Consider the following 57,038-nt stretch of genomic DNA (forward strand, 5'->3'; position numbering starts at 1 on the left):
GCCACCCTTGCCGCTCTTACCGCCGCGCCGTCCGGGACCGGTCGGCCCACCGGGCCCACCGGGACCGCCTGGCCCCTCCAGGAAGTCGGGACCACCGAACTCGGGGGCAGCCGGCGAGACCGGCCGCACTGACGCCCGCCCGACCGTGGCGCGCCCGGCAGCGCCCGCGGTACCCGCCGCCGCGCCGACGCTCGCCCGACCACCGACGCGCGCCCGGCCAGCCGAGCCGGCCGAGCCGGCACCCACGGAGGCGGAGCCGACCGACGCGCGGCCGGCTGGCGATACGGGCCGTGGAGACGGCGAGGCGCTGGCCCGGCCGTATCCGTTGCCGTTCGCCGGCCAGCCGTCATCCGCGGCGCCTGCCGACCCCCGTGGACCCGACCCGCGGTCGGAGCCGTGGTCGCCGGACGGGCCCGGGATCTGGGCCCGACCGCGCGCGGAACTAGGGTCGTCGTACGAGTTCATTCGTCACACCCTGCCGGTCGCGGTGGCACGCTGCTGCGACGCCACCGGTTTGCGGTGAGTTAGGACACGTTGTGCGGCGGGCATGGCGGCCCGCCAGTTACCCGAAATATTCGGACTTATCCGATTAACGAGTGAGCGCTCGCCCCGCCACTTGGGGAAGACCCAGTTGTCGCTTGGGCAAGCGCTGGTCACCGTCGGGCCCCTCGCCTTCGTTTGGACGCCGGCACGCCGGAGCCCGAGGGGGTACCGGTCGACGCGCCGGAGCCGGCCATGGAGCCGACCGGCGTGGCGGAGGCGGACACGCCCGCCGCGACGGACTCGGGGGTGGAGTCGTCGCTGGACAGGCCGTCACGGCCGAGAAGGAACTGCTCGACCAGGTGGTTCCAGTCGCAGCCGCGGCACACCTCGACCACGTAGACCTGGAACTCACGGAACGTCATCGCCAGCACGGGCAGCTCGGTGAGCGTGCGCGCCTGGCCGGCCGACTGCTTCAGCTCATCGCCGTAGATGTAATGAACCAGCGTGAGGTTCTCGCGTCGGCAGATCGGACACCGCCTGTCGATCGGCTCACCATGGAAGCGAGCTGCGTTCTTCAGGTATGGCGACGCATCACAAATCTCATACGTCCCAACCCGGCCCGACAGGACTTCACGCAGCAGCGCTCGCTTCTGAAGCGAGTAGTCGACGACCTGCCGCTGCGTGCGCATGCGCACGAGGGTACGCGGTTCCGTCCCGAGTGGCGACAGGCGTCACTGTCCGTAACGAACTCGATCCGTTTCGGGGTTTGAAAGTCATGCCGAGTCGAGCTAACGTGACGATGTATCGGGCCGATACATCGGGGGCTGGAGGTGGTGGTGACAGTGCTCGAGCTCGCCATCCTCGGCCTCCTCCAGGAGTCACCCATGCACGGGTACGAGCTCCGCAAGGAGCTCAACACCAAACTTGGGGCGATCCGGGCAGCGATCAGCTACGGCACGCTGTACCCGACGCTGCGCAGGCTGCAAAGCGATGGCTGGATCACCGAAGCGGGCGAGACGTCCGCCGACGCGGAGGAGATCCCGCCACTCACGACCCGGCGGGGACGGGTCGTCTACAAGATCACCGCAGAGGGCAAGGAGCGGTTCGCCGATCTGCTCGCCCAGGTGGGGCCAGAGACGTACGACGACACCGGGTTCGGCGTCCACTTCGCCTTCTTCGCCCGCACCGATCGTGCCACCCGGCTGCGCATCCTGGAAGGTCGCCGCCGGAAGGTGGAGGAGCGCCGGGAGGGCCTGCGCGACGTGCTCGCGCGCGCCGCCGAGCGCCTCGACGCCTACACGCTTGAACTGCAGCGCCATGGTCTCGACGCCTGCGAGCGCGAGGTCCGCTGGCTGGAGGAGCTCATCGCCAACGAGCGCTCCGGCCGGGCTCCCGACATCGGGGGTCCACAAGTCGATGACAACCCGCCTCCGCCTGGGTCTGCCAGGGAATTGCCGGAGCGGCCGTGATGAACAAGAAGGAGGCAACCGCGATGGGCTCCGTCCGCGTGGCCATCGTCGGCGTGGGTAACTGCGCCTCGTCCCTGATCCAGGGCGTGGAGTACTACCGCGACGCCGACCCCAACGACCGCGTTCCGGGTCTCATGCACGTCACCTTCGGCGACTACCACGTGTCCGACGTGGAGTTCGTCGCGGCGTTCGACGTGGACGCCAAGAAGGTGGGCCGAGACCTCTCAGAGGCGATCATCGCCAGCGAGAACAACACGATCAAGCTGTGCGACGTGCCGCCGACAGGGGTACAGGTGCAGCGCGGCCCGACGTTCGACGGTCTGGGCCAGTACTACCGCGAAATCGTCGACGAGTCCGACGAGGCGCCAGTCGACGTCGCGCAGGCGCTGCGGGACGCCCGGGTCGACGTCGTCGTGTCATACCTGCCGGTCGGTTCCGAAGAGGCCGACAAGTTCTACGCCCAGGCCGCCATCGACGCGGGCTGCGCCTTCGTCAACGCGCTGCCGGTCTTCATCGCCTCCGACCCGGTCTGGGCGAAGAAGTTCGAAGACGCCGGGCTGCCAATCGTCGGCGACGACATCAAGAGCCAGGTGGGCGCGACCATCGTGCACCGCGCGCTGGCGAAGCTCTTCGAAGACCGCGGTGTCGAGCTGCTGCGCACCTACCAGCTCAACTTCGGCGGCAACATGGACTTCATGAACATGCTGGAGCGCACCCGGCTGGTCTCCAAGAAGATCTCCAAGACCCAGTCGGTGACGTCCCAGGTGCCGCACGAGATGGCCAAGTCCGACGTCCACATCGGCCCGTCCGACCACGTGCCGTGGCTCGACGACCGCAAGTGGGCCTACATCCGGCTGGAGGGCAGGTCGTTCGGCGACACGCCGCTCAACGCCGAGCTGAAGCTCGAGGTGTGGGACTCGCCCAACTCGGCCGGCGTCATCATCGACGCGGTTCGCGCGGCGAAGATCGCGAAGGATCGGGGTATCGGCGGCCCGGTGCTCTCCGCGTCCTCTTACTTCATGAAGTCGCCCCCCGTGCAGTACGCCGACCACGAGGCGCACGCCGCGGTGGAGGCCTTCATCAAGGGCGAGATCGAGCGCTGACCAGCGGCGACGTATAAGTAAGGCCGGGCGCGCGCCCGGCCTTACTTATTGCCAGGCACGCTCCAGCGCCACCCGGGCCTCGAGCTCCAGCAGGTATCGCTTGCGGTGCAGCCCGCCGCCGAAACCGACGAGTTTGCCGCCCGCCCCGACGATGCGGTGGCAGGGCACGATCACCGGTATCGGGTTGCGGTTGCAGGCGACGCCGACCGCCCGCGCCCCACCCGGATCACCCACCGCGGCTGCGATCTCGCCATAGGTGCGCATCTCCCCGTACGGGATGCGCGACATCTCGCGCCAGACGGCGCGCTCGAACTCACTTCCTCGCCGCACCGACAGCGGCACGCTGAACTCCATCAGCTCGCCAGCGAAATAGGCCGCGAGCTCCTCGACAGCGGTCTTGAGCATCGGTTCGTCGGTCGTGGCAGGCGCGTCGACCCCACCGAACCGCACCCCACAGACCCCGACGTCATCGATCGCGACGCCCAGCTCGTCGATCGGCGAATCGACTACCAACCAGTGCACCCGACCATTGTCGCGCCGGGGTACGACATCGTCAGCTGACGCGGGTGTACTCGGTGGTGAAGAGGAAGGTTTGCTGGGTCAGGGTCTCGGCGGAGCAGGTGTAGGAGACCGGGTCCTCGCTGCCCTCGAAGGGGAGCGGATCGCCGTACTGCTCACCGTCCAGGAAGAGCTTGCCAGTGGCGTTCGACTCCACGTCGCTCAGGGCGACCTTGCCGTCCGCGGCGGTGTACCGGTACGTCACGGTGCCGGAGATCTCCAGCGTCACCTTCTGCCCGTCCATGTCGCCCTCGAACTTCGTGCCGCCCCGGTAGTCGGTCTCGCCGGTGCCGTCCGCGTTGAGCCGGAGCATCGCGTCTTCGCCGCCGGTGAAGCTGACCTTGCCCTGGTTGGGCACGTTGACGTCTTCGCGGTGTGAGGTGACCCGCCATGTGCCGATCACGCAATCGTCGATCCCGCCGCTGGGGGAGGCCGCCGGGGAGGCGCTGGCCTGGGCGGTCGCGGTCGCGGTGGCGGTGGTCGGGTTGGCGATCGGGTCGAGGTCGTCGTCACCGTCGCCGCGGGTCGCGGCGACCACGACGATCGCGACCACGAGGACGAACAGGGTCGCCGAGAGCGCGATCAGCGGTACGAGGAAGGAGCGGCCGCGCTGCGGGGGATAGCTGCCCCCGTAGCCGCCGCCACTGGTCTGGTGCGGGTAGCCGGGCGGCACGCTCGTCGGGTACGGCGTATACGACTGTTGCTGCGGCACGCCGCGGAACGTGCGGCACTGGGTGCAGTAGCCGGCCGCGTCGACGAGCACGCCGCCGCAGACCGCACACGGCTGCATCCCTGCCTCCCCTTCGTGGATTCGCCTTGCGACGTTAGCCGAGGAATCCCGATAGTGGCGGCCCCGCCTAGATCACACCTTCGTCTCGCGCCCATCGCCGCAGCTCAGCCTCTGCCTCGTCGCGGTCGAGCGGGCCGCGCTCCAGCCGAAGCTCCTTCAGGTGCCGCCATGCCCGGCCGACGATCGGTCCGGGCGGTACGCCGAGTAGCTCCATGATCGCGTTGCCGTCGAGGTCGGGCCGGACCCGTGCGAGGTCTTCCTCGGCGGCGATCCGGTCGATCCGCTCTTCCAGCGCGTCGTAGTCCGAGGCGAGCTGGGCGGCCTTGCGGCGGTTGCGGGTGGTGCAGTCGGACCGGGTGAGCTTGTGTAGCCGGGAAAGGAGGTCCCCGGCGTCGGCCACATAACGGCGCACCGCCGAGTCGGTCCACTCGCCCCGGCCGTACCCGTAGAAGCGCAGGTGCAGCGCGACCAGCTTGACCACTTCGGACGTCACGTCCTTGGGATACCGCAGCTCCTTCATGCGGTGCTTGGTCATGCGCGCGCCGACCACCTCGTGGTGGTGGAAGCTGACGCGGCCCGCCTGGTCGACCGCCTTGGTGGCCGGCTTGCCGATGTCATGCATCAGCGCCGCCAGCCGCAGGATGAAGTCGGGCCCCTCGGCGCCTTCGAGCCGCACCGCGTTGCTGACGACGGTGAGGGTGTGCTCGTACACGTCTTTGTGCTGGGCGTGCTCGTCGATGGCGAGCTTGAGCGCGGGCAGCTCGGGCAGGAAGCGCTGGGCAAGCCCGGTGTCGACGAGCAGCCGCAGGCCGGCGACGGGATCGGCACCGCACAGCAGCTTGGTGAACTCGTCGCGGATCCGTTCGGCGGTGATCCGGTCGAGGTCGGTCGCCATCGCGTCCATGGCGGCCCGCACGTCCGGGTCGACAGCGAACCTGAGCTGCGCGACGAACCTGGCCGCCCGCAGCATCCGGAGAGGGTCGTCGCCGAACGACTCCTGCGGCGTGCTGGGGGTGCGGATGCGTCGCGCGGCGAGGTCGTCCAGGCCGCCGTACGGATCGGTGAACACGTGGTCGGGCACGCTCACCGCCATCGCGTTGACCGTGAAGTCGCGCCGCCGCAGGTCGTCGAGGAGGCTGTCGCCGTACTGGACGACCGGGTTGCGCGTGACCCCGTCGTACGCCTCCGCCCGGAACGTGGTGATCTCCAGCCGGATCCCGTGGCGCTGCGCCCCGATCGTGCCGAAGTCACGCCCTGTCTCCCAGGTGGCCTCGGCCCAGCCCTTGAGCACGCGAAGCGTGTCATCGGGCCGCGCGTCGGTGGCGAAGTCGAGGTCGTCACCCAGCCGGCCGAGTAGCGCGTCGCGCACCGACCCACCGACCAGGTGCAGCTCGTGTCCCGCTTTGGCGAACCGGCGGCCCAGCTCGTCAGCGACGGGGGAGACCCGCAGGAGTTCGGCGACGGCGTTGCGCTGCGCGGCGGTGAGGTGGCGGCGCTCGGTGGCGGCTGCGTTCGGGCTCTCGGACATGGGACAGCCAGCCTATCGGTGGGGCAGGATGGTGCCTCGTGCCGGTACCCGAGGTCCTGCGGACCCTCAGCAACGACCCCGCCTTCTGGGCGGAATGGTTCAACGGCAGCCATCCGGACGAGCCGGACCCGGTCGAGTTGCGCGTCACGTTTCCGGTCTCGCACGGCTTCGGTCTGGTGCTCGACGTCGACCGTCACTACGGCACGTTCGGTCTCGGCCTGCGCACCCCGATCACGATCGAGCCGATCCAGCTCGGCTGGGACGACCCGTCGGATTGGCATCCGCACTGCCTGCGCTGGCCGGAGGTCGACCTGATCGGGCGGGTCACCGCCCTGGACGACCCGTCGCTGCCGCATCCGGGACTGCCGGTGGTGCTGCTGTCGCGGTTCGCGCCGATCACCCCCGAAGACGACGCCGGCGCGGTCCGCGCGCTGCTGGGCACCGCGCTTCGGTCTTTGCGGGTACCGGCACCGCCGCTGGAGCAGGAGCCGCTCTTCCCGGACGCGGGGGAGCCCTGGCCCGTGCTGAGCGAGGAGCAGGTGGGCAACTACCTGGCGGTGGCCCAGCGGGACCTGCGCACGCTCCGGGTGACCGACAACGAGCAATTCCCGTTCGACGATCTGGCCGAGCTGGTGCGGCTGGCCGAGCGGCGGATCTCCCGGCTGCGCGTCGAGCCCTGGTACACGGACCAGGTGGCCGCCGCGGCGCGGGCGTCGGACGTATCGGCGCTGGTGACCGCCCTCGACGCCGCCGGCTGCGACCATCCCACGGTCATCGACGCGCTCACGCCGCCGGTCGTGCCCGCCGAGGCGGCGTGGGTCGTCGAAGTGCTGGGCGGCGCCATGCCCGTACCCTTGGGGCGGCGGTAGCGAGGGCATTGGGGTGAGATGAGCGGCGGTCTGTACAGGAGTGCCAACGCCGGGCACCTCGACCCCTCCGAGGCGAACGGCGCCGTGCTGATCTCGACGGCCGGTGCGCCGCCACCGGTGGGCGCCGGCGGGGAGGCGCCGCCGGGCGAGGCCAGCGCCGCCAGCAACAGCGCGATCATGGCGATCGGCAGCCTGGTCAGCCGGGGCACCGGATTCCTGCGCACACTCGTGCTCGCGGCGGCCCTCGGCGGTGGCGCGATCGGCGACGCGTACACGACCGCGCAGGTCGTGCCGAGCGTGATCTACGAGCTGCTGCTGGGCGGCATTCTCGCCAGCGTCGTGATCCCGATGCTCGTGCGCCGGCGCAAGGCCGACGCCGACCGTGGCGAGGCGTACACCCAGCGCCTGCTGACGCTGGCAGTGGTGGCACTCGGCGCAGCGGCGCTTCTGGCCACGCTGAGCGCGTCGCTGCTGACCGCCGTGTACGCCAGCGACAAGCAGGGCCCGGAGTTTCAGGACCTGGTCACCCAGATGTCCTACCTGATGTTGCCGATGATCTTCTTCATCGGCATCTCCGGCGTCCTAAGCGCGGTGCTGAACACCCGGGGACACTTCGCCACCCCGATGTTCACGCCGATCCTCAACAACCTTGTGGTGATCGCCACCGGGGCGCTCTACATGATCATTTACGGCACGGAGGCCATCCGGCCGGGACAGATGACGCCGGGCCAGATCGCGGTCATCGGCGGCGGCACGCTGCTCGGCGTGGTGGTCCAGAGCGCGGGCCTGTTCCCGGCGCTGCGCAAGGTCGGCTTCAAGTGGCGCTGGCGGTTCGACTTCCGCGAGCTGGGCCTGCGCGAGCTAGGCCGGCTCGGCGGCTGGGCGCTCTGCTACGTGGTGGCCACTCAGATCGGCCAGGTCGTCGCGTTCAAACTGCTGAACGCGGCCAGTGGCGAAGACGCGGCCGGCCCGATGATCTACAACAACGTCTTCCTGCTGATGATGATGGCGCACGGCATCATCTCGGTCTCCATCATCACCGCACTCGCTCCGCGGATGAGCGCCGCGTCGGCCGACAACCGCAGCGCCGACCTGGCCGCCGACCTCGCCCGCGGCACCCGCATGATCACGGCGGTGCTCACGCCGGTGGCGATCTGCTACGCGGTGCTCGCGGCGCCCATCTCCATCACGCTGTTCCAACGCGGCGCGTACAGCGCGCAGAACGCCACCGACACCGCCCTGGTACTGGTCGTCGCAGCTGTGGCGCTGGTGCCGTTCTCGATCAGCCAGCTCTACACGGTTGGCTTCTACGCCCGGCAGGAGACGAAGACGTCGGCGCTGGTCAACCTCCCAGTGGTGGGCCTGCGCATCCTCGTGCAGATCGTCATCTTCGCGCTGTTCTCGGCGGCGTTCGCGGCCCCCGGGCTAATGTTCGCCAACGCGGTGTCTTACGTGGCCGCCGCGCTGATCTCCGCGATGCTTCTGCAGCGACGGATCGGCGCGATCCCGTTCGGCCCCATCCTGGCGAACTTCGTCAAGGTCGGCATCGCCGCCGTCGGCGCGACGGTCGTGGGCATCGTCGTCGTGTACCTGCTGCCCGGCGACTGGACGCCGAAGCGGCCTGAGGCGATTCTCCAGCTCGTGATCGGCGGCCTGGCGATCGGCGGCACCTACATCGGCATCGCCCTCGGGCTGAAGGTCTCCGAGATCACCGAGGTGCTCGGCATGGTCCGCCGCAAGATTGGCCGTTAGCAGGACTCAGCATTGCATGGCCGGCGCCGCGACGCGCTCCCGTCAAGGCGTCCCTTCCGGGACGCCTTGACCACAGGAGCTCGACGGCGCCTACTTCGTGCCCATGGCACAGGCGACGCCAGTGGGGTTGAAAGCCACCCGCGTGCCGGACGTCTCAGTGGCGATCAATTTGGGATTAATCTTGCCCATGTAGGTCTTACGGGTGATCTTGTACGTCTTCCTCGTCCCCTGCGCGTAAGCGCGGTAAATCTGGTTGTTGGAGGTGAACTTCGGTGAGGTGCAGGCTGCCGTAACGGACACCGACGAACCGGAACTCCAGCTGAGTTGACCGGCGACAAAAGAACGCGACGCGCCAAGGCTGAGCTCAATGGTGCGGCTGACCGTTTTCGTCCACGAGAAGCTGCAGGTTCCGCCCGTTCCCGCCGAGCAGGTTGCCAGTTGACTGCCTCTGTAACCCGTCGATGTAGACAGGACACTGACCGAGTACTTGTACGAAATTTCCGGCCCAACTGGGTCGGCCGAGGCCGGGGAAGCCGCAACGAGACTGCCCGACGTGAGGATCGCAGCACTTGTCAGCGCTACGACCCATCGCCGCATTCCTACCATGGAAGTCACCCTTCATTTCCACCATTAGGTCGATAACTCTTGCTGCTAAGGTCGCCGGATGCGCGTGACGGGGAGAGGCGTGACGAATCCTTACGGGACCCGACCTGCCATTACAACCTCATTCCAGTCAACACATGCACGCCAAATTTAGCCGGCCGCACTGGCCGAGAAAGGTATAGCTAAATAGCCCTCACGGCCACAACCAACCATCTTATGGCGCGGCAAATGTCCCGAATTTGTTGCGGGATAATGCAATGCGGCGACCACTTCGGTGGCCAGCGAGCTCGGGATTAGCGGCGCCGCTTCCTGGCGGTACCAAAGTCTGGCGTGCGATGGCCCCGCCCGTGGCGGTGGCCGCGGCCCGGAAGAACGACTTCGCGGCGCTCGACGTGAGCACCTTCTCCACCATTCCGGGCTCCTGCTGTGGGTAACCAGCCCCGGGTTTCGACTTTTCCACAGGAGCCTGTGGATTCAGCTTCTCGGTCAGCTTCTCGGTCAGCTTTTCGTACGCGGACTCCCGGTCGACCGGCTCGGCATACCTCGCGTGCAGCGACGACGCCCGCACGATCGACTCCATCGCGGCGGTGTCCGCCGCTGCCATGAGCGACTGCGGTGCGCGCAGCCGCGTCCAGGCGACCGGCGTGGGCGCGCCGTGCTCGGAGAGCACCGTGACCATCGCCTCCCCGGCGCCGAGCTGGATGAGCGCCTCCTCCAGGACGTACGCCGAGTTCGGAAACGTCGAGGCGGTCGCCTTGAGCGCCTTCGCGTCGTCCGGCGTGTACGGCCGCAGTGCGTGCTGCACCCGGTTGCCGAGCTGGGCGAGCACATCGGAGTGCACGTCCTTCGGCGTCTGGGTCACGAAGAAGACGCCCACGCCCTTCGACCGGATCAGCCGGACCGTCTGCGTAATCGACTCCAGGAACTCCTTGGACGCGTCCTTGAAGAGCAGATGCGCCTCGTCGAAGAAGAACACCAGCTTCGGCTTGTCGAGCTCGCCGACCTCGGGCAGGTCCTGGAACAGGTCGGCGAGCAACCACATAAGAAAGGAGGAGAACAACGCGGGCTGTGTCACCACACCCGCGCGGCCGGCTGCCAGTCCTGCCCGATCTCGGTAGCCCGCGCACTGATCTTCTCGTTGGCGGCACCGGGCGCCGACATGCCCGAGGTCTTGCCCGTGCCGGTGGCGCCGGCGACCAGGCCGTGCCGGTTGAGCGTGCCGAGCGGGATGCGCACCTGCGCGGTCGCGTCGCACTCGCCGTCAACCACGAGTGCGCCGAGATCGAGCGACGCGCCGTCGAACGCGTAACCGGCGCGCACCTCGGCCGCGAGATTAGCCATGCGCAAAAGGGTACCTAACAGGTTTATCCCTACTAATAGGGCGTACACCGCTGTCGGTGCGTGAGGATGGCGTGTCCGGAGTTAGCGCCACACGGGTAAGGTCGCTCCCGGCGGGTGTGGGTACCGCCTACGCTATGAAATGACACCCGCGGCCGACAGCGGCCACGGCACCACAGCCAAGACCGCGGTAACTACGGGTCCGCTGATCGCACGATCACCGAGGGAGGACGGGGTGACCCAGGTCGGCGAAGGTCAAGAGGCGAGCGAGAGCACGCCTCAGGTAATGACCTTCGGTGCGCCCTCCGTCGGTGAGATCCTGGCCGAGCGGTACGAGCTCGCTGAACACATCAATGACGACAGCGCCGGGCGACAGGTGTGGCGGGGCGTCGACGTCATCCTGCGGCGGCCGGTCGCGGTGGTGCTGCGGTACCCCGGCGGCGACTCGGCGGCTGAGATGCTCCAGGCGGCCGTCGCGGCCAGCCGCGTGATCCACCCGAGCCTGGTGGGTGTCTACGACGCCATCGACGAAAGCGACCGGGCGTACGTCGTCCGGGAGTGGGTCGACGGCGAGGCCCTGCGCGACGTGGCCGCCGACGGCCCGCTCGACGCGGCGCGCACCACCACCGTGGCCCACGCGATCGCCGACGCGGTCACCGCGATCCACGCCACCGGCATGGTGCACGGCAACATTCACCCGGGCTCGGTCCTCATCGGCGACGACGGCCGCGTGGTGCTCGCCGACGCTCGTGCCGACAGTGCGGACACCCCCGAGACCGACATCCGGGCGATCGGCGGCATCCTCTACTTCGCACTCACGGGTCACTGGCCGCACGACGAGGTGGGCACGTCCAACCTGCCCGACGCGGTGCGCGACGGCAGCGGCGCGATCGCCGCACCTCGCCAGGCCCGGGCCGGCGTGCCGGCGTACCTCGACGACCTCACCATGGACCTGCTCGACAAGCGGCTCGCGCTGCCCGCCGCAGACGTGCTGGCCGCCGAGCTCGGGCGCCTCGACACCGCCGCCGACGACTCCTATTACGAAGACGCCGGGCCGCTGCGCCTGCTCGGCTCGGGCAGCAGCGGTCAGGGCGCCGCCGTCGAGCGCAGCGCATCCGAGACGACCCGCCCGGCCGGGCGGAAGATCGCCGCTGGCGTCGCCGGGCTGCTCGCGATCGCGGTCGTGGGGCTCCTGTTCGGCATCAACGCGCTCAGTGGCGACGACCCCGGTGCTGGCGCCGCGCCCGCTGGCAATGGCACGAGCGTGTCGCCGGCGCCGGGAAGCAACGTGCCCGTCGCCAAGCCGCAACCCTTCCCCCTCACCGCTGACCAGGTGCGCATCGTCGACCCCCCGACGGGCAACCGGCAGGGTCTCGAAGGCGTCGACAAGGTGGTCGACGGCGACGACAACACCGGCTGGGAGCCGTTCAGCTACAAGAGCGCCGACTTCGGCAACCTCAAGCCGGGCATGGGCGTCCTCGTCAACCTCGGGCAGCCGCGCGCCGTCAGCTCGGTGACGGTGACGCTCTCGCACCCCGGTGCGTCCGCCGAGCTGCGCTCCGGCGACAGCGATCCGGGCGCCACCTCCGCCGGCGACGACGCGATCGTGAGGACGTACCAGCGGGTCGGTGAGGAGCAGTTCGAGAAGCACGACGGCACCAAGATGGTCTTCAACGGTTTCGACCCCGACCGGAAATACCAGTACCTGCTGTTCTTCATCACCGAGATGCCGGCAACACAGGACGGCCAGTACCCGTACAAGGTCGGTGTGCAGGAAATCGCGGTGGCCGGCCTCAGCTAGGGTGCAGCCGTGACCCACAGCACACGCAGCGACGCGGAGCTGCTGCGTGCCCACGTCGATGGCGACCGGCACGCCTTCGGCGAGCTGTTCCACCGCCACCGCGACCGGTTGTGGGCGGTGGCGATCCGCACGCTCACCGACCGCGAAGAGGCCGCCGACGCGCTCCAGGACGCCCTGCTCAACGCGCACCGGTCCGCGCACCGGTTCCGGGGCGACTCCGCTGTCACCACCTGGCTGCACCGCATCGTGGTCAACGCCTGTCTCGACCGCATCCGCCGCAGGCAGGCACACCCGACCGTGCCACTGCCAGACAGCGGCCGCCCCGACGACGAGCGATCCGTCCGCGGCGTCGAACCCGCGGCCCCGGCGACCGACCACGACACCGCCCTCGACGTGCGGCAGGCCCTCAGCCAGCTGCCCGAGGAGCAGCGCAGCGCCCTGATCCTGGTCGACGTGCAGGGATACCCGGTGGCTGAGGCAGCGGTCATGCTCGGCGTCGCCGAGGGCACGATCAAGAGCCGGTGCGCGCGTGGGAGGGTTCGGCTCGCCACGATGCTGGGTCATCTGCGGAACCCCGCGACCAGCAGCCGCGTCGGATCGAGTAAGGCAGACGCGCGCGCCGCGAAGGTGGAGGAGTCGAAGTGACCGGGCGGGAGTTCAGCAAGGTCGACATCGACCTGCTCGCCGACTACGTCGGTGGGGCGCTGGATGGTACCCCCGAGAAGGACGCCGTCGCGCGCCTCGTGGCCGACGATCCGGCCTGGGCCCAGGCGCATGCCGAGCTTTCCGCGGCGCTCGCAGCGGTGCACACCGACCTCACCGCGTGGGGCGGGGCGACGGAGCCCATGCCGGCCGACATCGCCGACCGCATCGGCGCCGCCCTGGCGGACGAACCACTCCGGCCCACCCTGACAGCCATGCACGGCGGCCGCCGTGCCGGCACCGCGAGCCAGGCGGCGCGCCGCAGGCGCTGGCCCGCGTGGGGCACGCCTGCGGCCATCGCCGCCGGCATCGCCGTCTTCGCCGGTTTCGGTCTCAGCCAGCTCGGCGGCCTCTCAGACAGCGACGACGCCGGCAGCAGCGGTGCCAACGCGCCGGTGGCCGCGCAGGACGAGGCGGCCGCGGGAGCCGCTGCGCCGCAGGCGCTCTTCGACGTCACCGGGCAGATGATCGCGACCGGCCAGGATTACCGGAGCGTGACGCTGTCCAGCGCGCGGGCGCCCGCTACCGACGCGCGCGCCAACGGTGACCAGCCTCTCGTGGGCCAGGAAGGTTCCAAGGCCCGGATCTCCGTCCCCGACCATCTGCGCGGACTGACCAATCCGGGCGTGCTGGGCAGCTGCCTGAACTCGATCGCCCAGGAGCACAACCGTGGACCGACGACCATCCAGGTGGTGGACTTCGCCCGGTACGACGGTAATCCCGCTCTCGTCGTCTTTTTCACCGACGGGAACGGGGAACGCTGGGTATGGGCATCCGGACCAGCCTGCGGACAGCCGGGGTCGGGCGCGGACACCCGTGGTAGTGCGGCGCTAGGGTGAACTGACCCACTCCAGTAGCGGGTTGGGGAATCATCGCTTCGTACGATGGGTTCTGCTTTGCGCACCCCTCAAACGGTGCACACCAACCATGGGAGTTCGGAAGTGGACGAGGTCCGCAACCTGATAATCGTCGGCTCGGGCCCGGCCGGCTACACCGCCGCTGTGTACGCCGCGCGCGCCAACCTGAAGCCGCTCATCATCGAAGGCGTCCAGTCCGGTGGTGCGTTGATGACGACCACTGAGGTGGAAAACTTCCCCGGTTTCCCGGACGGCATCATGGGTCCGGAGCTGATGGACGCGATGCGCAAGCAGGCCGAGCGGTTCGGTGCGGAGTTCATCACCGACGACGCCACGCGAGTCGAGCTGGTCGACACCGGCGTGCCGGGTTCATCGGCCACCCATGCGGTGTACGTGGGCGAGACGGCGTACCGCGCCAAGGCCGTCATCCTGTCCACCGGTTCGGCCTGGCGCCCGCTGGGCGTGCCGGGGGAGCAGGAGCTGCTGGGCCACGGCGTCTCGTCGTGCGCCACCTGTGACGGGTTCTTCTTCCGCGGCCAGCACATCGTGGTGGTCGGCGGCGGCGACTCGGCGATGGAAGAGGCGACGTTCCTCACCCGGTTCGCGGAGAGTGTGACGATCATCCACCGTCGCGACCAGTTCCGCGCCAGCAAGATCATGGCCGACCGGGCGCTGTCGAATCCGAAGATCAAGGTGGAGTGGAACACCGTCGTCGAAGAGGTTCTCGGCGACGATGGCAAGGTCAGTGGCGTCCGGGTGCGCAACACGCACACCGGCGAGGCCAAGGTGCTCGACGTCACGGGCGTCTTCGTCGCGATCGGCCATGTGCCGCGCAGCGAACTCTTCAAGGGTCAGATCGAGATGGACGAAAACGGGTACGTCATCGTCGACGCCCCAACGACCCACACCAACGTGCCCGGCGTGTTCGCGGCCGGCGACGTCGTCGACCACATCTACCGCCAGGCGATCACCGCAGCGGGCACCGGCTGTGCCGCGGCGCTCGACGCCGAGCGTTTCATCGCAACATTGGAAGTCTGAGTTCACCAGGAGGGTCCTAAGTGGGAGCGACCAAGTCAGTCACCGACGCGAGCTTCGTGAGCGACGTGCTGCAGTCCGACAAGCCGGTACTGGTGGACTTCTGGGCCGAGTGGTGCGCCCCGTGCCGCAAGGTCTCGCCGCTGCTGGAAGAGATCGCCGGTGAGATGGGGGACAAGGTCCACATCGTAAAGCTCAACATCGACGAAAACCCGGAGACGGCGAGGGCCTACCGGGTCATGTCGGTGCCTACGCTGACGATCTTCAAGGGTGGGCAGCCGGTGCAGTCGGTCGCTGGCGCGCGGCCCAAGGGTGATCTGGTGCGTCTCATCGAGTCTGCGCTCTAGGTCAAAGGCTCGTTTCGGGCCGAGTTCCACGTGGAACTCGGCCCGAAATGCTGTCTGGGTCGCACCATGTGGGTATGTTGCGGCTCAGGAGTTGCCGCCCAGCGTTGTGTCCCCAGGGGGTCCTAGTGCGTCCATACCGGCTCGGCGATATTGGTCCGGCGGTTCGTGAGATCAACCAGATCCTCGCAGGGCTCGACCTCGTCGCGTCCGGCCACGACGAGTACGACGACGCCACTGAGAACGCCGTGCGCAGCTTTCAGCAGGGTCGTGGTCTAACCGTCGACGGGCAGGTCGGCGCGGAGACGTGGCGGGCGCTAGAGGCGGCCCAGTGGCGACTCGGTGCCCGTGCGCTGTTCCACGCGATCCCAGAGCCGCTCGTCGGCGAAGACGTCCACGCCCTCCAGGAGCGCCTCCTGGAGATGGGATACGACGTAGGGCGCGCCGACGGCATCTACGGCCCCCGCACCGCACGCATGGTGGCCCAGTTCCAGCGCGAGGTCGGGCTCTACCCGGACGGCGCCTGCGGGCCGCAGACGATGCACGCGCTGCGCCGGCTCGGCCGCAAGGTGGTGGGCGGCCGGCCGCAGTGGCTGCGGGAAGCCGAGGAGTTCCGGCGCAACGGGCCAAACCTGATAGGGAAAACCATTATCATCGATCCCGGTCACGGCGGGGACGACCCGGGCATCGTCGTGCCCGACGGGCCGCTCCGCTGGACCGAGGCCGACCTCTCCTTCGACCTGGCCGCCCGGCTTGAGGGCAGGCTCGCCGCCGCCGGCATGCGGGTACATCTCACGCGTGGACCGGTCGGCACCGGTGAGCTGACCGACCTCGCCCGTGCCCAGCTCGCCAACGAGCTCGGTGGCGACCTGTTCATCTCGCTACACATCGACGGCCACGCCAACACGGACGCGGACGGCGTGGCGAGCTTCCACTACGGCACCGGCAACGGCGTCACGTCGACCGTGGGGGAGCGGCTCGCCGGCCTCGTCCAGCGCGAGATCGTCGCGCGCACCGGCCTGCGGAACTGCCAGACCCACGCCAAGACGTGGGAACTGCTGCGGCTCACCCGGATGCCGGCCGTACGGGTCGACGTCGGATACCTGACGTCACCGCTCGACCGGGAACGCCTGATCGACCCGCACTTCCGCGACCGCGTGGTCGAGGCCGTCATGGCGGCTGTACAGCGGATGTACTTCCCGGTCGAGCAGGACGTGCCCACCGGCTCGTTCGACGTCCGGGAGCTACGGGCGGCCGTCGCCTAGGGCTGCTACGACGTCGTCGTGCGGGTCGCCGGGCGCACGGGGCGTAGCAGGCTCTCCGGGCTCATTGAGCCGAGCAGCTTCTCCAGCGCGTACTCGACGTCGGACTTCCACGACAGCGCGGTACGCAGCTCCAGCCGCAGCCGCGGGAAGCGCGGGTGCTGCCGCACCGTCTTGAAGCCCACCGAGAGGAAGAAGTCGGCCGGCGCCAGGCAGCCCGGCTCGCCGTCGTCGCCCACGTCGCCGAACTTCGCGTCACCGAACGCCTCGATGGCCTTGATGCCGCGCTTCGTCAGGTCGCGCGCGACCCCCTGGACCAGCATCCGGCCAAGCCCACCACCGGCGAACGCGGTGACCACGTGCGCGGTCATCAGCAGGGCGGCGTCGGCGGACACCGGAGAGGTCGGAAACGCCATCGAGCGGGGAACGTAGGCGGGCGGCGCGTACATCACGAAGCCGGCGGGCATGCCGTCGACGTACGCGAGCTTCCCGCAGGAGCCCCACTCCAGGAGAGTCTGGGAGACCCACGCCTCCTTTTCGAGGCCGGGGTCGCCGGCGGCGCACGCTCTTTCGGCGGCCACGGGATCGAGCTCCCAGAAGACGCAGCGCCGGCAAGGGCGTGGAAGATCTTCCAGCGTGTCCAGCGTCAAGCTGACCAGGCGTCGCGACATCAGCGAATCCTCATGTGAGCCTCGTTATGTAAGCCCTTGAAAACGCAGCCACGCGCCCCTGGATCTCCGCCGTCCCCGGCTGGGCGATGCGGACCTGCCCCCAACGAGGCATCGTACGCGGGAAGTACGCGTCAGGGGAGAGGTCGGGCAAGATGGTCACTTCTGGGTCGGCCATTCGGACGCCGTCGAAGTAATAGAGGGCGTCGGTTGGGGCAAGAGACTAGGATCGACCGACTAGTGCTGTGCCGCCACCGCCGCCGGCACGTTCACCCCTCTGAGGCGAGGTGATGTCATGACCGGCACGACGCTCGACGACTATACCGACCGCTACGCCCGGCGGGTTCGCGGCATGACGGCATCGGAGATCCGAGCCCTCTTCGCCGTGGCCAGCCGGCCAGAGGTGGTATCGCTCGCCGGCGGCGCGCCGTACATCGCAGCTCTTCCGCTCGACGCCGTGGGTGAGATGCTCGGCCGGCTCGCTTCCGAGCAGGGCGCCACCACGCTGCAGTACGGGATCGGGCAGGGCACCCTCGACCTGCGGGAGCGCATCTGCGAGGTGATGGCGCTCTCCGGCATCGACGTCGGGTGCGGCGCCTCCCCGGACGACGTCGTGGTGACCGTCGGTGGCCAGCAGGCCCTCGACCTCGTGGCGCGCCTGTTCCTCGATCCCGGTGACGTCGTGCTCGCCGAAGGCCCCACCTACGTCGGTGCGCTCGGCGTCTTCCAGGCCGCACAGGCCCAGGTGGTGCACGTGCCAATGGACGCCGACGGCCTGGTGCCCGAGGCGCTGGAGCAGGCCATCGCCGAGGTCGCCCGGTCCGGCAGGCGGGCCAAGTTCCTCTACACGATCCCCACGTTCCAAAATCCGGCCGGCGTCACGCTGACCGAAGAGCGGCGCGAGCGGGTGCTCGACATCTGCGAGCGCGCCGGTCTCCTCGTCGTCGAAGACGACCCGTACGGGCAGCTGAGCTTCGACGGTGAGGCGCCTGCGCCGTTGCGCTCCCGCCGCCGCGACGGCGTGTTCTACCTCAGCACGTTTTCCAAGACGTTCGCGCCCGGCCTGCGGGTCGGTTGGATCCTGGCGCCGCACGCGGTGCGGGAAAAGCTGGTCATCGCGAGCGAGGCGCAGATTCTCTGCCCCAGCGCGTACGCCCAGGCCGCCGTCACCACATACCTGTCGACGATGCCGTGGCGCGAGCAGCTCAAGATCTACCGCGAGGTCTACCGGGAGCGCCGCGACGCGCTACTCGCCGCGCTCACCGACTACATGCCGGCCGGCACCACGTGGACCCAGCCGCAGGGCGGTCTCTTCGTGTGGGCAACGCTCCCGGAGGGGTTGGACTCCAAGGCGATGATGCCGCGGGCCATCGCCGCCCGGGTGGCGTACGTGCCGGGCACGGGCTTCTACGCCGACGGCACCGGCACCGGCAACATGCGCCTCAACTTCTCCTTCCCGCCGCCTGAGCGGATCCGGGAAGGCGTGCGCCGGCTCGCGAGGGTGATGGAGCAGGAGACCGCCATGCGGCAGGTCTTCGGCTCGCTGGGCGGCGCGCCCGGCCGCCGCCGGGGGCAGGCCGGGGCCGATGCCCCAGGCCCCGACTTGGCATGATGCGGGGCATGGATACCGGCACCACCACCGATCTCCGCGTACTCGTCCTCGCTGGCGGCCTCTCATACGAGCGGGACGTCTCCCTCAGGTCCGGCCGCCGCGTGCTCGACGCGCTGCGCAGTGCGGGCATCGAGGCGGAGCAGCGGGACGCCGACGTGTCGCTGCTTCCCGCCCTACAGGCCGACCCGCCCGACGCGGTGGTCATCGCGCTGCACGGCGCAACGGGGGAGGACGGCTCGCTGCGCGGCGTGCTCGACCTGTGCGACGTGCAGTACGTCGGCTGTGACGCCCGGACGGCGCGGCTGGCGTGGGACAAGCCGTCAGCGAAAGCGGTGCTGCGCGAGGCGGGCATCCCCACGCCCGACTGGGTTGCGCTGCCGCACGACCGCTTCTCCGAGCTCGGCGCCGTGGCGGTGCTCGACCGGATCGTCGACCGGCTGGGGCTTCCGCTGATGGTCAAGCCTGCGCAGGGCGGCTCCGGTCTGGGCGCCGCGGTCGTGCGTGACGCGGGTGCTCTGCCGGCGGCGATGGTCGGCTGCTTCGCGTACGACTCGACTGCGCTCGTCGAGCGGTACGTCGCCGGCATGGACGTCGCCGTGTCGGTGGTCGACCTCGGCGACGGGCCGCAGGCGCTTCCCGCCGTCGAGATCGTGCCGCGCAACGGCGTCTACGACTACGCCGCCCGGTACACCGCGGGCCTCACCACGTGGCACTCGCCGGCCCGCCTGGATCCGGAGGTGGCCGCGGAGGTGGCCCGGATCGCACTCGCCGCGCACACCGCGCTCGGGCTGCGCGACCTCTCCCGCGTCGACCTCATCGTCGACTCCGACGGACGGCCGCACGTCCTCGAGGTCAACGTCGCGCCCGGGATGACAGAGACCTCGCTCATGCCGCTGGCGGTACAGGCCGCCGGTCTCGACTTCGGCAAGCTGCTCGCCACAATGGTCGCCCGGGCATCGGCCCGGGGCCGGCGGGGCCTGGACTGAGCGACGCGCCGACGAAGTCGGTGCGCGGCGCGAAGGAAGGCGCCGCCCTTCAGGCCCAGGGCCCGCGCGAGCGCAGCGAGCGCCAACAAGCCCTGCCCGGGGCCGGCGGGGCCTGGACTGAGCGCCGCGCCGACGAAGTCGGTGCGCGGCGCGAAGGAAGGCGCCGCCCTTCAGGCCCAGGGCCAACAAACCCCCTGCCCGCTTCCCCTGTACGACGCAGCGCCCCGCTTCCACGATGGAAGCGGGGCGCTCGTGTTCGCGGTGCGGGCTAGCCGACGGCCGGCGCGGCCGCCTTCTCGGCGGTCGTCGTGCTGGGCTTGCCTGCACTGTCCGGTGGGCCTTCGGCCGCGGCGCGTGGAGGAGGCAGCGAGCCGCTTTCGGACCCGGCCGCCGCGCCGTCAGCGACACCGTCGCTGTCACCGGCGGCCTTGCCCGAGGAGTCGACGGCTGTGTCGGGCGCGCTGGCATCGGCGCCCGGCTCAGCCTCGTCCGGCGAATCCGCGTCGTGGACGGACTCGGAGACAGGCTCATCTGGCGCCGCCTCGACGAGCGCCACCGACACGTCGTCTCCGAGGTCTTCGGTGTCGCGGGCCCTGGCTTCGGCCGCCGCCGCCTCTTCGCGGCCGGCCGCCTCGGCGAGGGTCGACGGGGCGTGCCACTCGATCCGCGGTGGCTCGGCAAGTGGCTTGCCACCGAACTCGGCGAGCCAGGCGGCGACGAGAGCGAGGTTTTCCCGCCACTGCGCTTCGGGGATCGGCGGCAGGATGTCGTCCCACAGCGAGAGGAACGTGCCGCGCAACTGGAGCCGTCCGTACGGGCGAGCCAGGAACCACATGTGCAGGTGCGCGGAGCCGTCGCCCCAGCGATTCACGTGGACCCGGGCGACGCCGTCGAGCGAGCGGACCGCGCGCTCCAGTCGCACCGTCATCACGCCGAGCTCGGCGGCCAACAGGTTGGGGAGATCGCCCAGGTCGAGGTGCGACCGGGACTCCAGGATGAGCACCATCGGCAGGCCCGTCGGGCGATCCATCGCTCGGACCCGCCACCGTTCGCTGACCCAGATGTACGCCTCATCGGGCGCGCTGCACGCGGAGCAGTCGGCGGAATCCTCGCCCTTACGGGAGGGCTCCTTCTCGACCGGATCATCGAGTTGCTTCACCCGCAGATCGCCCTCGAACGGAAATGAGGGCCACCGCGTGAAGTCGGGAAGAGAGGTGTGGGTGTCGGGCACGAGGCTGACACTAACGGGTTTCTCGACCGCTGTCGTTCCCCGTTTCGGGCGGACGACGAGGCGGTTGTCCACAGGCAACCATGTACTCCTACCGGCGGTTTCTCTGAATTTCGGCTCGACTGTGGATAAGTCCTGTGGATTAACTTCAGGGCGCCTCCGACGGCCGCCGTTTCACGTGAAACGGCGGCCGTCGGGGTTTCACGTGAAACCGCGACGGCCGCCGTTCAAGAGGCGCCTGGTTGGCCTACTCCTCGGGCTCGACTCGCTCGACGCCGATGATGCCGACGATCCGCTCCAGGTCGTCGACCGTGGCGAACTCGATCGTGATCTTCCCCTTGTTGCGTCCGATGTCGACCTTCACCCGGGTGTCGAACCGGTCGGAAAGCCGGTCGGCCAGATCCGTCAGTGCCGGGGCGTGGGGCCGGGCTCGCCGCTTCGGAGCCGCTTTCTTGGCGGGCCCATCGGCGATGGCCATCGTCACCAATTCCTCGGTGGCCCGTACCGAGAGGCCCTCAGCGACGATCTTGGTCGCAAGGTCTTCCTGAGCGTCGGCGTCATCCAGACCGAGCAGGGCACGGGCGTGACCGGCTGACAGCACGCCGGCGGCGACCCGCCGCTGGACCGGGCCCGGCAGGTTCAGGAGCCGCATCGTGTTCGAGATCTGCGGCCGGCTCCGGCCGATCCGCCGGGCCAGCTCTTCGTGGGTCGCCCCAAACTCCTCAAGCAGCTGCTGGTACGCGGCCGCCTCTTCGAGCGGGTTGAGGTTGACTCGGTGGATGTTCTCCAGGAGCGCGTCCCGGAGCATCGCGTCGTCCTTGGTCTCGCGGACGATCGCGGGGAGGCTCTCCCGGCCGACGGCTTGAGCGGCCCGATACCGCCGCTCGCCCATGACAAGCTCATACTTGCCGTCTTCGAGCTCGCGCACGACGATCGGCTGAAGGAGGCCGACCTCCTCGATCGAGACCTTGAGCTCCTCCAGGGCCTCCTCGTCGAAGACCTGCCGGGGTTGCTTCGGGTTCGGGACGATCGCCTCGAGCGGAACCTCAGCGAAGCGCGCTCCCGGCACCGGGGCGAGCCGGCTGTCTTCCCCCGCCGCCGGCGCCTCGACCGATGTCGGCTCCAGCTGAGCAGGCTCGGGAACGTCGGGCGGGCTCAGCGGCGGCTCCGCCGTCGCGACTGCCGCCTGCGGCGCTCCGGTGGGGATCAGGGCACCCAGCCCACGCCCCAGCCCGCCACGCGGACGGTTCTTCATGCCACGCCTCCCATTTTGACGCCACGCTCCGCGATCTCCTGGGCCGCCTCGAAGTAGCTCGTAGCGCCCCGCGAACCGGGATCGTAGGTCATGACCGACTGGCCGTAGCTCGGTGCCTCGGAGACACGGACGTTCCGGGGAATGACCGCCTGGAGCACCTTCTCGCCGAAGTGGTTCCGGACGTCCTGCTCGACCGCGTCCGCGAGGCGGGTCCGGCGGTCGTACATGGTGAGCAGGATCGTGGAGACGTCGAGCGTCGGGTTCAGGTGCTGGCGTACCAGGTTGATGTTGTTGATGAGCTGGTTCAGGCCCTCGAGTGCGTAGTACTCGCACTGGATCGGGATCAGCACCTCCTGAGCCGCGACCAAGGCGTTGACGGTCAGCAGACCCAGTGAGGGCGGACAGTCGATGAAAACGTAGTCGAACTTTTCCGGGTGCCCGGTGATGGCCCGGGACAGCCGGGACTCGCGGGCTACCACGGAGACCAGCTCGATCTCGGCGCCGGCGAGGTCGATGGTCGCCGGCACGCACCACAGATTGGGGATGCCCTCGACCGCCTGGGCCACCTCGACGAGCGGCACGTTGTCGATCAGGCAGTCGTAGACGTCAGGGATACCGGCGTGGTGCGGCACGTTCAGCCCGGTCGAGGCGTTGCCTTGCGGGTCCAGGTCGACGACCAGGACCCGGTTGCCGTGCAGGGCGAGCGCCACCGCCAAGTTCACAGTGCTCGTGGTCTTACCCACGCCGCCCTTCTGGTTCGCTACGCACATGATCCTGGGCCGGGCCGGGCGCGGCATGGTCACCTCGCCACTCGGATTCAGGATCTGCACGGCGCGCATTGCCTCCATAGCCAACGGTGGATCATCCTCTTCACGCGATGGGGTTTCACGTGAAACGTACGCGTCGGTCGCGCCTTCGTCCGTGAAGGTTCCGGATGACGGCGTGGGCGTGTCGGATCTGGGAGCGGTCCCGAGCGCTGGAGCGGTGCCTACGGCCGGCTGCGGCCGTGGTGCCGGCCGGCGGGACTCGGACTCAGGCGGCTGCCCTGGCGGCCGGCCCGGCGCGTTACCCGGGGTCTGATCGGGCGCCCGGGTTGGCGTGGGGGCCGGCGCCTGGGGTGGCGTCGGCGGCTGAGGCGGCATCGGCGTGGGCGCCTGGGGTGGCGTCGGCGGAGGAGAGGACGACGGCCCTGGCGGGGGCTGCGACGGAGAGGAGGCGCCACGCGGCTGCGGGACGGCGACCGGGTCGCCGTCGCCGCTCCGAGCGGAGAAACCCGGTCCCGCCGCAGAGCCTCGGCGCCCCACAGACCAGCCCTCGTACTCGGTTTCACGTGAAACGGCGGCGCCATTGTGCCCGTAGCCACCAGGCTGGCTCAGCCGAGAGTCGTCGTACCTACCGTAGTCATGCACCGTGTCATCCCTGCCCGCTTCGGATGGATCGGCAAACTCGCGCGGCCAGCCTACGGCCGTTGAGCGAAAGAGGCCATTGGAGTCCGACACATGAGCGCCACTGGCACCCGCATGCGGTACTAAAAAAGGAGAAAGCGGACCGCATCAGCGTCGGCGCGCCCGACGACCGTCCGAAGTAGACCCGGTACGTCCGGCCCGCGGCGCCTTCGACCGCCCGGTCGTGACCACCCGCTCGCGGACGATCTCCACCACGGTCACCGGCGGGTCGATCAGGCCGACCCCACAGCGCCTCACGACCGGCTCCCCGCCTCCCAGGCGGGCGAGCGCGTCTCGGTGCTCCGCCACCTCGTCGGCGGCCGAGGCGCCCTTGAGCGCGAGCAACCGTCCACCGACGGCGGCGAGCGGCAGGCACCAGCCGCCGAGCCGGTCGAGCGGTGCCACCGCGCGAGCCGTCACGACGTCTGCCGGCGGAAGCTCCTGGCTCTCCTCCGCGCGCGCCCGGACCACCGTGACCGCCTCGTCGAGGCCGAGCGCGGTCACCGCCTCGGTCAGGAAGGAAACGCGTCGCGCCAGCGGCTCGATCAAGGTGACGGCCAGATCCGGCCGGGCCACGGCGAGCACGATGCCCGGCAGGCCGGCTCCGGAACCGACGTCGACCACCGACACTCCGTGGGGGAGCAGCTCCACCACGGCCGCGCAGTTGAGCAGGTGCCGGTCCCACAGGCGTGGCGCCTCGCGGGGACCGATCAGGCCGCGAACCACGCCGTCAGTGGCGAGCAGGCCCGCGTACTCCGCCGCGAGGTCGAGCCGGTCACCGAAGAGCGCCTCGGCCGCGGTGCGAAGCTCCGCCGGAACAGGCAACGGCCCGGGCGGCGGAGCACCCGGGCCGAGTACTGGCTCATCAACCACGTCAGTCGACGGGGCGTACGACGATCCGCCGGCTGGGCTCGACGCCCTCCGACTCGCTCTCCACGCCCGCGATCGCGTTGACCACGTCGTGCACGCACTTGCGCTCGAACGCCGACATCGTCTCCAGGCGCACCGGCTCGCCGAACTCCTTGACCTTCTCGACGGCGTTCTTGGCGACGGCGGCGAGCTCCTTGCGGCGGCTGGCGCGGTATCCGCCGACGTCGAGCAGCAACCGGCTCGGGGTGCCGGTCTGGCGGAACACGGCCAGCCGGGTCAGCTCCTGGAGCGCCTCCAGCGTGGCGCCGCGCTGCCCGACGAGCGGCTGGAGCCGCCCACCGACCACCTCGACGACCGGCCGCCCGCTGGAGACCAGCTCGTCGATGTCGCCGTCGTAGTCGAGGATGTCGAGCAGGCCCTCTACGTAGTCCGCGGCGATCTCGCTCTGCCGGAAGAGGTCCGAGTCGCTCGTACCGTTCGCCGGCGCCTCGGCCTTCTCGGCCTCCGGCTCGTCGTCCTGCTCGTCGTCCTGCGCCGCCTCAGTGGCCGCCAGCTCCTCGTCGAGGGCCTGTTCCGTCTGGGGAACGCTGGTGTCCGTCACGGTGTCATCTCCGTACTCACTCGTCCGGACCGTCTCCGGTCCGGTGGTTTCCCGTGGCCGGCGGTGGTGGCCGGCGTGCCACGGGCACGTCTTTCGGTGCCGTCGCGAAGGTCGCGTTCAGGGGAGCGCCGCGGTGCCCGCCGGCGGCATTGGCGGCGGGCACGGTCGCGTCAGCCCTGGCGCTTCGCGGGGCGCCCCTTCTTCGGATTGACCGGCTTGGCGCCGGGCCGCGGTGCGAGGGCCTTGCCGTCGACGGCCGGCTTGTTCTCCGGCTTGTCCTTGTCGCCCTTGCCGCGGCTGGCGATGGCGGGCTTGGTGCTGGCGGCCTTGCGCGCGGCAGGGCCGGGCATCGGCTTGCCGTTCTTGCCGGTCATCACCGGCGGCGGGTACTTGCGGAGCACCCACTGCTGCTGGCCGAGGGTGAAGAGGTTGTTCGTGACCCAGTAGATGATGACGCCGATCGGAAAGATCGCGCCGGAGACGAGCAGCGATGCCGGGATGCCGTACAGCATCAGCCGCTGGATCATCCGCTGCTGCGGGTCTTCGGCCCAGCCGGTCTTGAGGATCATCTGACGGCTGGTCAGGTAGGTCGTCGCGATCATGATCAGGACCAGGATGCCCGCGATCACCTTGACGGTGGTGCCGTTGGCACCCATGTCGGTCAGTTCCTGGGAGGAGGAACCGAACTTGCTGGCGATCGGCGCGGTGAAGAGCTTCGCGACCGACGCGCTGTCGAACTGGTCGGCCGTCCACCCGTACAGGGTCTTGGCGTTCTCGCCCTTGTTCGGGTTGAGGCGGCGGAGCACGTGGAAGAGACCGAGGAAGACCGGGATCTGGAGGAACATGGGCAGGCAGCCCATGAGTGGGTTGGCCTTCTCCTTCCGGTACAGCTCCATCATTTCTTTCTGGAGCGTTTCCCGGTCACCCTTGTGCTTCTCCTGCAGCGCCTTGACCTGCGGCTGAAGCGCCTGCATGGCCCGCTGCGACTTGATCTGCTTCACGAAGACCGGGAAAAGGATCACCCGGACGGTGACGACCAGGAAGAAGATCGCGAGAATCCAGGCCCAGTTAGTCCCCAGCACCGTGTCTTCTGGGACGCCGATGGCGTCCCAGATCGAGTGCCAGGACAGCAGGATCCACGAGATCCCCCAGTAGATCCAGTCGAGACTCAATTCGGAGCTCCAGTCACGTCGGCAGGTCGGCGTCGGTCTGGCGCGGGCACCGGGTCGTACCCGCCGGGATGGAATGGATGGCAGCGCAGCAGCCGCCAGACCGCGAGGCGGGTCCCCCGGAGGGCGCCGTGCGTCGTGATCGCCTCGAGGGCGTACGCGCTGCACGACGGGTAGAACCGACAGCGGGCCGGCAGTGCCGGGCTTATCCAACGACGGTACGCGATGACGGGCGCGGCCAGCATTCGGGCTGCACCCCCAGGCTTACTCACGGCGGCCTCCGGAAGTACGCGGCGACCTGCGGGGCGAGCGGGCTGCGGCGAGTGCGGCGTCGAGGTCCACGCCCAACCGCGTGTACGGCTGGTCGGCGGCGGCTGGCAGCGCTCGTACCACCAGGGTGCTGCCAGGCGGCAGGTCGGCCAGCCGGTCGCGGACCAGGTGGCGAAGCCGGCGCCGGACCGTGTTACGCGTCACGGCGCCGCCGACGGCCTTGGACACGACAAAGCCGGCGCGGACCGGATGGACTCCGGAACGCACCGGCTCGTCAAGCTCTGCGAACCCGGCCTCGGGGACGGTCAGGTGGACGACAACGGAACCTCGACCGGCACGCCGCCCTGTGCGGATGGTGCTGGCGAAGTCGTTGCTGTGCCGAAGTCGATGCGCCGTGGCCAGCACGGCTGCCTCACCCCCTGGGCCACCTGTGCGGCTCAGGCCGACAGGCGGGCCCGCCCCTTGGAACGGCGAGCGGAGACGATGGCGCGGCCCGCACGGGTGCGCATGCGCAGCCGGAAACCGTGGGTCTTGGCACGCCGGCGGTTGTTCGGCTGATAGGTGCGCTTGCTCACGTCAGTATCTCCGTCTTCGTTGCGATCGTGGGCCCGGCCGAGCAAGACTGGCCGAGCACAGCATGCTCCGCCGGGCGACGGAGCAGCCGCTCAAGCTTACGCATGCCAATTTTGATCGTCAAACACGGCAGGGGGGACACGCCGTACCCGCCGGGTCACTCCATGCGCTGGCCCCAATGCACCGTTTAGCGGCCTCCGAGAACCAACCGGTGTGGACAACGGTTGAAGGGTTGTGGACAACGCTGTTAGCGTGCCCGATTGCCGGTCGGTGTCAGGGGGTTTCTGTCGCTACATATCGGTGCAAAACCGGGCGAGGTGGTCAGTCGTTCGGCACGGTGTGGCCGCAGTAGCGTCACCGCAGGCCGAACAAGATCTGGCGCGCTTCACGCGGGGGAGCCACAAGCGGTCGGTACACAGGCTGTGGACAAGTTGTGGACAACGAACCGCGGCGACAACGACCGGATTGTGACTCGGAGGCGAAGGGGGTGGCGCGACGGTGGCTGACAACGACCTGGCCGTGGTCTGGATGGCGGCGACCGAAGAGCTGGCCGACGAGATCGTCTCGGCACAGCAGCGCGCCTACCTCCGGCTGACCCGGCTGGGCGCCATCGTCGAAGACATCGCCCTGCTGTCCGTACCGGACGCGTTCACCCGGGACGTGATCGAGTCCCGGCTCCGCCCCGCGATCACCGACGCCCTGTCCCGCCGGCTGGGCCGCCCCATCCAGGTCGCGGTGACGATCCGGCCACCGGAAGACGGGCAGGGCCGCCCGTCCGGCACGATCTATGGCAGCCCCGCGAGCGCACCGGTCGCCGAAGACAGCTTCGCGGAGCCGCCGAGCGGCTCGGCACAGAAGTCCGCGCCGGCATCCGTTTCGGCGGCAGCGGCCGTACCGGTCAACATGGATCCGCGGCAGGACCAGGAGCCGCTGTTCGCCGCACCGCCCGCCCACCCGCGCACCGAGGCTCCGCCGGCCGACCCGTACGCCTATCAGGGCGAGCGCCGCGAGCCCGACCGATACCACGAACTGAGCGGCCGCGACGAGCCGACCGGTGAGTTGCGTCACGTCAGCGCTCCCGACAGCGGACCCGGCCGTGCCGCGGCGCACCCCGACCGGGGCACCGCTGTGGTGGACCCGGCCGGCCAGCCACACGCCGAACGGCGTCCCGGCGCCGGCCCGGGTGCGGGCGCGGAGACGGCGGGCAACCGGCTCAACCCGAAGTACATGTTCGAGACGTTCGTCATCGGGTCGTCCAACCGGTTCGCCCACGCCGCCTCGGTAGCGGTCGCCGAGTCGCCGGCAAAGGCCTACAACCCGCTGTTCATCTACGGCAGCTCCGGGTTGGGCAAGACACACCTATTGCACGCGATCGGCCATTACGCGACCACGCTCGGCAACGCGCGCTCGGTGCGGTACGTCTCCACCGAAGAGTTCACCAACGACTTCATCAACTCGCTGCGCGACGACAAGACGAGCGCGTTCCAGCGGCGGTACCGGGATGTGGACATCCTCCTGATCGACGACATCCAGTTCCTGGAGAACCGGGAGCGGACTCAGGAGGAGTTCTTCCACACCTTCAATACGCTGCACAACGCGAACAAGCAGATCGTCATCACGTCCGACCGGTCACCGAAGCAGCTCGCCACGCTCGAAGACCGGCTGCGGACCCGGTTCGAGTGGGGCCTGCTCGCCGACATCCAGCCGCCCGACCTGGAGACGCGGATCGCGATCCTCCAGAAGAAGGCCGCGCAGGAGCGGCTGTTCGCGCCGCCCGAGGTGCTGGAGTTCATCGCGTCGCGGATCTCCAACTCGATCCGCGAGCTCGAAGGCGCGCTCATCCGGGTGACGGCGTTCGCGTCGCTGACTCGGTCGCCTGTGGAGTTGTCGCTAGCCGAGGAAGTGCTGCGCGACTTCATCCCGGACGGCTCGGGGCCGGAGATCACCGCCGATCAGATCATGGTGTCCACCGCCGACTACTTCGGCGTGAGCCTCGAAGACCTGCGCGGCCACTCCCGCTCCCGGGTGCTCGTCAACGCCCGCCAGGTCGCCATGTACCTCTGCCGCGAGCTGACCGACCTGTCCCTGCCCCGCATCGGGCAGGCCTTCGGCGGCCGCGACCACACCACCGTCATGCACGCAGACCGGAAGATCCGCCAGCAGATGGCGGAGCGTCGCTCGCTGTACAACCAGATCGCCGAGCTGACCAACCGGATCAAGCAGAACTCCTGACGTTTCCTCCTGAGCAGAGTTGTCCACAGGCTGTGGACAACTCCTGTGGGAACCGCTGTGGACGTGTACGCCAGGTAACGAGTCTGTCCACTGGCAAAGTCGCAAGTGTGTACAGCGTGTTGAAGGTTCTGGGGACAACTCGTTGGGGGGACCGCGCCACGCTTCCCACAGCTGGGGAGAAACCCAGGGGATAACCGGTGGATTACCGGTGGATGACGGTGGACAAACCTTGGCAGATCGCGAACCTGTGGACCGGGAGGCCACTTCTGGGCAGGGTTCTCCACACCTCGCCCACCCGTGGATAACCCCGTGACCAGCACAGACTCCGGCTCTCCACAGTTCGCACAGGACCGATGAAGACGATGAGTCTGTTCCTCTAAGAAGAGTCCAAACCCAATCATCACGCTGGGGACAACAAACCGGAATTCAGGGCCGGCGCCGCCGTGGTCGACCACGGCTCCTACCCGATCGGAGAGTTGCCGAATCCAACGTGCCAAACCCCAGGGGTCGGCGCACGCGATCAAGCAGGGAGCCCCTATCGTCGTTAGGGCGGTTCTGCCCACCAGTCGACGCGGAGGCACAGGCATGAAGTTCCGAGTCGAGCGCGACGCGCTCGCCGATGCTGTGGCGTGGACGGCGAAAAGCCTGCCCAACCGGCCTTCGGTGCCGGTCCTCGCCGGAGTGATGCTGCGGGTCACCGATGGCCAGCTAGGTGTCTCCGGCTTCGACTACGAGGTGTCCAGCCAGGTCAGCGTCGATGTCCAGGGAGACGCCGACGGCGCCGCTCTGGTTTCCGGTCGCCTGCTCGCTGAGATCACCAAGGCACTGCCTGCCAAGCCCGTCGACATCGCCGCCGTCGGCGCCCACCTCGAGCTGGTGTGCGGCAGCGCGCGGTTCACCCTGCCCACCATGCCGGTCGAGGACTACCCGACCCTCCCGGAGATGCCCGCCAGCGCCGGCACCGTCGACGCCGCTGCGTTCGCCGCCGCCGTCGCGCAGGTGGCGGTCGCCGCCGGGCGTGACGAGACGCTGCCGATGATGACCGGCGTGCGGATCGAGCTGAACGGCAGCAGTCTCGCGATGCTCGCCACCGACCGGTACCGCCTCGCGATGCGCGAGATGCAGTGGCGCCCGGACGACCCCGAGATCAGCCTCAACGCGCTCGTGCCGGCGCGCACGCTCGCCGACACCGCCAAAACCCTCGGCCCGCTGGGCGGCGACGTGACGCTCGCGCTCGCCCACGGTGGTGCCGGTGAGGGGATGATCGGCTTTGCGGGCGGCACCCGGCGCACCACGAGCCGGCTGCTCGACGGCGCCAACTACCCGCCAGTACGCTCGCTCTTCCCGGCCGCGCACAACGCCGACGCCCGCGTGACCGTGGCCTCGCTCAACGAGGTGGTCCGCCGCGTCGCGCTGGTCGCCGACCGCACCACCCCGGTGCTGTTGAGCTTCAGCGATGAGGGCCTGGTGGTCGAGGCGGGCGGCACCGAGGAGGCGCGCGCCAGCGAGGCCATGGAGGCCACGTTCACCGGCGAGCCGCTGACCATTGGCTTCAACCCGCAGTACCTGCTCGACGGCCTCGCCGCGGTAGGCTCGCAAAACGCCGTGCTGTCGTTTGTCGACGCGTTCAAGCCTGCCGTGATCTCACCGGCGGGTGATGATGGTGAGATCATTCCGGGCTACCGGTATCTGATCATGCCAATCCGGGTAACCCGCTGAAGGGCGGTTCGGTGGGCAGCCCGGAAGCAAAGGGGACGCGACAATGCAGCTAGGGCTGGTGGGGCTCGGCCGGATGGGCGGCAACATGCGTGGGCGACTGCGCGCCGCCGGGCACGAGGTCATCGGGTACGACCGCAATCCTGAGGTCAGCGACGTCGACAGCCTGACCGGGCTGGTCGAGCGGCTTCCGGCGCCACGGGTGGTCTGGGTCATGGTGCCGGCCGGCGTGACCGACGCGACGATCGACGAGCTGGCCGCGTTGCTCAGCGAAGGCGACCTGATCATCGACGGGGGCAACTCGCGCTTCAGCGACGACGCGCCGCGTGCGGAGCGCCTCAGCAAGCTGGGCGTCGGATACATGGACGTCGGCGTCTCAGGCGGCGTCTGGGGCCTGGAGAACGGGTACGCCCTGATGGTGGGTGGCGACGCCGAGCAGGTGGCCCGTCTCGCCCCGATCTTCGACGCGCTCAAGCCGGAGGGACAGTTCGGCTTCGTGCACGCCGGGCCGGTGGGCGCCGGGCACTACGCGAAGATGGTCCACAACGGCATCGAGTATGGGCTGATGCACGCGTACGCCGAGGGGTACGAGCTGCTGACGAAGTCAGAGCTGATCACCGATGTGCCCGGTGTCATCAAGTCGTGGCGGGAGGGCTCGGTCGTCGAGTCGTGGCTGCTCGACCTGCTCGACCGGGCACTCGACGACGATCCAGCCCTCGCCGGCCTGAGCGGTTACACGGAGGACACCGGCGAGGGTCGGTGGACCGTCGAAGAGGCGATCCGGCTGGCCGTGCCGATGAACGTGATCGCCGCGTCGCTGTTCGCCCGGTTCGCGTCTCGCCAGGACGACTCGCCGGCGATGAAGGCGGTGGCCGCGCTGCGCAACCAGTTCGGCGGCCACGCGGTCCGCAAGTCCTCGTAGCGCATGTACGTCCGCCGGCTGGAACTCGTCAACTTCCGCTCGTACGAGCGGGTGGAGGTCGACTTCGAGCCGGGCGGATCGGTGCTCGTCGGCGCGAACGGTGTCGGCAAGACCAACCTGGTCGAAGCGTTGGGATACGTGGCGACCCTGGGCAGTCACCGGGTCGCCACCGACGCCCCGCTGGTGCGGGCCGGTGCCGAGTCCGGCGTCATCCGGTGCGCGATCGTCCACGATGGACGTGAGCTGCTGGTCGAGCTGGAGATCGTGCCGGGACGCGCCAACCGGGCCCGGATCGGCCGGTCGCCGGCCCGTCGAGCGCGCGACGTGCTCGGCGCGTTGCGGCTGGTGCTCTTCGCGCCCGAAGACCTGGAACTGGTGCGCGGCGATCCCTCCGAGCGCCGGAAGTACCTCGACGACCTGCTGGTCGCCCGGCTGCCCCGGTACGCCGGGGTGCGGGCCGACTATGAGCGGGTCGTCAAGCAACGCAACGCTTTGCTGCGCACCGCGTACCTGGCGCGCAAGACCGGCGGCACCCGCGGCGGTGATTTGTCCACACTGGACGTGTGGGACACGCACCTGGCCCAGCACGGCGCGGAGCTGCTTGCCGGCCGGCTGGAGTTGGTCGCCGCACTGGCGCCGCACGTGACCAAGGCATACGACGCGGTGGCGGCCGGCAGGGGCGCGGCGGCCATGACGTACAAGGCTTCCGTGTCCGTCGAGACCCCAGACCGCACCGCGATCGAGGCCGCTTTGTCAGCGGCGCTCATCGAGGCACGTTCGTCCGAAGTGGAGCGTGGTGTGACGCTGGTCGGCCCGCACCGCGACGACCTCACGCTGATGCTGGGGGAGCTGCCCGCCAAGGGATACGCGAGTCACGGCGAGTCCTGGTCGTACGCGCTGGCGTTGCGGCTGGCCGCGTACGACCTGCTGCGCGCCGACGGCATCGAGCCGGTACTGGTGCTCGACGACGTCTTCGCCGAGCTCGACACCGGCCGGCGGGCCCGACTGGCCGACCTGGTGGGTCAGGCGAGCCAGTTGCTGGTCACCTGCGCGGTGGCCGAAGACGTGCCGGAAGCCTTGCGTGGCAGCCGGTTCGAGGTGTCGGAGGGCGGTGTCCGGCGTGTCCACTGAGGAGGGACAGGACAAGGCTGGCCAGCAGGGTCCCGAGCTTGCCCGCGCGGTACTGGATGCGGCACGAGCCAGACGTCAGGCGGCCGCGGCGCATCGGCGTACCAAATCCGCTGACGGGGAAGCGGGCCAGGCGGCTGCCGACGGCGCGCCCACCCGCCGGCGGCTGCGCGGCTATTCCGGCCCTGGGCCGGACCCGCGCGACCCGCAGAAGTTCGGCGACGTGCTCTCCCGGCTGGTCAAGGCGCGCGGCTGGCAGGGGCCGACTGCCGAGGCGACCGTCTTCGGCGCGTGGGAGCGGGTGGTCGGGCCCGACGTGGCCAAGCACAGCCGCCCTCTCAAGCTCGAAAACGGCGAGCTGACCGTCGAGGCGGAGTCGACGGCGTGGGCGACCCAGCTGCGATTGCTCGCCGCCTCGCTGCTGCAACGGATCGCCGCGGAAGTCGGCCACAACGTGGTGCTCAAGCTGCATGTTCACGGTCCATCCGCACCCTCGTGGTCCCGAGGACCCCGGCGGGTGCGGGGGCGTGGCCCGCGAGATACGTACGGCTGACCGCGGCGGCCCGGCGCAGCCGGCCGGCGTCGATGCCCACCGAAGGTGCACGCTGGGCGCGATGCTCGCGATCATCTGGAGCACACTCGCCATCGGGCCAACGCCAACCAGCGTCCGCTACCCGAGCCGCCCCTGCCGGTGAGGGAGTTCACGCAGCTCAGAGGGGGTGATGGATCGTACGGGGGAGGCGTGAGAAGACGATCGTTCCTAGAAATCGGCGTAGACGGCGAAGCCGCGATCTGCACACCGTCTGTAAAAACGCGACAGCACGCCGAGCTCGGAACGGGAGAAGCTCCACTGCGGGGCGCCGCCCGACTCGTCGCGGAGCGCGTCGAGCCGGCTCTCCAGCCAGCGAAGCTGCTGGTCGGCCAGGCGCCCGCCGGCCAGCGCCCCTCTCAGCACGCCGGCGACGGTGTCGAACGTGACGGCTTCGCCGTAGTCGCGATGGCTCTCGACGAACCGTTCGAGCCCGCCGGCGATCCAGGCACACCCGTCGGGGTCGATCACCGGGTCTTCGTCTTCGCCGGCGGCCTCTGTGGCGTACAGCACACCATCGAGTCCGAGCAGCAGGTCGACCAACTCCGTGTAAGCCGTCGCCCGCACCGTGCCCGTCTTCGCGATGTGCCCCGCCAGCGCCGCGGTGGGCGCCGAAACGTCCGGATTGTCCGCGAGTATGGCGAAGTCGACGAAGGCGGCCGGGGCAACCGGCTCGTAGAAGCGGCCGGTACGCGGCCATTGCACGGCGACGTTGTCCAGCCCCATGAGGGGTCACCCTTTCTTGTAGCGCAGCGCGACCGCGCCCTCATTTTGCTCGGGGCGCCCGGTCCTTCAAACGGCGCCGGGCAAAATTACGACACGGTGAGCCGTTTGCGCTATCCCCGTCCATGCGGGCGTGGCCACCGGGCATCCGCATCGCCTGCGCGTGTGGGGGGAGTTGCGCCCGGAGCGGTTCGGCCGGCTACGAACCTCTGAGGTGCCCGCGAGGGGTGCCGTGCACCTGTTCCGTCGGTTCCGCACAGTAAGATTGAAGGGATGCGGACGCCGCGCTTGCGCGGTGTCCCGGTGAACGTGATCCGCGGGCGACCGCGGTGACGGGTACGCCTGCCCTCGGCGGTGCGTGCCCGCCGCCGTGACCTGCCCGCCTACCCCGCGTCTCCCCGCGCCAACCGGTGCTGGGGCGGCTCGAGAAAGTGGCCGAGGGTGGCAGCGCAGAAGAAGCAGGAGTACGGCGCCGAGTCGATTACCGTTCTGGAGGGCCTGGAGGCGGTTCGCAAGCGTCCGGGTATGTACATCGGATCTACCGGCGAACGTGGCCTGCACCACCTCGTACAGGAGGTCGTCGATAACGCGGTCGACGAGGCGCTGGCCGGCTACTGCGACACCATCGATGTGGTCCTGCTGGCCGACGGCGGTGTGCGGGTCGTCGACAACGGCCGGGGCTTCCCGGTAGACCTGCACCCCAAGCTCAAAAAGCCGGGCGTCGAGGTGGCCCTCACCGTGCTGCACGCGGGTGGCAAGTTCGACGGCAAGGCGTACGCGGTGTCGGGCGGTCTGCACGGCGTCGGCGTCTCGGTCGTCAACGCGCTCTCCACCAAGATGGAGCTGGAGATCTGGAAGAACGGCTTCACCTACCGGCAGCGATACAGGGACTCCAAGCCGACCCCGCTGGAGAAGGGTGAGCCGACCAACCGCAGCGGCTCCTCGGTGGCCTTCTGGCCCGACGCGGACGTCTTCGAGACCACCGAGTTCTCCTTCGAGACCATCTACCGGCGGCTCCAGGAGATGGCGTTCCTCAACCGGGGACTCACGATCCATCTCCGTGACGAGCGAGCCGCGGACGACGAGGGCAAGCCGCGCGAGGTCACGTTCCTGTACAAGGGCGGCATCGCCGACTTCGTCCGGCACCTCAACCAAACCAAGTCCGCGATCCACAAGACGGTGGTCGAGTTCCAGGCCGAGGAGGAGGGCATGGCGGTCGAGATCGCCATGCAGTGGAACGAGTCATACGGCGAGTCGGTCTACACGTTCGCCAACACGATCAACACGCACGAGGGCGGCACCCACGAAGAGGGCTTCCGGTCGGCACTGACCACCGTCGTCAACAAGTACGGCGCCGACAAGAAGCTGCTCAAGGGCGACGAGAAGCTCTCCGGTGAAGACATCCGCGAAGGGCTCGCCGCGATCATCTCGGTCAAGCTGACCAACCCGCAGTTCGAGGGCCAGACCAAGACCAAGCTCGGCAACACCCCGGTGAAGAGCTTCGTGCAGCGGGTCTGCAACGAGTGGCTGAACGACTGGCTGGAGCGCAACCCGGCCGAGGCCAAGATGATCATTCTGAAGGCCACCGCCGCGGCTCGGGCCCGCATCGCCGCCGCCCAGGCCCGCAAGCTGGCCCGCCGCAAGTCGCTACTGGAGTCCGGCTCGATGCCGGGCAAGCTGGCCGACTGCCAGTCGACCGACCCGCGCGAGTCGGAGATGTTCATCGTGGAGGGCGACTCGGCGGGCGGCTCGGCCAAGCAGGGCCGTGACCCGCGCACCCAGGCGATCCTCCCGATTCGCGGCAAGATCCTCAACGTCGAGAAGGCCCGCATCGACCGGGTTCTCAAGAACAACGAGGTCCAGTCGCTGATCACCGCGCTGGGCACCGGTGTGCACGAGGACTTCGACATCGAGAAGCTGCGGTACCACAAGGTCATCCTGATGGCCGACGCCGACGTCGACGGTCAGCACATCCAGACGCTGCTGCTGACGCTGCTCTTCCGGTTCATGCGGCCGCTCGTCGAGCTGGGCCACGTCTACCTGGCCGCCCCGCCGCTGTACAAGATCAAGTGGGACAAGAAGGGCAGCGACGCGCAGTACGCGTACTCCGACCGGGAGCGCGACGGCCTGATCCGCCTTCGGCAGGAGAAGAAGCCCAACGCCAAGCCCGACGACATCCAGCGGTTCAAGGGTCTGGGTGAGATGAACTACCCGGAACTGTGGGATACCACGATGAATCCGGCCACCCGTACGCTGCGGCAGGTGACGCTCGACGACGCCGCAACCGCGGACGAGCTTTTCAGCGTCCTTATGGGCGAAGACGTAGAGGCGCGCCGGTCGTTCATCCAGCGCAACGCCAAGGACGTGCGCTTCCTGGACATCTGAGCCCTGCACAGGGTTTTCCACAGCTTTTGCGGTTTCCACAGCCGTTATCCACAGGCGGAATGCGGCTTTTGATCTGATACGAGGTTTACTGTGACGGACACTCCATTCGAAGACGAGACCGACCAGACCGACCAGATAGGCCAGCAGCGCCTCCGCGTCGAACCGGTCGGGCTCGAGGTGGAGATGCAGCGCTCGTACCTCGACTACGCGATGAGCGTGATCGTCGGGCGGGCGCTGCCGGACGTGCGGGACGGCCTCAAGCCGGTGCACCGCAAGATCCTCTACGCGATGTATGACTCGGGGTACCGGCCGGATCGCGGGTACGTGAAGTGTTCCCGGGTCGTCGGTGACGTCATGGGTCAGTTCCACCCGCACGGCGACTCCGCCATCTACGATGCCCTGGTCCGGATGGCGCAGCCGTGGTCGCTGCGATACCCGCTCGTCGACGGCAACGGCAACTTCGGCTCGCCCGGCAACGACCCAGCGGCCGCCATGCGTTACACAGAGTGCAAGCTCGACCCGCTGGCCATGGAGATGCTGCGGGACATCGACGAAGACACCGTCGACATGCAGGACAACTACGACGGCCGGGCCAAGGAGCCCACGATCCTGCCGTCGCGCATCCCCAACCTGCTGATCAACGGCTCCGAGGGCATCGCGGTCGGCATGGCCACGAAGATCCCGCCGCACAACCTGCGTGAGATCGCGGCCGCGGTGCAGTGGTGCCTGGAGCACCCGGAGGCGGACGAGGCCACCACGCTCGACGAGCTCATCCAGATCGTCAAGGGCCCCGACTTCCCGACCTACGGCCTCATCGTCGGGATGGCGGCCATCCAGGACGCGTACCGCACCGGGCGCGGCTCGATCCGGATGCGCGCGGTGGTCGAGGTCGACGAAGACAAGAAGGGCCGCACCTGCCTGGTCGTCACCGAGCTGCCGTACCAGGTGAACCCGGACAACCTGGCCGAGCGCATCGCCGAGCTGGTCAAGGAGGGCAAGCTCGCGGGTATCGCGGACATCCGCGACGAGTCCTCCGGCCGCACCGGCATGCGGATCGTGATCGTGCTCAAGCGCGACGCGGTGGCCAAGGTCGTGCTCAACAACCTGTACAAGCACACGCAGCTGCAGGAGACGTTCGGCGCCAACATGCTGGCGCTCGTTGACGGTGTGCCGCGCACACTCAACCTGGCGCAGTTCATCCGGTACTACGTCGAGCACCAGATCGACGTCATCCGCAGGCGCACCGCCTACCGCCTGCGCAAGGCCGAGGAGCGGGCGCACATCCTGCGCGGTCTGGTGAAGGCGCTCGACGCGCTCGACGACGTCATCGCGCTTATCCGCCGCTCGCCCACGGTCGATGAGGCCCGCACCGGCCTCATCCAGCTCCTCGACATCGACGAGGTGCAGGCCACCGCGATCCTCGACATGCAGCTTCGCCGGCTGGCCGCCCTGGAGCGCCAGAAGATCATCGACGAGCTCGCGAAGATCGAGGTGGAGATCGCCGACCTCAAGGACATCCTGGCGAAGCCGGAGCGGCAGCGGAAGATCGTCTCCGAGGAGCTGGCCGAGATCGTCGCCAAGTGGGGCGACGACCGGCGCACCCAGATCGTGCCGTTCGACGGCGAGGTCTCCATGGAAGACCTCATCGCACGCGAAGACGTCGTGGTGACGATCACGCGGACCGGGTACGCCAAGCGCACCAAGGTCGACCTCTACCGGTCACAGCGGCGTGGCGGCAAGGGCGTCAGCGGGGCCAGCCTGCGGCAGGACGACATCGTCAGCCACTTCTTCGTCACGTCGACGCACTCGTGGATCCTGTTCTTCACCAACAAGGGTCGGGTGTACCGCGCGAAGGCGTACGAGCTGCCCGAGGCGAACAGGGTGGCCAAGGGTCAGCACGTGGCCAACCTGCTCGCGTTCCAGCCCGAGGAGCACATCGCCCAGGTAATCGTCATCCCCCATTACCAGGTCACTCCTTACCTTGTGCTCGCCACCAAGAATGGTCTCGTGAAGAAGACCCGGCTGGAGGAGTTCGACTCCAACCGCAGCGGCGGAATCATCGCCATCAACCTGCGTGACGAGGACGAGTTGGTGGGCGCCGCGCTCGCCGGCTCGCAGGACGACCTGCTGCTGGTGTCGAAGAGGGCGCAGGCCATTCGCTTCAACGCCACCGACGACGCGCTGCGGCCCATGGGTCGGGCCACGTCCGGCGTTATCGGTATGCGCTTCGGGGAGCAGGACGAGCTGCTCGCGATGGAAGTGGTTCGCGAGGGCTTGGATGTTTTGGTCGCCACGAACGGTGGGTACGCCAAGCGAACGCCCATCGAGGAGTACCCGGTGCAGGGCCGCGGCGGCAAGGGCGTGCTGACCGCCAAGATCACTGAGCGCCGAGGTGGACTCGTGGGTGCCGTCGTGATCGATCCGGAAGACGAGTTGTTCGCTATCACAAGTACTGGTGGAGTTATCCGGACTCCGGTGAAGCCTGTACGCCGCACGCGCGATCGGAACACAATGGGGGTCAAGTTGATGGACCTTCCAGACGGTGTCACGATCGTGGCCATTGCTCGCAATGCCGACGAGCCCGACGAACAGGACTAGTTGATGACGGAGACACAGGCGAAGTCGGGGGTTGCGGGGACCTCGACAAACCCGGTCGATGAGGAGGCCGCCGACAGCGGCACGCCAGCGACCGGCCGCGCGGTCGTGGGCCGGGCGGCAGTCCCCGCCGAATCAGCGTCCACTTCGAAACCGGCGTCCGGCGCGCCGGCGGGGGACACCTCGAACGCAGCGGGCAAGGGGGCCAAGCCGGGCGCTAGTGGCACCGCGACGCCGCCGCCTTCCTCCGCGCCTCCGGCATCCGGCTCGGCGGCCGCGCCCAAGTTCACACGGGCTCCCGGCATGCCACCGCCGCCGGCAGACCCGGCACAGGCTGACGGGCACGGCCAGGCGACATCGGTCAGCGCGACCGGCAAGGCTCCCGTGAGCGCCCCTCCCGCCGGCTCCGCGGCGGTTCCCGGCCTCGCGCGGCCCGGCGTCACGCCCGCGGCCGCGGGCACCACCACCCAGCCCATCGCCGGCCGCACGGCCGCGGGTGGCGGCTCCGTGCGTACGCCCGGAGCGGTCGGAGCGGCCCGTGTGGGCGACGCGGTCCGCGCGGCACGCAGCACCGTCGCGTCCGCGGCTTCGCGCGGTCCCAGGCGGGCCCGCCTGAACGTCAAGCGCATCGACCCGTGGTCCGTGATGAAGTTCTCCTTCGCGGTGTCGCTGGTGCTGTTCATCGTCGTCATCGTGGCGACCTCGGTGCTCTACCTCGCGCTCGACGCGATGGGAGTCTTCGAGAGCGTCAACAGCAGCCTGACCGACCTGGTCAGCGCCGGCGGCGGCGAGGGCGGCAGCACGTTCCGCATCACGGCCAAGGGCGTCATCGGCACGTCCGCCCTGATCGGTGCCGTCAACGTGGTGCTCTTCACCGCTCTGGCGACGCTCGGCGCGTTCATCTACAACGTCTGCGCCGACCTCGTGGGCGGCATCGAGCTGACGCTCGCCGAGCGCGACTGAGCCTCAGCGGGGGTGCTCGCCACGCCGGGCGCCCCCGACTTGGGACTTGAATCCTCGGTACGGTAACCTTGCTCCTCGCACGCGGGGCTATAGCTCAGTCGGTTAGAGCGCAGAGCTGATAACTCTGAGGTCGATGGTTCGATTCCATCTAGCCCCACATGTGGAAGAAGGTTCTTATCCTCGCCGGTGTCATCGGTGTTGCCGCGCTGGTCGCCAAGAAGGTCAAGGAATCCAACGACGAGCGCGCGTTGTGGCACGAGGCCACCACCGCGCCCGACCTTAGGTAGCCCTCCACCGGCGGGTTTCCCCCGCCGGCGGGGCCATAGCTCAACTGGCAGAGCACTGCCTTTGCAAGGCAGGGGTTAGGGGTTCAAGTCCCCTTGGCTCCACCACCACAGTTCCGCGCGATCAGGCGCGGAAGGCCTTGTCGGCGAACGACACCAGTGCCTTGTTGACCAGGTCGGGTGAATCGGTCATCGGGTAGTGACCCGACTCAGGCACCATCAGCACCTCGGCCTCGCCGCCCAACCGGTCTGCCGCGAAGCGCGCCTCGGCGGTCGTGTCGGGAAAATCGGGGTCGCGCTCGCCCATCACCACCAGCGCCGGTGCCCGCACGTCGCCGAGGCGCTTCTCCGCCGGGGTGTGGTCGGTGCGGGTGGTGCGGACGAACGAGCGCCAGTGGCTGCCGCGGCTCAAACTTTCCCGGATGCGCTGCTGGTGCTCGCTCAGGTCGGCCGGCTTACGCCCGGGGTAGAAGTTGCGGTAGTACGCCGTCCAGACGCTCGGGCCCCACGGCTTGACCAGGAGCAGCCGCTGCACCAGCGCCATCACCGGGCTGGTCTGGGGGTTGCGCACGAAGGGCCCCACCAGCGCCAGCCCGGCGATCTTCGCCGGCTGCTCGGCGGCGGCGAGGACGCCAGATGCCGCGCCCATCGAGCTGCCGATCACGAGCGCCCGCTCGCCGCCGAGGTGGTCGATCAGGGCGAGGATGTCGCTGCTCAGGGCCTCGTCGTCGTACGCGCTGAAGCCGTCGTCGCTGTCGCCGTGGCCGCGCAGGTCCAGGGTAGCCACACGGTATCCGGCTGCGAGCAGCGCGGGAACGGTGAAGCGGAAGCTCGATGACAGGTCGCCCATGCCGTGCACGCAGATGATCAGTGGGCCATCGCTGCCGTGTACCTCGTAGGCGATACGACCTTCGGGGCGGCGCAGGTAACTAGTGGACATAGCTACTAGGCTAATGCCATTAGCCTGCCAAGGTCAAGTCACGATCTCTGCGGCTACCTCGTCCAACCGGCATGAAGGTTCTGGTGACGGGAGCGACGGGCACGCTGGGCCGCGCGGTCGTACCACGGCTGCGGGCGGACAGGTACGAGGTGCGGGGCACGAGCCGGCGGGCCACCTCCGGGAGCGGGGTCGAGTGGGTGGTCGCCGACCTCGGCACCGGCGCCGGCGTTGACCAGGCGGTCGCCGGGGTCGACGCCGTCGTACACCTCGCGTCCGCGACCACGCAGTACCGGCGTGCGGGAGACGTCGACGTCGCGGGCACGCGCCGGCTGGTCGAGGCGTCAGCACGCGCCGGGGTACGCCACGTCGTGTACGTCTCGATCGTCGGCATCGACAAGGTTCCTCTTGGGTACTACCGGCACAAGCTCGCGGCAGAGCGTGTGGTGCGAAAAGCCGCGGTCCCGTGGTCGATCCTGCGGGCCACCCAGTTTCCGCAACTGCTCGACGAGCGGCTGCTGCCCGCCGCCAGCGTCCTCGGCGTGGTGCTCGGCGACGACGGGGTCACGATCCAGCCCGTCGACCCGCGAGACGTCGCGGACCGGCTGGCCGACCTGCTCAAGGCGGGCCCCACGCAATCGGTCGAAGACTTCGGCGGTCCCGAGATACTGAGGTACGACGACGTGGTGCGGCCGTGGCTGCGCGCCCGGGGCAAGCGGCGGCGCGTGCTGCGGCTGCGCTTCCCGGGTGGCATCGCACGGGCGATGCGCGCTGGCGCGCTCACGACGACCGCCCGGCCGACCGGCACACGCACCTGGCAGGACTACCTCGCGGAGCGTTACGGGACGGGGATGGTCGATCAACTGTCGTAGACTCGGCGGCCGAATGCCTGGGGAGGCCCGATCGTCGACGGGGGTACGGTGAGTCCCAACTTGAGTGTTGATCTTGGGACCTTCCGGATGGGCGTCGACTTCGGCACCTCCAACACGGTGGCGATGCTGGGTTGGCCCGACGGCCGAGCCCGGCCGGTGCTGTTCGACGGCGCACCGATCCTTCCCTCGGCGGTCTTCGCCGACCAGTCCGGCGAGCTGCTCGTCGGGCGCGACGCCGTCGTCGCCGCACTGTCCTATCCGGAGCGCTTCGAGCCCTACCCGAAACGCCGCATCGACGACGGCATGCTGCTACTCGGCGACCGGGCGATGCCGATCGGTGAGGCGATAGCGGCCGTGCTGCGCCGGGTCGTCGTGGAGACCCAGCGAGTCGCCGGCCAGTGGCCGTCTCAGGTGGCTCTGACGTATCCAGCGGCGTGGGGCGCGCGCCGGCGAGCCAGCCTCCTCGAAGGCGCCGCTCGCGCCGGTATCACACACCCGCAGCTCATCCCCGAGCCGCTCGCCGCCGCGCACCACTTCGCAAACCTGCTCGGCGACCGCCTGCCGGCCGGTGGGCACCTGCTCGTGTACGACTTCGGCGCCGGCACCTTCGACGCGTCCGTGGTCCGCCGCACCGGTGAGGGCTTCGCCGTGCTCGCCTCGGAGGGCCTCGCCGACACGGGCGGGCTCGACATCGACGCGGCGGTCGTGGCGCACCTCGGCGCGGTGTACGGCGGGCGGTACCCGCAGGCCTGGCAGCGACTCCTACAGCCGACCTCCCCGGCTGACCGGCGACACAGCCGGCAGCTCTGGGACGGGGTACGGGCAGCCAAGGAGTTGCTGTCGCGAACCTCGTCGGCGGTCGTGCACCTGCCGCTGCTCGAACAGGACGCGCCGCTCACCCGGGAACAGCTCGACGAGCTCGCCCGGCCGATCGTCGACCGCACCGTCACCGCCGCCCGCAGCGCGCTGCTCGACGCGGGGGCAGACCTCCGGCAGCTGGCCGGCGTGGTCCTGGTTGGTGGCGCCAGCCGCATGCCGATCGTCGCCACCCAGCTGCACCGGGTGCTCGGCATCGCGGCCACCGCACTGGAGCAGCCCGAACTCGTCGTCGCCGAGGGCAGCCTGCTCGCCGCCGCGCCAACGCGCGCCAGCGAGGCTGTCCCAGTACTGGAAAAAGTGGCACCCCCGGCGGCGGCCAGCCCTCCGACCAGGCCGCTGAGCCCCGCACCGGGGAATAGCGAGTCCCCTACGGCTGTGATGCAGGCCGTGCGTGCGGTCGGGCCGCTGGCTGAGGCCGCGCCGCCGCCCGCTGGGCGGCGGCGAGCGGTGCTGGCGGTGGTGGCGGGCGTGGCCACCCTGATCGTGCTGGTGGGAGCCGGCCTGTTCGCGACCAAGCTGGTGCCGCTGCCCTTCCGCGACCGCGACAACGGCTCCCTGGAAGCCGGCGACGGCGACGGGAGCTTCCAGACGCCGTCACCCGGGGCCAGCGGCGCTCTCGTGGGAGCCCTACCGAGCGGGGCGGCACCGAGCGGCGGCGTGCCGTCCGGCGGAACCAGCGCGAGCGCCGGCACCTCACCCCGGCCCGCCGGCTCGGGCTCGACCCGCCCCAGGACGACGCCGGCAAAGCCGAGCGGGGGCGGGATCAAGGGCACCCCGCTTGCCCGGTACCGCAACAGCGACCCGCCGCTGGAGTGCGAAGGCATTGGCATACCGCTGACCAACAGCGCCAAGTCGGGGACCCTGCCGGAGGTCCCGCTGAGTGCCTGCACGGGCGGCCCGACGGTCAAGTCCAGTGGTGGCTGGAGCGTGACCTGGTTCGTCGACTACGAGAACTACTACTACAAGAGCCGGTTCGTGGTGGAGCTGTACGAGTGCGGCGGCGGGCTGGTCAAGAAGGTCGACACGGGCGTGGTGGAGAAGACCGGCGAGATCGACCACGACGTCAACATGAACACGAGCGGTATCTCGGGGCAGCACTACACGAAGACCAGGCTCGTCTCGCTGCACCTGCGCCTCGACGGGGTGGTGTGGACCAACACGAGCAACCCCGTCGTGACGACGGCCTGCACCAGCATCTGAGCCGCCGGGTCGGCGGTGGGAGACTCACAGGCGTGATAGGGACGCTGAAGACCGAGCCCGCCCGCACCCGGCCCGACCTGCTGGCCGCGCCCACCACAGCGGCGCTCGCCTCATGGGGCGACGACGACGTGCTGGTCGCGCCGATCGACCCGGAGCTCGCCGATACCGTCGCGTTCTGCGAGGCGTACGAGGTCGCGCTGGACGCGTCGGCCAACTGTGTCGTGGTGTCGGGCAAGCGCGAAGGCGCCGTGCGCTACGCGGCCTGCGTGATCCTCGCGACCACCCGCACAGACGTGAACGGTGTGGTGCGGCGGATGCTCGACGTGCGCAAGGCGAGCTTCGCCCCGATGGCGGAGGCGGTGGAGCTGACCGGCATGGAGTACGGCGGCATCACGCCCGTCGGGCTGCCGGAGGGCTGGCCGATCCTCGTGGACTCGCGGGTGGTCGCCACGCCGTACGTGATCATCGGGTCCGGGGTACGGCATAGCAAGATCGCCCTGCCTGGTGCCGCTCTCGCGACACTGCCCGGCGCCCAGGTGGTCGATGGCCTGGCGAAGGCCGTCGATACCGTTTCACGTGAATCAAACGGCTAGGTCCTCCACGCGGACCTCCTCGCGAGTTCCGGTCCGGCGGTTGCGGAGCTCGACGTAGCCGTCGGTGAAGCGGCGGCCTAGGACGATCGTCTGGGGGATGCCAATCAGCTCGGCGTCGGTGAACTTGACGCCGGGCGACGCCGCCGGGCGGTCGTCGACCAGCACCCGGCGGCCCTGTGCGGCCAGGCTGGTGGCCAGCTCGACCGCCGGGCCCAGCAGGTCGCGGCTCGTGGGGATCACCTGGACGTCGCAGGGCGCGACCTGCGGGGGCCAGGCGAGACCCTGGACGTCGTGGTGCTGCTCGGCGATCGCCGCCACCGCCCGCGAGACGCCGATCCCGTAGCAGCCCATGGTCGGGCGGACGGGCCTGCCGTCGGGGCCGAGCGCGTCGACACCGAACGCGTCGGTGAACCGGCGGCCCAACTGGAAGATGTGTCCTATCTCGACACCCCTGCGCATCGTCAGCGTGCCGACCCCGCAGCTGGGGCAGGGGTCACCGGCCCGCACCTGCGCCGCCTCGATGGTGCCGTCCGGGGTGAAGTCGCGACCGCACACCACGTTGACCGCGTGCCGGCCGGGCTCGTTGGCGCCGGTCAGCCAGGCCGTGCCGGGCACCACGCGCGGGTCGACCAGGTAGCGCAGGCTCACCTTCTGCGGCCCGATGTATCCGCGAACCAGGTCGGGCCGGCTCTCCCAGGCGTCGAACAGCGCCACCGCCGCGGGATGCAGCGCCGCCTCGACCCGCTTGAGGTCGACCTCGCGATCGCCGGGTACCCCGATCGCCAGCACCTCGGGCTCGGCGCCGGGCCGCGTGACGGTGAGTACGACGTTCTTGAGCGTGTCGGCAGCCGTCCAATCGCCCCGGCCGCCGAGCCGGCGCGCGTTCGCCAGCTCCACGAGCGACTCGATCGCCGGCGTGTCAGGAGTGTCGTGGACGGTGATCGGCGGGTGCGCGTGAGGGTCGCCGGCGGGTGGCGCAACGGTGGTGACCGCCTCGGTGTTCGCGGCGTACCCGCAGGCCGTGCAGCCGACGAAGGTGTCTTCGCCCACCGGCGTCTCAGCCAGGAACTCCCCGGACGCCGAGCCGCCCATCGCGCCCGACACGGCCGCGACGATCGTGTACCGCAGCCCCAGCCGGTCGAAGATCCGCTGGTATGCGCCGCGGTGCTTCTCGTACGCCTCCCGCAGCCCATCGTCGTCCAGGTCGAACGAGTACGCGTCCTTCATCAGGAACTCTCGTCCGCGCAGCAGCCCCGCGCGCGGTCTCGCCTCGTCACGGAACTTGGTCTGCACCTGGTACACGATCACCGGATAGTCCCGGTACGAGGAGAAGAGGTCGCGCACCAGGAGCGTGGCCATCTCCTCGTGGGTGGGCGCCAGCAGGTGATCGGCGCCCCGACGGTCCTGGAGCGTGAAGATGTCCGACCCGTACTCCGCCCACCGTCCACTGGTCTCGTACGGCTCGCGCGGCAGCAGCGCGGGGAAGGAGACCTCCTGACCGCCGATGGCGGTCATCTCTTCGCGGATCACCGTGGCGACCCGGTCTAGCACCAGCTTGCCCAGCGGCAGCCAGGTGAAGCCGCCCGGTGCCGCGCGCCGGATGTAGCCGGCCCGCAGCAGGAGGCGATGGCTCGGCACCTCTGCCTCGGCGGGCTCCTCGCGCAGGGTACGCAACAGGAGGGTGGACATCCGCAGCAGCATTGCCGCAGCGTAAGCAGCATCGCACTCTGAGGGGCACCGATTTTCCTCGCACCGGTGCGAGGATTGCCTGCGTGCGGTGGCGGAATTTCGTAGCAGTTGGGGACAGCTTCACCGAGGGCATGGACGACCCTTACGCGGACGGCACCTATCGGGGCTGGGCCGATCTGGTGGCGGGCACCCTGGCGGGGATGGCGGGCGGTGACTTCCGGTACGCGAACCTCGCGGTTCGAGGGCGGCTGTTTCCGCAGGTCGTATCCGAGCAGATCCCGGCCGCGCTCACCATGCGGCCCGACTTGGTGAGCTTCGCGGCCGGTGGCAACGACGTGCTGAGGCGCAACTTCGACCCGGCTGTCCTGATCGAGCGGTTCGACAAGACGGTGAGCGAGGTACGCGGCACGGGCGCCGACATGGTGCTCTTCCGGTTCGCTGGGTTGCGGCTGCCGGCGCAGCGGCTCGTCTCGGCGCGGGTGGCGGCGCTCAATCAGGCGGTCGCGGAGACCGCTGAGCGGCAAGGCGCCAAGCTGGTCGACCTGCCCAGCGACGAGGCGTTCCGCAACCCACACATGTGGAGCATCGACCGGTTGCACCTTTCGGCCGCGGGGCATCAGCGGGTGGCGGCGCACGTGCTGACCGCGCTCGGCCTGGCGCCCGACCCGGACTGGCTGGCGGCACCGCCGGAGCACGTACGCCAGCCGTGGCTCGCGGCTCGTGGCGCCGATCTTGCTTGGGCCGGCCGCTACCTCGCCCCGTGGATCAAGCGGCGGCTGACCGGCCGCTCCTCAGGCGATACCGTGACGGCTAAGCGGCCCACTCTGGAGCCGATCACGTTCGAATAAAGTGCCCGGAGCGTGACTCATGAGGCGGCGGAACGTCTTGGGCGCGGCGGCGGCCTTGGGCCTGGTCGGGTGTACTGACCCTGAGCCGGCGGCATCGAGCACGCCGCCGCTGATTCCCACGGACTGGACCAGTGTACGGGCGCAGTTCGCAATCGATCGAAACGTCGCCCATCTGACCACTTTCGCGCTCGCTCCGCACCCGGCGGCGGTGCGGGTGGCGATCGAAAAGCACCGCGCCGGGCTCGACGCGGATCCGATCGGCTATCTGCACGATCACGAGCAGGAGCGAGACGCGGCCGTCGCCGCCGGTGCCAGCGGATACCTGGGGATCCCGGCCGAGCAGATCGCGTTCACCCACTCCACGACTGCGGGGCTCGGCCTGCTGTACTCCGGGCTGCGGCTGGCGCGGGGCGACGAGGTGCTCACCACCGAGCACGACTTCTTCTCCACGCACGAGGCCCTGCGCCTGCGGTCCGAGCGTGACGGCGTGACCGTGCGCCGGGTGCGGCTCTACGCCGATCCGGCGGCGGCCAGCGTCGACGAGATCGTGGGCAACCTCGTGCGGGCGGTCACCCCGCGCACCAAGGTGGTGGCGGTGACGTGGGTGCATTCGAGCACCGGCGTCAAGCTGCCGGTCCGCGCGATCGCCGACGCTCTGCGGGGCCGCGGCTCGCTGCTGTGCGTCGACGGCGTGCACGGGTTCGGCGCGGAGGACGCCGACCTGGCCTCGCTCGGCTGCGACTTTCTGGTCTCGGGCTGCCACAAGTGGCTGCTCGGCCCGCGCGGCACCGGCCTGATCGCCGGCACGCCCGCCGGCTGGGAGCGTTACCTGCCGATCGTCCCGCCGTTCCAGGCGGAAAGCTTTGCCGCCTGGTTCGGGCAGGCGGGCACGGCACCACCGCCTGGTCCAGCCGCCAGCCCTGGCGGATACCACGCCTTCGAGCACCGGTGGGCGCTCGCCGACGCGTTCGGTTTCCACAAGGCGATCGGCAAGAGCCGGGTCGCGGCGCGTACCAGGGAACTGGCGACCGCCCTCAAGGACGGTCTGGCCGGTGTCAGCAAGGTCCGCCTGGTCACGCCGAAGACCCCGGAGCTGTCCGCTGGCATCGTGTGCTGCGAGGTGGCCGGTCTGGCCCCGGGGGCGGCGGTCGAGCGGCTGCGCGAAAGCAAGGTGATCGCCAGCACGACGCCGTACCAGCGGACGTTCCTGCGGTTCGGAGCGACGATCGCCAACGACGAGTCCGATGTGGAGGCCGCTCTGAAGGCCGTGCGTGCCCTTTAGCTCATGGCGTGGCGGAGGGTCACCAGGCCCGGCACCTGGGTGCGAGAGATGACCTGGCCCGTCAGCGGGTCGTGTGCGGTCACCTCGCCGTCCTGGCCGACGTAGACGCGGCTGTCGCCGACGAGGGCGAGGCCGCGCACCTCCGAGCCGGTCGACCAGCGGACCGGCTTGTCGCTCGACGGCACCACCACGACCTTTTGACCGGCGCCTACCACGAGGCGCCGCCCGTCGGGGGTCAGTGCCGCCGCGGCGGTGCCGCCGTCGAGAGGCGCGGGCAGGTTGCCGGTACGGGTCACCGCCAGCGCGGCGGGATCGATCTCCGCGTACGCCCCGGTGGTGGTGTCGACCACGGTCAGGCGGCTGCCGTCGGCGCTGAGCGCGATCGCGTGCCCCGCGGCGGCCCGGGAACCGAACGGCTCAGGCAGGTCGACGCAGTACGCCCAGCGCTCGGTGAGATGCAGCGCGTGCACGAACGCGTGGACGTGCGGCGCGTCATCCCGTGCGCCGGCGACCAGCTCGCGGGTGTGCAGGTGGTCCGGCTGGTGCGTGTACAGCGTGAAGAGTTGCCGCCGCTGCGGGTCGTACACCGCCTGCCGTCCCTCGCCGCGCATCTCCTCCTCGGCACCGGCCGGTACGGCCGTCTTGAGGCGGGTCGACAGCGGCTGCACCGCCTTCGCCCGCAGGTCGATCTGGCGCACCCGATACCGGTCGGGCCGGGCCGGCGGCAGGTAGTCGAGCACGAAGAGGAAGGTGCCGGACGCGTCGAACGCCTCCGGCTCGAGGTACCCGGGCAGGTCGAGGCGGACCCGCTCGCCGCTGCTGTCGGCGACCACCAGCGTGGTACGGCTGCGCGGGCGGGACGGGTTGGTGAGCGCGAGCAGGCGCCCGTCCGGTGACAGCACCCGCGCCTCGAGCCGGTCCTTGAGCGTGCCGCCGGTGACCTGCGTCCCGTCCGGCAGGCGGTGTGTCGACAGCGTCGTGCCGGTACCGGTCCAGCCGGCGCGAGCAAGCTGGGACCAGTCGGCCGTCACCACGGAGGGCGCCGCCGGCACGGTGGTGCGACCTGTGCCGGCGTCCACGACGGACAGCCCGGCTTCGGTCTCCACGAAGAGCTGATCGCCCCGGCGGGCGGGGGTTGGTTCGCCTCGTTTCTCGGTGCAGCCAGCGAGCCCTACCAGGGCGAGGGCGAGCACAGCGCGTCGCGTGGTCATGCGCCGCATCCCGCAGCCGCCACAAAGCGGAGGGAGCGCAGCGACCGGAGCGACTGGCGGCTACAGGGAGGCTTCGGGGCGCATGACCCGCGCGAGCGGAGGCGAGCGCCAGCTAACTCAGTCATGTCGGGGAAGAGCCGCACCAACCCCCGGTGGTTCCACAGCGGTACCGTGCCGCCTCGTGGGACAGGCGATGCGGGACTGGGGCGGTGTGATCGGCGTCTCAGTCTGTGCGTTGCCGGTCGTGGTGGCGCTGGTCGCGGCGCTGGCGAAGTGGCGACAGAAGCGCGGGGTGCCGGCTCGCGCCGCCTGGTGGCGCAGCGTCGCTGAGGTCGGTGCGGTCGCCGGCACGCTGCCCTGGATCTGGATGATCCTGACGCCGGGCGACGGGCCGCGCCGGGTGCACCTCGTTCCCCTGCGGGATCTCGCCGCTCAACTCGCCGGCGACCCCGGAACGGCGGTGGTTCAGGTGGGCGGCAACCTGCTGGTCTTCGCCGCGCTGGGCTTCTTCGCCCCGATACGCGTCGCCGCGCTCGCTGGCCCGCTCCGGCTGGCCGCCTTGGGCGCCGCCGGTTCGGTAGTGGTGGAGGTCACTCAGTACGCCATCGATCTTGGCCGGGTGTCCTCAGTGGACGACGTGCTGCTCAATGCGGTCGGTGCGATGCTGGCGGGGCTCGCGTCGCGCCGGTGGTGGCAGGATGATGTGACACGCCCGTTATGTACGAGTTGACAGTTGGTTACGCTGACCAGGTGACGGTGGAGCAACAGCAGACGACGCCGGTAGTGCCCCGCAGGCGCACCAGGCGCGACGAAATAATCGAGATCGCCGTGGGCCTTTTCGCTGCTCGCGGCTATCACGGTGTGTCCATGGACGACATCGGCTCGGCGGCCGGCGTGACCGGTCCCGCGCTCTACCATCACTTCGCCGGCAAAGAGGCGATGCTCGTCGCGGCCCTGATCCCGGTGAGCGAGGGCCTGCTCGAAGGCGGCCGCACGCGGGTCTCCCAGCACGACGGCAACGCCCGGAGTGCGCTGGAGTCGCTCATCGACTTTCACGTCGAGTTCGCGCTCGCCAACCCGGCCGTGATCGCACTGCACCTGCACGAGCTCGACCGGCTGCCGGAAGAGCCGCGCCGGCAGATCCGCCGCCTCCAGCGCCTTTACGTGGAGGAGTGGGTCAACGTGCTCACCTCGCTGCGGCCCGAGCTGTCCGCGGGCGAGGCGCGCGTGCTGGCGCACGCCGCCTTCGGCCTCATGAATTCGACGCCGTTCCTGGGCGGCGAGGTCGACCGGGAGCGGCGGGCGGGCCTGCTGCGCGTGGCGACGCTCGCGGCGCTGCTCGGCTGACGGAGTCACGCGTGATCGAGTCGCTGCTCGTCGCCAACCGGGGCGAGATCGCTCGCCGGATCATCCGCACCGCGAAGCGTCTCGGCGTGCGCACGGTCGCCGTGTACTCGGAGGCAGACGCCGCGCTGCCGTTCGTGGCTGAGGCCGACCAGTCGGTCTGCGTCGGCCCTGCCAACCCGGCACTGAGCTACCGCAACGCCGAGGCGATCCTGGCCGCCGCAAAGTCGACCGGTGCCCAGGCGGTGCACCCCGGCTATGGCTTCCTGTCGGAAAACGCGGACTTCGCCCGCACCGTCGAAGCCAACGGCCTGATCTGGGTCGGCCCCGGCGCCGACGCGATCACGGCGATGGGCGACAAGATCAATGCCCGTAATCTCATGGCCGCGGCCGGCGTGCCGGTCGCCGCCGGCACCACCGACCCCGCGGCCCACGTCGACGCCGCGCTCGACGCGGCGGCCACCATCGGATACCCGGTGATGGTCAAGGCCGCGGCTGGCGGCGGTGGCATGGGCATGGGCGTGGCGGCCGACGAAGCCGCGCTGCGCACCGAGTTCGACAAGGTACGGAGCTTCGCCGAGCGCATGTTCGGGGACGGCTCGGTGCTGATCGAGCGGTACTTCCCGCGGGTGCGCCACATCGAGGTGCAGATCCTCGGGCTCGCCGATGGCCGCGTGGTCGCGCTCGGCGAGCGGGAGTGCTCGGTGCAGCGGCGCAACCAGAAGCTGCTGGAGGAGTCGCCGTCGCCGGCGGTCTCCGCCGAACTGCGTGCCCGCCTGCTCGCCGCGGCGGTGCGCGCCGGCGAGGCGGTCGCCTACCGCAACGCGGGCACTGTCGAGTGCCTCTTCGACCCGGACAGCGGCGAGTTCTACTTTCTGGAGATGAACACCCGGCTCCAGGTCGAGCATCCGGTAACCGAGCTGGTGTATGGCCTCGACCTGGTCGAGGAGCAGCTTCGGGTGGCGGCGGGCCTGCCGCCGGCGTTCGACCCGGAGGCGCTCTCGCCGCGCGGCCACGCGATCGAGCTGCGGATCAACGCGGAAGACCCCAAGCGCTTCCTGCCGGGACCCGGTGCGGTCACCGCGTGGACCGAGCCGGCGGGCGAGGGGGTACGCGTCGACTCGGGCTACGCCGCCGGCACGACCGTGACGCCGTTCTACGACTCGCTGATGGCGAAACTGATCGTGCACGGCCGCGACCGGGTGGAGGCGATCGCCCGGGCCCGCGCCGCGGTGGCCGGATTCGAGGTCGCCGGGCCGAAATGCAACCTGCCTTTCTTTGCCGAGGTACTGGAAAACGACGAGTTCATTTCCGGTGACTACGACACGGGCATCGTCGCCCGGATGCGATGACATTTCCCGGCTAATTCGCGTGACCGCCCGGGGGTCGCCTCGTTACGCATTACAAGAGGCGGTCATAGCGGTCAAATGACCAGACTGCCTCGACGATCAGCCGGCGGACGAGGGGCGAAGCATGACGCGGTCGGGGAGAGCGAGGGATCGAGCCACGTGGCTAGGTCTGCGGGCTCTTGCCGTCGCTGGCTTCGCGGGAGCGGCGTGGCTGCTATCGGCCGCGTCGGCCCACGCCGCGGAGTCGGACGGGCCGGTCGAGGTTGTTACTTCCGGCCTGTCGGCCGTGTCGCTCGTCACCGACCCCGTCACCGGGGTGGACGAGCGGGACGCTGTGGCGTCCGGCCCACTTGGCAGTGTCGTGCGTTCGGCACGCCTGGCGACGGCCGCCTTGCGGCCAAGCGCGGCGGGCGGCCACGCGACGACGGTTGACGCCGTCGCGCTGACCCGAGTGGCCGAGCCGATCACGGCTCCCTTGGACGGTGTCCTGGAGCCGGTGACCGGCGTGCTGCGTACTGCGGCGGCACCGGCGGTGTCGACGCTGGGTTCAGTGGGCCGGACCACGTCCGATGTGGTCGCGCCCCAGGTGGACCGGTGGTTGCCAGGCGGGACCACGGGCGGTGGGCCGGGCTCCGGCTCCGTCGTGGCACCGGTCGACCCCAACCTCGCCGCCGGCCAGCCAGAGCCGGTTCCGGCTGCGGCTGCGGCTGGCGCCGGCTCAGAGTCCGCGAACCGGCCGTACGCCGGCGCGGACGATCGCGTCGCCGGTACGCCGGAGGCGCGGCAGGGCGGCGAAAGCCGGCCCGATCGGCCTCGTCCCGCACCGTTGCGGGGACTCTTCGGGGCCGGTGCCGGGATGCCGGTCAGTGGACCGGCTCCCCATATGGAGGGTGGCGCATCCGCCGTTGTGCCCTCCCCGGTCGTGGAGAGCACGGTGGCGATCCACCGGCTGCCAGTCACGACCGACGTCGTGGTCCTCCGGCGGGATGCCGAGGCCCCGACGGTTTCACCCGACTAGTGACCTGACCTGCCGCCCACTCGCGGGCGGGCAGATCGGCCCCCGCCACGCCCAGGTCGGACGACCTGTGGACGAGGGAACCGAGGGCAGGTCACTGTGGCCGCCACGTTGAGCGGCAATCTCACACCAGCACCACCACGCACCCAAGTGGCGCATGTCGACAGGCGAAAGAGGGGCGAATTTCGCCCCGGTGACGCCGCGCCCAAAAGAGCGCAGGTCCGGACTTCTGAAAGTGCACTAAGAAACCGGACAACAACAGAATAGAAACCACGTCAAGAATCGTATAAAAGATAGCGAAAGGTTGCTGTCGACAATGAAGAAATGGGTTGGGAGGTGCGTAAGTATCGGTGTGCTTGCTATGGGCGGGCTCCTGATGTCGCAGGCATCGGCCCACGCCGACGGGATCACGATCATGGATTGCAGTGGCGGTGCCACCGCGAACCCTTCGATTGTGGCCCAGACCGGACCGAACATCGGCACCGCCAACGGCATCCAGACCATCGAGCCGCTCACCTCTGTAACCAACGTCCAGTGCGCCCTGGAAGGGCTCCCGGGCGTTCCCGCCTGACATTTCCAATCTCTGAAAGGTTAGTTCCTCATAATGAAGTCTTGGGTTCGTAAGTCGCTGAGCGTCGGCGTTCTCGCCGCGGGTGCTCTCCTGATTGGCCAGTCCGCCGCCCAGGCGGCTCCCGACATCATCGCCTCCAGCGGTCCGAACATCGGCACCGGTAACGGGCTTCAGACCATCACGCCGGTGACTACGGTGACCAACGTGCAGTGCGCGGCGCCGGTCGTCACCGGTCTGGGTCTGTTCGACTGCTCGGGCGGTGCTTCAGCCGGGTCGGACGGCTCGCACAAGCCGACATGGGATGAGAACTCCTACAAGGCGTGGGACGACAAGAAGGACGACAAGAAGTCGCCCAAGAAGGCCAAGTACTACGACGACGGCCACGGCGGGTCGGACGACGGCCACGGCGGGTCGGACGACGGCCACGGCGGGTCGGACGACGGCCACGGCAGCTGGGACTGGGACGACGCGCCGGACATCATCGCCTCGTCCGGCCCCAACATCGGGACCCTCAACGGCACCCAGGTGATCGCGCCGGTGACTACGGTGACCAACGCGCAGTGCGCGGCGCCGGTCGTCACCGGTCTGGGTCTGTTCGACTGCTCCGGCGGTGCCTCTGCGGAGAGCGCACGGGTCGAGGGCAAGCGTGGTTGGGGTGGCGGCGACGCGCCGGACATCATCGCCTCCACCGGTCCGAACATCGGCACCGGTAACGGGATTCAGACCATCGCGCCGGTGACCACGGTGACCAACGCGCAGTGCGCGGCGCCGATCGTCACCGGTCTGGGTCTGTTCGACTGCTCCGGCGGTGCCTCTGCGGAGAGCGCACGGGTCGAGGGCAAGCGTGGTTGGGGTGGCGGCGACGCGCCGGACATCATCGCCTCCACCGGTCCGAACATCGGCACCGGTAACGGGATTCAGACCATCGCGCCGGTGACCACGGTGACCAACGCGCAGTGCGCGGCGCCGATCGTCACCGGTCTGGGTCTGTTCGACTGCTCCGGCGGCGCCACCGCCGAATCGGCGTCCGTCGCGCGGCGGGAAGCCCTGCCGCTGGTCGGCAGCCTGTTCCGCGCTGCCGACACCGACACCAACGCCCACGCCAACGCCGACGCCGACGGTTCGGCCGGCTACTACGGCGACCACGGCGACCACGCTGGAACCCGCAGCGGCGCTGGCATGAAGGCCGGGGTCTGATCGTCCCGACCGCTTTACCCAAAGGGGGCCTCCGGTGCGCCGGAGGCCCCCTCCTTCAGGCCGGAAGCAGCTTCCTCGCAGCTTGGCGCCTACGGCAGCTGGGCGTAGACCAGCGTCCGCGACAAGCAGGAATGTAACGCGATACATCGCAGATAACGGGACTACCGGGCGAGTGCCGGCGCAACTACCTAGGGGCCGCCTCGTTGCGCCTTGCGAGATGCGGTCATAGCGTTCAAATCACCCAGGCCGCGCTCTCCTCCAAACAGGAAACGGGTCATGACGATCGACAAGGTTGTGGTGGTCGGCCAGGGGTACGTCGGCCTGCCGGTCGCCATGCGTGCGGTGCAAGTGGGTTACGACGTTGTCGGACTCGACAATGACGACATGCGCGTCAGCCGCCTGCTGGCCGGGTCCTCCTACGTGGAGGACGTCGCCGACGACACGCTGGCGGCCGCATTACGTGCTGGGCGCTATCTCCCATCCGGCGACTACGAGTCCGCACGCGGTTTCGACTACGCGGTGGTCACGGTGCCAACCCCGCTGCGCGAGGGAGCCCCGGACCTGAGCTATATCGAAGACGCCGTGCGGCACCTGGCGGCCTGCCTGAAGCCGGGTGCGACGGTGATCCTGGAGTCCACGACGTATCCCGGTACGACGGAGAACCTGGTCCGTCCAATCCTGGAGGAGATCAGCGGACTACGCGCGGGTCGGGACTTCCACCTGGGCTACAGCCCCGAGCGGATCGACCCCGGCAACAGGCAATGGTCGCTCGTAAACACGCCCAAGGTCGTCTCCGGTGTGGACGAAGCGTCGCTGCGGGCGGTGCAGGGCTTCTATGACTCTCTCGTCGAGAAGACCATTGCCGTCAGCGGCACCAAGGAGGCCGAAGCCACGAAGCTGATCGAGAACACCTTCCGCCACGTGAACATCGCGCTGGTGAACGAGCTGGCGACGTTCGCCCACCAGTTGGGCATCGACGTGTGGGAGGCCATCGACGCCGCCTGCACCAAGCCGTTCGGCTACATGCGCTTCACTCCCGGGCCAGGGGTGGGTGGCCACTGCCTGCCGATCGACCCGTCCTACCTTTCGTGGGAGGTAAAGCGGAGCCTCGGCCGGTCGTTCCGCTTCGTGGAGCTGGCCAATGAGATCAACAACCACATGCCCACGTACGTCGTGCAACGCCTGATCAGGGCGATGAACCGCCATCACCAGGCCGTCAACGGATCACGGGTGCTGCTGCTCGGGCTGGCGTACAAGAGGAACACCGGAGACTGCCGGGAATCGCCGGCCATTCGCATAGCCGAGTTGCTGCACGGACTTGGGGCTGAGATACGCGCCGTCGA

General features: G+C 69.5%; 54 protein-coding genes, 2 tRNA genes and 1 pseudogene (1 of these 57 running past the window's edge). 35 read left to right on the forward strand and 22 right to left on the reverse strand.

Features of this window, described 5'->3' with window-relative positions; genetic code table 11:
- Positions 1-465 (reverse strand): annotated as a pseudogene (locus V6V89_RS08845) (transglycosylase domain-containing protein); the annotation flags it as partial.
- A gap of 188 nt (positions 466-653) precedes the next feature.
- Entirely contained in the window at positions 654-1,172 is a 519-nt protein-coding gene (locus V6V89_RS08850; protein ID WP_334618513.1) for a DUF5318 domain-containing protein, read from the reverse strand.
- A gap of 153 nt (positions 1,173-1,325) precedes the next feature.
- Here V6V89_RS08850 and V6V89_RS08855 point away from each other — a divergent pair, with 153 nt between their 5' ends.
- A complete protein-coding gene (locus tag V6V89_RS08855) occupies positions 1,326-1,952 on the forward strand; it encodes a PadR family transcriptional regulator (RefSeq protein WP_334618649.1) in 627 nt (208 codons plus the stop codon).
- Positions 1,953-1,975: 23 nt separating this feature from the next.
- The gene (locus tag V6V89_RS08860) at positions 1,976-3,055 is read left to right on the forward strand and encodes an inositol-3-phosphate synthase (RefSeq protein WP_334618514.1); all 1,080 of its coding nucleotides are present in this window, start codon (positions 1,976-1,978) and stop codon (positions 3,053-3,055) included.
- A gap of 45 nt (positions 3,056-3,100) precedes the next feature.
- Here the strand turns inward: V6V89_RS08860 and V6V89_RS08865 are convergent, their stop codons facing one another.
- The 3 genes from V6V89_RS08865 to V6V89_RS08875 all read right to left on the reverse strand — a co-directional run bounded on the left by V6V89_RS08865 (position 3,101) and on the right by V6V89_RS08875 (position 5,931).
- Positions 3,101-3,577: a methylated-DNA--[protein]-cysteine S-methyltransferase gene (locus V6V89_RS08865; protein WP_334618515.1), complete on the reverse strand. Its 477-nt coding sequence runs from the start codon at positions 3,575-3,577 to the stop codon at positions 3,101-3,103.
- 31 nt (positions 3,578-3,608) lie between these two features.
- A complete protein-coding gene (locus V6V89_RS08870; protein ID WP_334618516.1) occupies positions 3,609-4,403 on the reverse strand; it encodes a hypothetical protein in 795 nt (264 codons plus the stop codon).
- A gap of 67 nt (positions 4,404-4,470) precedes the next feature.
- Positions 4,471-5,931, reverse strand: coding sequence for a CCA tRNA nucleotidyltransferase (locus V6V89_RS08875; protein WP_334618517.1), 1,461 nt, complete (start codon positions 5,929-5,931; stop codon positions 4,471-4,473).
- Positions 5,932-5,969: 38 nt separating this feature from the next.
- On the opposite strand from V6V89_RS08875, the gene V6V89_RS08880 reads away from it, so the two are divergent.
- Positions 5,970-6,800, forward strand: coding sequence for a hypothetical protein (locus tag V6V89_RS08880; protein ID WP_334618518.1), 831 nt, complete (start codon positions 5,970-5,972; stop codon positions 6,798-6,800).
- A gap of 18 nt (positions 6,801-6,818) precedes the next feature.
- Complete coding sequence (gene murJ, locus V6V89_RS08885) at positions 6,819-8,552, forward strand: murein biosynthesis integral membrane protein MurJ (RefSeq protein ID WP_334618519.1); 1,734 nt, start codon at positions 6,819-6,821, stop codon at positions 8,550-8,552.
- Positions 8,553-8,642: 90 nt separating this feature from the next.
- Here the strand turns inward: murJ and V6V89_RS08890 are convergent, their stop codons facing one another.
- The 3 genes from V6V89_RS08890 to V6V89_RS08900 form a co-directional block, all read right to left on the reverse strand.
- A complete protein-coding gene (locus tag V6V89_RS08890; RefSeq protein WP_334618520.1) occupies positions 8,643-9,158 on the reverse strand; it encodes a hypothetical protein in 516 nt (171 codons plus the stop codon).
- A gap of 211 nt (positions 9,159-9,369) precedes the next feature.
- A complete protein-coding gene (locus V6V89_RS08895) occupies positions 9,370-10,197 on the reverse strand; it encodes a helicase HerA-like domain-containing protein (RefSeq protein WP_334618522.1) in 828 nt (275 codons plus the stop codon).
- Positions 10,198-10,226: 29 nt separating this feature from the next.
- A complete protein-coding gene (locus V6V89_RS08900) occupies positions 10,227-10,496 on the reverse strand; it encodes a helicase HerA-like domain-containing protein (RefSeq protein ID WP_334618523.1) in 270 nt (89 codons plus the stop codon).
- A gap of 232 nt (positions 10,497-10,728) precedes the next feature.
- On the opposite strand from V6V89_RS08900, the gene V6V89_RS08905 reads away from it, so the two are divergent.
- The 6 genes from V6V89_RS08905 to V6V89_RS08930 all read left to right on the forward strand — a co-directional run bounded on the left by V6V89_RS08905 (position 10,729) and on the right by V6V89_RS08930 (position 16,497).
- Positions 10,729-12,294 (forward strand): protein kinase family protein, encoded by a 1,566-nt coding sequence (locus V6V89_RS08905; RefSeq protein ID WP_334618524.1) that lies wholly within the window; start codon positions 10,729-10,731, stop codon positions 12,292-12,294.
- Between the two features lie 9 nt (positions 12,295-12,303).
- Positions 12,304-12,939, forward strand: a complete 636-nt coding sequence (gene sigM / locus V6V89_RS08910) for an RNA polymerase sigma factor SigM (RefSeq protein WP_334618525.1) — start codon at positions 12,304-12,306, stop codon at positions 12,937-12,939.
- Positions 12,936-13,835 carry a hypothetical protein gene (locus V6V89_RS08915; protein ID WP_334618526.1) on the forward strand — a complete coding sequence of 300 codons (900 nt, stop codon included), beginning with the start codon at positions 12,936-12,938 and terminating at the stop codon, positions 13,833-13,835. Before sigM ends, V6V89_RS08915 begins: the two co-directional genes overlap by 4 nt.
- Before the next feature lie 102 nt (positions 13,836-13,937).
- The gene (trxB, locus tag V6V89_RS08920) at positions 13,938-14,891 is read left to right on the forward strand and encodes a thioredoxin-disulfide reductase (protein ID WP_334618527.1); all 954 of its coding nucleotides are present in this window, start codon (positions 13,938-13,940) and stop codon (positions 14,889-14,891) included.
- A 20-nt stretch (positions 14,892-14,911) separates the two neighbouring features.
- Positions 14,912-15,235, forward strand: coding sequence for a thioredoxin (trxA, locus tag V6V89_RS08925; RefSeq protein ID WP_334618528.1), 324 nt, complete (start codon positions 14,912-14,914; stop codon positions 15,233-15,235).
- Positions 15,236-15,360: 125 nt separating this feature from the next.
- Positions 15,361-16,497: an N-acetylmuramoyl-L-alanine amidase gene (locus tag V6V89_RS08930; RefSeq protein ID WP_334618529.1), complete on the forward strand. Its 1,137-nt coding sequence runs from the start codon at positions 15,361-15,363 to the stop codon at positions 16,495-16,497.
- A gap of 5 nt (positions 16,498-16,502) precedes the next feature.
- Here the strand turns inward: V6V89_RS08930 and V6V89_RS08935 are convergent, their stop codons facing one another.
- Positions 16,503-17,165: a GNAT family N-acetyltransferase gene (locus V6V89_RS08935; RefSeq protein WP_334618530.1), complete on the reverse strand. Its 663-nt coding sequence runs from the start codon at positions 17,163-17,165 to the stop codon at positions 16,503-16,505.
- 292 nt (positions 17,166-17,457) lie between these two features.
- On the opposite strand from V6V89_RS08935, the gene V6V89_RS08940 reads away from it, so the two are divergent.
- Entirely contained in the window at positions 17,458-18,774 is a 1,317-nt protein-coding gene (locus V6V89_RS08940) for an aminotransferase-like domain-containing protein (protein ID WP_334618531.1), read from the forward strand.
- A gap of 8 nt (positions 18,775-18,782) precedes the next feature.
- The gene (locus V6V89_RS08945) at positions 18,783-19,760 is read left to right on the forward strand and encodes a D-alanine--D-alanine ligase family protein (RefSeq protein WP_334618532.1); all 978 of its coding nucleotides are present in this window, start codon (positions 18,783-18,785) and stop codon (positions 19,758-19,760) included.
- A 268-nt stretch (positions 19,761-20,028) separates the two neighbouring features.
- Here the strand turns inward: V6V89_RS08945 and V6V89_RS08950 are convergent, their stop codons facing one another.
- The 9 genes from V6V89_RS08950 to rpmH form a co-directional block, all read right to left on the reverse strand.
- On the reverse strand, positions 20,029-20,991 hold the full coding sequence (locus V6V89_RS08950) for a hypothetical protein (protein ID WP_334618533.1): 963 nt from the start codon (positions 20,989-20,991) through the stop codon (positions 20,029-20,031).
- Between the two features lie 244 nt (positions 20,992-21,235).
- Complete coding sequence (locus V6V89_RS08955) at positions 21,236-22,243, reverse strand: ParB/RepB/Spo0J family partition protein (RefSeq protein ID WP_334618535.1); 1,008 nt, start codon at positions 22,241-22,243, stop codon at positions 21,236-21,238.
- On the reverse strand, positions 22,240-23,385 hold the full coding sequence (locus V6V89_RS08960; RefSeq protein WP_442935101.1) for an AAA family ATPase: 1,146 nt from the start codon (positions 23,383-23,385) through the stop codon (positions 22,240-22,242). Before V6V89_RS08960 ends, V6V89_RS08955 begins: the two co-directional genes overlap by 4 nt.
- A 411-nt stretch (positions 23,386-23,796) precedes the next feature.
- The gene (gene rsmG, locus V6V89_RS08965; protein ID WP_442935102.1) at positions 23,797-24,561 is read right to left on the reverse strand and encodes a 16S rRNA (guanine(527)-N(7))-methyltransferase RsmG; all 765 of its coding nucleotides are present in this window, start codon (positions 24,559-24,561) and stop codon (positions 23,797-23,799) included.
- Position 24,562: 1 nt separating this feature from the next.
- The gene (locus V6V89_RS08970) at positions 24,563-25,159 is read right to left on the reverse strand and encodes a Jag family protein (protein ID WP_334618537.1); all 597 of its coding nucleotides are present in this window, start codon (positions 25,157-25,159) and stop codon (positions 24,563-24,565) included.
- Between the two features lie 170 nt (positions 25,160-25,329).
- The gene (gene yidC / locus V6V89_RS08975; RefSeq protein ID WP_334618538.1) at positions 25,330-26,331 is read right to left on the reverse strand and encodes a membrane protein insertase YidC; all 1,002 of its coding nucleotides are present in this window, start codon (positions 26,329-26,331) and stop codon (positions 25,330-25,332) included.
- Entirely contained in the window at positions 26,328-26,573 is a 246-nt protein-coding gene (gene yidD / locus V6V89_RS08980; RefSeq protein ID WP_334618651.1) for a membrane protein insertion efficiency factor YidD, read from the reverse strand. The genes yidC and yidD overlap by 4 nt, the downstream gene beginning before the upstream one ends.
- Before the next feature lie 19 nt (positions 26,574-26,592).
- The gene (rnpA, locus tag V6V89_RS08985; protein WP_334618539.1) at positions 26,593-27,003 is read right to left on the reverse strand and encodes a ribonuclease P protein component; all 411 of its coding nucleotides are present in this window, start codon (positions 27,001-27,003) and stop codon (positions 26,593-26,595) included.
- A gap of 32 nt (positions 27,004-27,035) precedes the next feature.
- Positions 27,036-27,173, reverse strand: a complete 138-nt coding sequence (gene rpmH, locus V6V89_RS08990) for a 50S ribosomal protein L34 (protein WP_265252925.1) — start codon at positions 27,171-27,173, stop codon at positions 27,036-27,038.
- A gap of 526 nt (positions 27,174-27,699) precedes the next feature.
- Here rpmH and dnaA point away from each other — a divergent pair.
- From dnaA to V6V89_RS09015, 5 genes are all read left to right on the forward strand, one after another.
- The gene (dnaA, locus tag V6V89_RS08995; RefSeq protein ID WP_334618652.1) at positions 27,700-29,403 is read left to right on the forward strand and encodes a chromosomal replication initiator protein DnaA; all 1,704 of its coding nucleotides are present in this window, start codon (positions 27,700-27,702) and stop codon (positions 29,401-29,403) included.
- A 585-nt stretch (positions 29,404-29,988) separates the two neighbouring features.
- Positions 29,989-31,122 carry a DNA polymerase III subunit beta gene (gene dnaN / locus V6V89_RS09000; RefSeq protein WP_334618540.1) on the forward strand — a complete coding sequence of 378 codons (1,134 nt, stop codon included), beginning with the start codon at positions 29,989-29,991 and terminating at the stop codon, positions 31,120-31,122.
- A 43-nt stretch (positions 31,123-31,165) separates the two neighbouring features.
- Entirely contained in the window at positions 31,166-32,041 is an 876-nt protein-coding gene (gnd, locus tag V6V89_RS09005) for a phosphogluconate dehydrogenase (NAD(+)-dependent, decarboxylating) (protein WP_334618541.1), read from the forward strand.
- Between the two features lie 3 nt (positions 32,042-32,044).
- On the forward strand, positions 32,045-33,172 hold the full coding sequence (recF, locus tag V6V89_RS09010) for a DNA replication/repair protein RecF (protein WP_334618542.1): 1,128 nt from the start codon (positions 32,045-32,047) through the stop codon (positions 33,170-33,172).
- The gene (locus V6V89_RS09015) at positions 33,153-33,722 is read left to right on the forward strand and encodes a DUF721 domain-containing protein (protein WP_442935103.1); all 570 of its coding nucleotides are present in this window, start codon (positions 33,153-33,155) and stop codon (positions 33,720-33,722) included. The genes recF and V6V89_RS09015 overlap by 20 nt, the downstream gene beginning before the upstream one ends.
- Positions 33,723-33,929: 207 nt before the next feature.
- Here the strand turns inward: V6V89_RS09015 and V6V89_RS09020 are convergent, their stop codons facing one another.
- Complete coding sequence (locus V6V89_RS09020) at positions 33,930-34,484, reverse strand: hypothetical protein (RefSeq protein ID WP_334618544.1); 555 nt, start codon at positions 34,482-34,484, stop codon at positions 33,930-33,932.
- Between the two features lie 438 nt (positions 34,485-34,922).
- On the opposite strand from V6V89_RS09020, the gene gyrB reads away from it, so the two are divergent.
- The 6 genes from gyrB (at position 34,923) to V6V89_RS09050 (ending at position 40,816) form a co-directional block, all read left to right on the forward strand.
- Positions 34,923-36,866 (forward strand): DNA topoisomerase (ATP-hydrolyzing) subunit B, encoded by a 1,944-nt coding sequence (gyrB, locus tag V6V89_RS09025; RefSeq protein WP_334618545.1) that lies wholly within the window; start codon positions 34,923-34,925, stop codon positions 36,864-36,866.
- A 90-nt stretch (positions 36,867-36,956) separates the two neighbouring features.
- On the forward strand, positions 36,957-39,464 hold the full coding sequence (gene gyrA, locus V6V89_RS09030) for a DNA gyrase subunit A (RefSeq protein ID WP_442935104.1): 2,508 nt from the start codon (positions 36,957-36,959) through the stop codon (positions 39,462-39,464).
- A 3-nt stretch (positions 39,465-39,467) separates the two neighbouring features.
- On the forward strand, positions 39,468-40,424 hold the full coding sequence (locus V6V89_RS09035; protein WP_334618546.1) for a DUF3566 domain-containing protein: 957 nt from the start codon (positions 39,468-39,470) through the stop codon (positions 40,422-40,424).
- Positions 40,425-40,507: 83 nt separating this feature from the next.
- Positions 40,508-40,581 (forward strand) — tRNA-Ile (locus V6V89_RS09040).
- A 1-nt stretch (position 40,582) separates the two neighbouring features.
- Positions 40,583-40,711 carry a DLW-39 family protein gene (locus V6V89_RS09045; protein WP_281892147.1) on the forward strand — a complete coding sequence of 43 codons (129 nt, stop codon included), beginning with the start codon at positions 40,583-40,585 and terminating at the stop codon, positions 40,709-40,711.
- 29 nt (positions 40,712-40,740) lie between these two features.
- A tRNA-Ala gene (locus tag V6V89_RS09050) sits at positions 40,741-40,816 on the forward strand.
- Between the two features lie 16 nt (positions 40,817-40,832).
- On the opposite strand, the gene V6V89_RS09055 is transcribed toward V6V89_RS09050, so the two are convergent.
- Positions 40,833-41,648 (reverse strand): alpha/beta fold hydrolase, encoded by an 816-nt coding sequence (locus tag V6V89_RS09055; RefSeq protein WP_334618547.1) that lies wholly within the window; start codon positions 41,646-41,648, stop codon positions 40,833-40,835.
- 83 nt (positions 41,649-41,731) lie between these two features.
- Here V6V89_RS09055 and V6V89_RS09060 point away from each other — a divergent pair, with 83 nt between their 5' ends.
- Genes V6V89_RS09060 through V6V89_RS09070 form a run of 3 tightly spaced genes read left to right on the forward strand, consistent with a single transcriptional unit; the run spans position 41,732 to position 45,189 of the window.
- Entirely contained in the window at positions 41,732-42,517 is a 786-nt protein-coding gene (locus V6V89_RS09060) for an SDR family oxidoreductase (protein WP_334618548.1), read from the forward strand.
- Positions 42,518-42,577: 60 nt separating this feature from the next.
- Positions 42,578-44,596 (forward strand): Hsp70 family protein, encoded by a 2,019-nt coding sequence (locus tag V6V89_RS09065; protein WP_334618549.1) that lies wholly within the window; start codon positions 42,578-42,580, stop codon positions 44,594-44,596.
- 35 nt (positions 44,597-44,631) lie between these two features.
- Positions 44,632-45,189: a YbaK/EbsC family protein gene (locus V6V89_RS09070; protein ID WP_334618654.1), complete on the forward strand. Its 558-nt coding sequence runs from the start codon at positions 44,632-44,634 to the stop codon at positions 45,187-45,189.
- Here the strand turns inward: V6V89_RS09070 and V6V89_RS09075 are convergent.
- A complete protein-coding gene (locus V6V89_RS09075; RefSeq protein ID WP_334618550.1) occupies positions 45,178-46,890 on the reverse strand; it encodes a proline--tRNA ligase in 1,713 nt (570 codons plus the stop codon). The genes V6V89_RS09070 and V6V89_RS09075 overlap by 12 nt on opposite strands.
- Positions 46,891-46,961: 71 nt before the next feature.
- On the opposite strand from V6V89_RS09075, the gene V6V89_RS09080 reads away from it, so the two are divergent.
- Positions 46,962-47,726, forward strand: coding sequence for an SGNH/GDSL hydrolase family protein (locus tag V6V89_RS09080; RefSeq protein ID WP_334618551.1), 765 nt, complete (start codon positions 46,962-46,964; stop codon positions 47,724-47,726).
- Between the two features lie 19 nt (positions 47,727-47,745).
- A complete protein-coding gene (locus tag V6V89_RS09085; RefSeq protein WP_334618552.1) occupies positions 47,746-49,008 on the forward strand; it encodes an aminotransferase class V-fold PLP-dependent enzyme in 1,263 nt (420 codons plus the stop codon).
- Here the strand turns inward: V6V89_RS09085 and V6V89_RS09090 are convergent.
- A complete protein-coding gene (locus V6V89_RS09090) occupies positions 49,005-50,219 on the reverse strand; it encodes a YncE family protein (RefSeq protein WP_334618554.1) in 1,215 nt (404 codons plus the stop codon). The genes V6V89_RS09085 and V6V89_RS09090 overlap by 4 nt on opposite strands.
- A 181-nt stretch (positions 50,220-50,400) precedes the next feature.
- Between V6V89_RS09090 and V6V89_RS09095 the strand changes: the two genes are divergently transcribed.
- The 7 genes from V6V89_RS09095 to V6V89_RS09125 form a co-directional block, all read left to right on the forward strand.
- Positions 50,401-50,949 (forward strand): VanZ family protein, encoded by a 549-nt coding sequence (locus tag V6V89_RS09095; protein ID WP_334618555.1) that lies wholly within the window; start codon positions 50,401-50,403, stop codon positions 50,947-50,949.
- Between the two features lie 20 nt (positions 50,950-50,969).
- On the forward strand, positions 50,970-51,566 hold the full coding sequence (locus V6V89_RS09100; RefSeq protein ID WP_334618556.1) for a TetR/AcrR family transcriptional regulator: 597 nt from the start codon (positions 50,970-50,972) through the stop codon (positions 51,564-51,566).
- 11 nt (positions 51,567-51,577) lie between these two features.
- Positions 51,578-52,915 (forward strand): acetyl-CoA carboxylase biotin carboxylase subunit, encoded by a 1,338-nt coding sequence (locus V6V89_RS09105; protein ID WP_334618557.1) that lies wholly within the window; start codon positions 51,578-51,580, stop codon positions 52,913-52,915.
- Positions 52,916-53,198: 283 nt separating this feature from the next.
- On the forward strand, positions 53,199-53,930 hold the full coding sequence (locus V6V89_RS09110) for a hypothetical protein (protein ID WP_334618558.1): 732 nt from the start codon (positions 53,199-53,201) through the stop codon (positions 53,928-53,930).
- A gap of 358 nt (positions 53,931-54,288) precedes the next feature.
- Positions 54,289-54,498 (forward strand): hypothetical protein, encoded by a 210-nt coding sequence (locus V6V89_RS09115; RefSeq protein WP_334618559.1) that lies wholly within the window; start codon positions 54,289-54,291, stop codon positions 54,496-54,498.
- Between the two features lie 33 nt (positions 54,499-54,531).
- Positions 54,532-55,695: a hypothetical protein gene (locus tag V6V89_RS09120; RefSeq protein WP_334618560.1), complete on the forward strand. Its 1,164-nt coding sequence runs from the start codon at positions 54,532-54,534 to the stop codon at positions 55,693-55,695.
- A 276-nt stretch (positions 55,696-55,971) separates the two neighbouring features.
- A protein-coding gene (locus tag V6V89_RS09125; RefSeq protein ID WP_334618561.1) for a nucleotide sugar dehydrogenase crosses the window boundary here: on the forward strand, positions 55,972-57,038 show its 5' portion. It continues 193 nt past the right edge of the window; only the first 1,067 of its 1,260 coding nucleotides appear in the window; its start codon is at positions 55,972-55,974; the stop codon falls past the right edge of the window.

The organism is Micromonospora sp. CPCC 206061 (assembly GCF_036906915.1).
GTDB lineage: Bacteria > Actinomycetota > Actinomycetes > Mycobacteriales > Micromonosporaceae > Phytohabitans.

Coding starts and splice junctions, on each gene's coding strand:
- V6V89_RS08850 (WP_334618513.1), bottom strand. CDS start 1,172: ATGCGCACGCAGCGGCAGGTCGTCGACTACTCGCTTCAGAAGCGAGCG.
- V6V89_RS08860 (WP_334618514.1), top strand. CDS start 1,976: ATGGGCTCCGTCCGCGTGGCCATCGTCGGCGTGGGTAACTGCGCCTCG.
- V6V89_RS08870 (WP_334618516.1), bottom strand. CDS start 4,403: ATGCAGCCGTGTGCGGTCTGCGGCGGCGTGCTCGTCGACGCGGCCGGC.
- V6V89_RS08875 (WP_334618517.1), bottom strand. CDS start 5,931: ATGTCCGAGAGCCCGAACGCAGCCGCCACCGAGCGCCGCCACCTCACC.
- murJ (WP_334618519.1), top strand. CDS start 6,819: ATGAGCGGCGGTCTGTACAGGAGTGCCAACGCCGGGCACCTCGACCCC.
- V6V89_RS08890 (WP_334618520.1), bottom strand. CDS start 9,158: ATGGTAGGAATGCGGCGATGGGTCGTAGCGCTGACAAGTGCTGCGATC.
- V6V89_RS08895 (WP_334618522.1), bottom strand. CDS start 10,197: ATGTGGTTGCTCGCCGACCTGTTCCAGGACCTGCCCGAGGTCGGCGAG.
- V6V89_RS08900 (WP_334618523.1), bottom strand. CDS start 10,496: ATGGCTAATCTCGCGGCCGAGGTGCGCGCCGGTTACGCGTTCGACGGC.
- V6V89_RS08935 (WP_334618530.1), bottom strand. CDS start 17,165: ATGTCGCGACGCCTGGTCAGCTTGACGCTGGACACGCTGGAAGATCTT.
- V6V89_RS08940 (WP_334618531.1), top strand. CDS start 17,458: ATGACCGGCACGACGCTCGACGACTATACCGACCGCTACGCCCGGCGG.
- V6V89_RS08945 (WP_334618532.1), top strand. CDS start 18,783: ATGGATACCGGCACCACCACCGATCTCCGCGTACTCGTCCTCGCTGGC.
- V6V89_RS08955 (WP_334618535.1), bottom strand. CDS start 22,243: ATGAAGAACCGTCCGCGTGGCGGGCTGGGGCGTGGGCTGGGTGCCCTG.
- V6V89_RS08960 (WP_442935101.1), bottom strand. CDS start 23,385: ATGCCGCCTCAGCCGCCGACGCCACCCCAGGCGCCGGCCCCCACGCCA.
- yidD (WP_334618651.1), bottom strand. CDS start 26,573: ATGCTGGCCGCGCCCGTCATCGCGTACCGTCGTTGGATAAGCCCGGCA.
- dnaA (WP_334618652.1), top strand. CDS start 27,700: ATGGCGGCGACCGAAGAGCTGGCCGACGAGATCGTCTCGGCACAGCAG.
- dnaN (WP_334618540.1), top strand. CDS start 29,989: ATGAAGTTCCGAGTCGAGCGCGACGCGCTCGCCGATGCTGTGGCGTGG.
- gnd (WP_334618541.1), top strand. CDS start 31,166: ATGCAGCTAGGGCTGGTGGGGCTCGGCCGGATGGGCGGCAACATGCGT.
- recF (WP_334618542.1), top strand. CDS start 32,045: ATGTACGTCCGCCGGCTGGAACTCGTCAACTTCCGCTCGTACGAGCGG.
- V6V89_RS09020 (WP_334618544.1), bottom strand. CDS start 34,484: ATGGGGCTGGACAACGTCGCCGTGCAATGGCCGCGTACCGGCCGCTTC.
- V6V89_RS09035 (WP_334618546.1), top strand. CDS start 39,468: ATGACGGAGACACAGGCGAAGTCGGGGGTTGCGGGGACCTCGACAAAC.
- V6V89_RS09045 (WP_281892147.1), top strand. CDS start 40,583: ATGTGGAAGAAGGTTCTTATCCTCGCCGGTGTCATCGGTGTTGCCGCG.
- V6V89_RS09055 (WP_334618547.1), bottom strand. CDS start 41,648: ATGTCCACTAGTTACCTGCGCCGCCCCGAAGGTCGTATCGCCTACGAG.
- V6V89_RS09075 (WP_334618550.1), bottom strand. CDS start 46,890: ATGCTGCTGCGGATGTCCACCCTCCTGTTGCGTACCCTGCGCGAGGAG.
- V6V89_RS09085 (WP_334618552.1), top strand. CDS start 47,746: ATGAGGCGGCGGAACGTCTTGGGCGCGGCGGCGGCCTTGGGCCTGGTC.
- V6V89_RS09090 (WP_334618554.1), bottom strand. CDS start 50,219: ATGACCACGCGACGCGCTGTGCTCGCCCTCGCCCTGGTAGGGCTCGCT.
- V6V89_RS09115 (WP_334618559.1), top strand. CDS start 54,289: ATGGGCGGGCTCCTGATGTCGCAGGCATCGGCCCACGCCGACGGGATC.
- V6V89_RS09120 (WP_334618560.1), top strand. CDS start 54,532: ATGAAGTCTTGGGTTCGTAAGTCGCTGAGCGTCGGCGTTCTCGCCGCG.